The sequence below is a fragment of the Pseudonocardia sp. genome, assembly GCF_050246655.1.
Classification (GTDB): domain Bacteria; phylum Actinomycetota; class Actinomycetes; order Mycobacteriales; family Pseudonocardiaceae; genus Pseudonocardia.
Map to the genome: position 1 here is coordinate 1 of NZ_JBFWVQ010000033.1, position 52435 is coordinate 52435.

Here is a 52435-nt window from a genome sequence, read left to right on the forward strand (position 1 = left end):
TCCGGGCCCACCTGCGCGACGGTGCCCCGTGCCCGGTCGACGCCGACGACGCGGTGGCCAACGCCGAGCTGGTCGACGCCGTCTACACCGCGGCCGGGTTCCCGCTGCGCCCGCGGTCGGGCTGATCAGCCGAAGAAGCCCCGGCGCCGCCCCAGCTCGTGCAGGTGGTGGCGCAGCACCGACTCCCAGTCCTCGCGGGCGATGGCCTCGTGGCCGATCGAGAGCCGGTGGATCCGGTCGCCGCCGGAGTCCAGGAATCCACCTCGGCGGTCGCCTTCCAGCAGCACGTCCATGCCGTGGGGGAAGGTCAGGAACGTGACCTCCAGCTCCGAGATCGCGTGCGAGAACTCCGGCGGCGGGTAGAACTCGACCTCCTGGTAGAAGTCCAGCACCGAGCCGGGGATGCGCCCGCGCTCCAGGTCTGCGGACTTGAACCGGCAGCCGATGTTCACCAGTGCGTCCAGGATGCGCCGCTGCGCAGGCAGCGGCTCCACCCGGATCGGGTCCCAGTCCCCCTTGTCCAGGGACTTCGCGATCTCCAGCTCCGTGCGCAGCCCGAGCCGCACCCCGCGCAGCTCGGAACCCGCGATCACGTTGAACGGCGTCTCCAGCGGCAGCGCGAACCCGAACGGCACGTCGATGCGCTGCCCGGGGTGCAGCACGAACTGCCCGGCGACGTGCTGGTGGGCGAACCGCATGTCCTGGCGCGACTCGCCGTCGCCGTGCTCGACCTCGACCCGGGCCTCCGCGGCCAGCGCGAGGTAGCGGATGTCCTGCGCGAACTCACCGCCGACGATCTCGACGACCCCGTTGACGAGGCCGCCGGGCTGCGCCACCGGGGTGTGCACGTGCGTCTGCAGGGTCGTGCCGCCGCCGAACCGCGCCTTGAGCTTCTTGAACACCACGGCGTGAGCCTAGGGCCGCCGCGCGGCATCGCCCTACGGGCCCGCGTCGAGCGAGGCGGCGTTCGTCCGATGTGGTCGGACTTGCGCTCGCGGCTCAGCGGCGCGGCGGGCCGGTGCTCGTCCGCTCCACGAGGCGCGGCGTGAGGACGATCTCGCGCGGCTGGGTCCGGTCCGCGTCCAGCCGCTCGACCACCGCGGCGACGGCCTCCCGCGCCTGGGCGGGGGCCTCCTGGTTCACCGTGGTGAGCCCGACGTGGGCGAGACCGGCGAACGCGGTGTCGTCATAGCCGATCAGGGAGACGTCGCGGGGCACGCCGATCCCGGCGCGGACGAAGACGTCGAGCACGCCCACCGCGCAGCGGTCGTTCGCGGCCACGACGGCCGTGGGCAGCTCGCCCGCGTCGAGCAGCCCACGCGCGGCCCGCGCCCCGGCCTCCTCGACGAGCCCACCCGGGACGACCCGCCCGTGGGCACCGGCGGCCCGCAGGAACCCGGCGCGCCGCTCAGCGGCACTCGGATGGTCGCCGCCGTCGACGTGGACGAGGTCGCGGTGGCCGAGCGCGAGCAGGTGCTCGACGGCGCGGGCCACGCCGAGGTCGTCGGCGACGCGGACGACGTCGAACCCGTCGGGCGCGACGTGGCGTCCCGTGACGACGAGCGGGACGCGCGCCGCGAGGTCGCCGATGGCCTCGGCGGACAGGGTGGGCGCGGGCAGGACGAGGGCCTCACAGCGCAGGTCGAGCAGCGTCTCGGCGACGCGGGCCTCGTCGTGGACGGGCGTGATCGCGGAGAGGGCGACGGTGTACCCGCGGGCGTCCGCGGCGAGCTGCAGCTCCTCGGCGAGCTCGGCGCGGAAGGCGTCGCGCAGCGAGACGGGGACGCCGAGCAGGTGGGTGCGGCGGCGGGCGAGCAGGCTCGCGGCGCGGTCCACCCGGTAGCCGAGGCGATCCGCCGCGGCGAGGACGCGCTCGCGGGTCGCGGCGCTGGGGCCAGGGGCGCCGCGCAGGACGAGCGACACCGACGCGATGGACAGGCCGACCTCGGCCGCGACGTCCTCCAGGCGGGGCCTGCGCGCCACCCGTCCTCCCTTCCCCCACGCCGTCTCCCCCCGCGAACGGCACGTACGGGAAATAGGTCTTCCCGTACGTGCCGTTCGCGCGGGGTCAGTCGCGGCCTCCTGCCCGTCGCACCCGGGTCTTGACACCGCGATCCGTCTCCCGGACAGTATCGCTTAAAGCGCTTTAAGTCTGCTAGGAGGACTCGATGACGAGACCCGTGCTCACCGCAGAACCCACGAACGGGTGGCTCCGCGCGGCCGACGCCCGCGTCGCCGATCTCGACGCGCTCCTCGACTCCGCGGTCGGTGGCGCCTCCGGCCCGGACACCCCCATCGCGGCCCGCGTCGAGTGCGGCATCCCCGTCTACGAGGCCGTCACGCTCGCCGCCGCCGACCGGGCGGAGGTGCAGGCCGAGCTCGCCGCCGTCCTCGCCGACGGCGCAGGCGTCCTGGCGATCACCGGCGCCGTGCCGGTCCCGGCCGTCGACCGCGCCACGGCCGTGTTCGAGCAGCTGATCGCCGAACAGCGCCGCACCGGCGCCGGCGCGGGCGACCACTTCGCCAGGCCCGGCGCCAACGACCGCATCTGGAACGCCCTGGAGAAGCTCGCGCTCGCCGATCCGGCCGCGTTCGCCGGCTACTACGCCGCCGACACCCTCGCGCTGGTCTCCGAAGCCTGGCTCGGCCCCGGCTACCAGATGACGTCCCAGGTCAACGTCGTGAACCCGGGCGGCGCCCCGCAGGACCCCCACCGCGACTACCACCTCGGTTTCATGACCGTCGAGCAGGCGCAGCGCTACCCCGCGCACGTGCACCGGCTCTCCCCGGCGCTCACGCTGCAGGGCGCCGTCGCGCACTCGGACATGCCGATCGACTCCGGGCCGACGATGCTGCTGCCGCACTCCCAGAAGTACCCCCACGGCTACCTCGTCGCGGGCCACCCGGAGTTCGACGCGCTGTTCGCCCGCCGCCACGTCCAGCTGCCGCTGCGCACCGGTGACGCCGTCTTCTTCAACCCCGCGCTGATCCACGCCGCGGGCCGCAACCGCACCACGGACGTCCGGCGCGCGGCGAACCTGCTGCAGGTGTCCTCGGCGTTCGGACGGGCGATGGAGGCGGTCGACCGCGACCGGATGTGCCGGGCGCTGTTCCCGGAGCTGCTGCGCCGCGCCCCGGCGGAGGTCCGCACCGTCGTCGCCTCCGCCGCGGAGGGCTACGCGTTCCCGACGAACCTCGATCTCGACCCGCCCGTCGGCGGGCTCGCCCCGCCCTCGCAGGCCGACCTGCTGCTGCGCGCGGTGGACGAGCGCTGGACGCCCGAGCGGCTGGACGCCAGGCTCGACGAGCACCGGAGGAGGCGATGAGCCTGCTCACCGACAAGGTCGTCCTCGTCAGCGGCGGCACCCAGGGCGTGGGCGCGGCGGTCGCGCGCGCCGCAGCCCGCGAGGGCGCCGCCGTAGCCGTCACGGGACGGCGGCCCGAGCCGGGCAAGGTGATCGTCGCGGAGCTGGAGGCCTCCGGCGCCGAGGCCCGCTTCGTCCGCTGCGACGTCACGGACGTCGACGCGGTGCGCGCGTGCGTCTCCGAGGTCGTCGAGGCGTTCGGCCGGGTGGACGGCCTGGTGAACGCGGCGGGCCTGGTGGACCGCGGGACGCTGCTGGACACGACGCCGGAGCTGTTCGACCGGCACGTCGCGATCAACCTGCGCGGGCCGTTCTTCCTCATGCAGGCCGTGGTAGCGGACATGCTGCGCCGCGGCGCACCGGGCTCGATCGTCAACATCGGCTCGACGTCGGCGCACGGCGGGCAGCCCTTCCTCGCCCCGTACGCGGCGGCGAAGGCGGGGCTCGCGGGCCTCACCCGCAACGTCGCACACGCGCACCGCTTCGACCGGATCCGCGTGAACGACCTGAACATCGGCTGGACGGCCACCGAGGGGGAGGACGCGATCCAGCGCGACGCCCACGGCGCGACGGACGGCTGGGCGCAGCGGGCGGGCGAGGACCTGCCCATGGGCCGCCTCGGCGACCCGGACGAAATCGCCGACATGGTGGTCTTCCTGCTGTCGGACCGCAGCGGCGTGGTCACCGGTTCGGTGATCGACTGGGACCAGAACGTGCTGGGAGGGCTGGACTGATGCGCATCGGGGTGATCGGCCTGGGCCGGATCGGCGCGTTCCACGCGCGGACCCTGGCCGGGCTCGGGGTGGACCTGGTGGTCACCGACACCGTCGACGAGCTGGCCGACGCGGTGGCGGCCGAGGTGGGCGCCCGGCGGGCCGACGGGCCCGCGGACCTGCTGCACGACGTGGACGGCGTCGTGATCGCCGCGGCGACCCCGGCGCACCCGGAGCTGCTGCTCGCCGCCGTGGACGCGGGCGTGGCGGCATTCTGCGAGAAGCCCGTGGCGGCCGCGATCGCGGACGCCGAGGACGTGCTGGGCAAGGTCACGGGCCGCGACGAGCGGGTGCAGATCGGGTTCCCGCGCCGCTTCGACGCCGGGTACGTGGCCGCCCGTGCGGCCGTCGCGGCCGGGGAGCTGGGCACGCTGCACACCGTCCGGGCGACGACGCTGGACCCGGCCCCGCCGCCGCCCGCGTACGTCGCGGCCTCCGGCGGGATCTTCCGGGACTGTTCGGTGCACGACATCGACGCCGTGCGCTGGGTCACCGGCCGCGAGGTCGTCGAGGTCTACGCGACGGGCTCCGTGCACGATCCGGTGTTCGCCGAGGCCGGTGACGTCGACACCGCCGCCGCGACGCTCACCCTGGACGACGGCACGCTCGCGCTGATCTCGAACACCCGGCTCAACCCGCGCGGCTACGACGTGCGCCTCGAGCTGCACGGCACGGCCGACAGCATCGCGGTCGGGCTGGAGGACCGGCTGCCGCTGCGCTCCGTCGAGCCGGGGACGACGTTCCCGGCCGGGACGCCGCACGCGTTCTTCATGGACCGCTTCGCCGACGCCTTCCGCGCCGAGCTCGCCGCGTTCGTCGAGCTGGCGGCGGGGCGGATCGCCTCGCCGTGCACGGTGGCGGACGCCGTGGCGACGAGCCGGGTCGCAGAGGCCTGCACCGCGTCGCTCCGGGAGCACCGTCCCGTCCGCGTCGCGGCCCCGGCCTGAGTTCCGCGCACCGGCCTCCCTCGCCATGCTGGGCACATGAGCTTCCTGTCCACCCTCACCGGCTCGTTCGCGACACCGGCGGCGGAGAACCCCACGGTGGCGGTCGTCGAGGCCGCGTACCGCCACCACGGGATCGACGCGCGCTACCTCAACTGCGAGGTGACACCCGCGGACCTCGGCGACGCCGTGCGGGGTGCGCGCGCCATGGGATGGGCGGGCTTCAACTGCTCGCTGCCGCACAAGGTCACCGTCGTCGAGTACCTGGACGGGCTGGCGGCGTCGGCAGAGATCATCGGGGCGGTCAACTGTGTCGTGCACCGGGACGGGCGGCTGACCGGCGAGAACACCGACGGACAGGGGTTCCTCGCGTCGTTGCGCACGGTCGCGGACCCCGCCGGGCAGCACGTCGTCCTGCTCGGGGCGGGCGGGGCCGCGCGGGCGGTCGCCGTGGAGGTGGCGCTGGCCGGGGCGGCCCGCGTCACGATCGTGAACCGCAACGTCCGCCGGGGCGAGGAGCTCGCCGCGCTGGTCGACACCCGTACCCCGGCGGCAGGCTCCTTCGTGCCGTGGTGTGCGCACCACCCCCTCCCGGACGACGCGGGCATCGTGGTCAACACGACCTCCGTGGGCCTCCACCCGGACATCAACGCGCGCCTGGACCTCGACCATGACACGCTGCGCCCCGGAACCGTCGTCGCCGACGTCATCCCGAACCCGCCCCGCACCGTGCTTCTCCGGGAGGCCGCGGCGCGCGGCTGCGTCACCCTCGACGGCACCGGGATGCTCGTGAACCAGGCCGTGATCGGCATCCGGCTCTGGACGGGCGTGGACGCCGAACCGGCGGTGCTGCGGGCGGCATTGGAGGCGGCGCTCGCCGCATGATCCGCCGGCCCGCCCGGCTCAGCCCGGGACCGAGCCCAGCCTGAACACCGCACCCGTCGGGTCCACCACCGTGGCGATCCGCCCGAACGGGGTGTCCTCGGCCGCGTGGATCACGCGACCACCGAGGCGCACCACGGTGTCCACCGCGGCGTCGGTGTCGGGAACGCCCAGGTAGACCTGCCAGTTCGACGGCACACCCTCCGGCAGGTACGTGGCATCGAAGATCCCCGCGCGCGGCTCGCCGTCCACGACGAGTTGGGAGTAGCGGAACTCGGGCGTGTCGCTCATGACGGACGCCTCGACGCCCAGCGCGGCGGTGTAGAAGCCGACGGCGGGGGCGTACTCGCGGGCGTGATACTCGAACCACAACGGCGCCCCCGCTTCGGCGGCCACGCCGAAGCCCTGGTGCGCGCCCGGCTGCCACAGGCCGAACGGCGCACCCGCTGGGTCGACGAGCACCGCGAACGTCCCCAGGTCCCCGACCTGCATCGGCTCGTCCGCCACCGTCGCCCCGGCCGCCACGGCGGTGTCCGCGGTCGCCTTGGCGTCCGTCGTGGCGAAGTAGACCGTCCAGCCGTCCGGGTGGTCTGCGGTGCCGTCGTGGCTGAGCATGCCCGCCACGATGGTGTCCCCGGAGCGGAAGTTGACGTAGCCGCCGAACTCCGTGATCGCGGGATCGGCCGTCCAGCCGAGGACGGCGCCGTAGAACTCCTCGGCGCGGGCGGGATCGCGGGTGAACAGGTCGAACCAGCAGGGCGCGCCGATCGTGGCGCTCTCGATGCGAGCCATGGCCGTCACGGTAGGCCCGACCACCGTCAGAACCGGGGGTGGTCCCCCACGAGCCTGACCCGGGACCCCGGCGCCCGGGACGGTGCGGACCGCGATCTGGCGCGGCGCACCTCGCCCAGCACCCACGCCGGGACGTGGCGGGCCGTGAGCACCGCCCGGGCGCGGTCCACGTCGTCCGGGGCGAGCACCGCCACCATGCCGACGCCCATGTTGAACGTCTTCTCCATCTCCGCGCGCTCCACCCGGCCGCGGGCGGCGATCAGCTTGAACACCGGGGCGGGTGTCCAGGTGTTGCGCTCGCAGACCGCCTCGAGCCCCGGCGGCAGCACCCGGTCAAGGTTGCGGGCGAGCCCGCCCCCGGTGACGTGCGCGAACGTCCGCACGGACGTCTCGGCCACCAGCGCGAGGCAGTCCTTCGCGTAGATCCGTGTGGGGACGAGCAGCTCCTCGCCGAGGGTGTGCCCGAACTCCTCGACGTGCCCGCCCAGCGGCATGCGCGCGATGTCGAGCAGCACGTGGCGGGCCAGCGAGTAGCCGTTGGAGTGCAGCCCCGAGGACCCCATCGCGAGCAGGACGTCCCCCGGCCGCACCCGGTCCGGGCGCAGCATCGCGTCCGCCTCGACGATCCCCACGCCGCTCGCCGACAGGTCGTACCCGCCGACGTCCATCAGCCCCGGGTGCTCGGCCGTCTCACCGCCGAGCAGCGCGCAGCCCGCCTGCTGGCACCCGTCCGCGATGCCCTTGACGATCGTCGCGACCTTCTCGGGCACCAGCTTCCCGACCGCGATGTAGTCCTGCAGGAACAGCGGCTCCGCACCGCACACGACCAGGTCGTCGACGACCATGGCGACGAGGTCGACACCGATGGTGTCGTGCTTGTCCATGGCCTGCGCGACGGCGACCTTCGTGCCCACACCGTCCGTGGACGCCGCGAGCACCGGTTCGGTGTACCGGCCGATCTTCAGCGCGAACAGCCCCGCGAAGCCACCGATCCCGCCCAGCACCTCCGGTCGCGTCGCCTTCTCCGCGAACGGCCGCAGCGCGTCGACGGCGGCCTCGCCGACCTCGATGTCGACGCCGGCGGCGGCGTAGCTGGCACCGGTCGGGCCTGTGGCGCCGGTCGCGTCGTCGCCGGTCAGGACCATGTGGATGCTCCAGACGTGCTCTGTGGACGGCGCGATCCGCCGCGGGGCCGGGGCCCAGGCGGCGGATCGACCGTCACGATCGGTCGTTCGGGCCTGGCGCACCGTAGCCGACGGAGACGGAATCCGCCTGCTCACGTTCGGGAGCCGGGTTACCGGACGCCGCCGCCCGGACCTCCGGAGCGATCCGGTCCGCCAGCTCCAGCAGGTGCTTGCCGAGCAGCGCCTCCTCCGGAAGCGGGATCGGGTAGTCGCCGTCGAAACAGGCCGTGCACAACCGGGAACGCGGCTGCTCGCTCGCCGCGACGAGGCCGTCCAGGGAGATGTAGCCGAGGGTGTCCGCGCCGATCGAGCGGCGCACGCCCTCGACGTCGAGGTCGCCCGCGACCAGCTCGGCGCGGGTGGCGAAGTCGATGCCGTAGAAGCACGGCCAGCGCACCGGCGGCGACGCGATCCGCACGTGCACCTCCAGCGCACCCGACTCGCGCAGCATCCGGATCAGCGCGCGCTGGGTGTTGCCGCGCACGATCGAGTCGTCGACGACGACCAGGCGCTTGCCGCGGATCACGTCGCGCAGCGGGTTCAGCTTGAGCCGGATCCCCAGCTGGCGGATCGTCTGCGACGGCTGGATGAACGTGCGGCCCACGTAGGCGTTCTTGACCAGGCCCTGCCCGTAGGGGATGCCGGAACCCTGCGCGTAGCCGATCGCGGCCGGGGTGCCCGACTCGGGGACCGGGATCACGAGATCGGCCTCGACCGGGTTCTCCTGCGCCAGCCTGCGCCCGATCTCGACGCGGGCCGCGTGCACCGAGCGCCCGGAGATCGCGGTGTCCGGCCGGGCCAGGTAGACGTACTCGAACACGCAGCCCTTCGGCTCGGGCGTGGCGAACCGCGAGCTGCGCATCCCGTCCGCGTCGATGGCGAGCAGCTCACCCGGCTCCACCTCGCGCACGACGGACGCGCCGACGATGTCCAGCGCCGCCGTCTCGCTCGCCACGACCCAGCCGCGTTCCAGCCTGCCCAGCACGAGGGGGCGGACCCCGTGGGCGTCCCGGGCGGCGTAGAGCGTGTGCTCGTCACCGAACACCAGCGAGAAGGCGCCGCGCAGCCGCGGCAGGAGCCGCAGCGCCGCTTCCTCGACACCGATGTCGTCGGCGGAGGCGGCGAGCAGCTCGCAGACGAGATCGGAGTCGGTGCTGGCCTGGATGCGGCGGCGGTGGCCGTTCGTGGCGCCCGTGAGGGACGTGACCTCGTCGCGCAGCTCGGCGGTGTTGACCAGGTTGCCGTTGTGGCCCAGCGCGATGCCACTGCCCGTCGCCGTGGTCCGGAACGTGGGCTGGGCGTTCTCCCACGTCGTGGAGCCGGTGGTGGAGTAGCGGACGTGCCCGATCGCGAGGTGCCCGCGCAGCGACGAGAGCACCTGCTCGTCGAAGACCTGGCTGACCAGGCCCAGATCCTTGAACACGACCATGCGACAGCCGTCGGACACGGCGATGCCCGCCGCCTCCTGCCCGCGGTGCTGAAGGGCGTAGAGCCCGTAGTAGGCGAGCTTCGAGACCTCCTCGCCCGGAGCCCAGACACCGAAGACGCCGCACTCCTCGCGGGGTCCGGCGTCATCGGCGGCTGTGTCGGTCGCGGGATCGGGATCGGGGTCCGGATCGGCGCGACTCATCGGATCGGTCGGGTGCGCGTGTCGGTGGGAACCCAACGCGGACGCTCCTCAGCATGTGGCTGGCACGGGCGGACCGGCGGTCAGGAGGACGACCCTCCATGCCGAAGGGTACGCCGCCAGCGCTGCGGAACCCATTCCCCGGGACCCGCGTCACCGAACCAGCGGCCCTGGCCCATGTCGCAGCCCAGCTCGACGAGCCGCCGCGCCTGCGCCTCCGTCTCGACCCACTCGGCGGTGACCTCCAGGTCCAGCGCGTGCGCCAGGTCCACGAGCGCCCGCACGATCGACTGGTCGACGGAGTTCGGGTGCGGGTGGCGCAGGCCGTCCACGAACGACCCGTCGATCTTCAACGCCTGCACCGGCAGCCGCCGCAACCAGGACAGGCTCGAGTAGCCGGTGCCGAAGTCGTCCAGGGCGAGGCGGACGCCGATGGCGCGCAGGGCGTTCAGCGCCTCCAGCGCCGAGGCCTCGTCCTCCAGCACCGCCTGTTCGGTGATCTCCAGCTGCAGCCGGTGCGGCGGCAGTCCGGTGGCGGACAGGATCGACCGCACCTCATGCACCCAGCCGTCCTCGACCAGCTGCACCGGGGAGACGTTGACGCTCACGTACGGACCGTCGCCGTCCAGGTCGCCGTCCAGCTCGCGAGCCCACCGGACCGCCTGCGCGCACGACTCGGCGAGCACCCACCGGCCCAGCGGGACGATGAGGCCGCTGGTCTCGGCGACCCGGATGAACCGGCCCGGCCCGATCAGCCCGTCCACGGGGTGCTGCCAGCGCACCAGCGCCTCGGCACCGAGCATGCAGCCGTCCGCGAGTCGGACGAGCGGCTGGTAGACCAGCCGAAGCTCGTTCTGGGTGAGCGCCCGCCCGAGGGCGGCCAGGAGCGCCGCCCGCGCCTTGCACTCGGGCATGCGGGGATGCGGCATGTCCACGATCGCCCCGCCGTGATGTCCGGCGAGCACCCGGTCCCGCAGGCCCCGGATGAAGCCGAGCGCCAGCTCGTCCAGCGCCTCGTCCAGGCGGCGGCGGCCCTGCGACCCGCCGGCACCCAGCTGCTTCGCCGCCCGGCGCAGGAGCCCCAGGCCGATCGCGAGGACCTCCTCGACACCCGGCCGGGGTGGCATCTCCCGCCCGCACAGGCCGGTGCCGAACAGCTCCGAGCCCAGAGCCCGGCCCGTCCTCGGCCGGAACGGCTCGGCGGCGAGCACCCCGACGAAGCGGTGGAGCAGCGCGACGAGCCGCTCGACGACCTTCGGATCCCCCTCGCCGGCCCGGTCCGCCCATTCCTGGGCCAGGTCGCCGAGGGGGTCCGGCTCGGGCTCGGGATCCGACATCTGACTACGGGGAGCAACCACGCAGGCCTCCTCCGCCACCCGTCACGGTCATGGGAAGTGTCGCGCGTCGACCGAAGGGCCGCCAGCGCGGAGCGCTCAGGTCCACCGGATTGGTGAACCGGGTGCAGGTCACGCGAGCGGGAGGGCGGCCGCGATCGCGCCCGCCCGGACGCCCGATGCCGACATCGTGCCGCCGACCAGGGCATCGTCCCAGGTCGTGCGGCCGGTCGCGAGCGCAAGCCACGTGCGGGGATCGGTCTCGACGACATTGGGCGGGGTCCCCCGGCCGTGCCGCGGGCCCTGGACGCACTGCACCGCCCCGAACGGCGGCACCCGCACCTCCACGCTGCGCCCGGGCAGCCGGTTCGCGAGCTCGGCCAGCGTCTCCTTCACCGCGGCCCGCACCATCACTCGATCGGGGGAAGGTCCGCCGTCGAGCCAGGCGCGGATCTCGGGCCCGACGGTCATGCCCCGAACAGCGCAGGCAGCGTGCCCTCCCAGGCCGCGCGCAGCTCGTCCAGCGGCAGCGGGGCGAGGCTCCCGATCTCCAGCGCGGAGCCGCCGGTCGTCCCGAGCACGGTGGCGGGCACGCCCTGCCGGGCGGCCGCCGCACGGACGGCGTCCACGTCGGCGGGGGCGACCGTCACCAGCAGCCGGGCCGTCGACTCGGCGAACAGCGCCACGAACGGCTCCAGCGCCTCCGGCAACGCGACCCGCGCCCCGCGCCCACCGACCAGGCAGGCCTCCACCAGGGCCTGGGCGAGACCGCCGTCGGACAGGTCGTGCGCCCCCGTGACGGGGGCCTGCGCCACGAACGCTGCCAGCCGTTGCTCCGCCGCCAGGTCGACCGCGGGCGGGCGGCCGCCGAGATGGCAGTGCACGACGTGCGCCCACTCCGAGCCGCCCAGCTCGTCCGCCGTGGCGCCGAGCAGCAGCACCGCGTCCCCGTCGCGGGGGAACCCGGGCGGGATCCGCCGCGCCACGTCGTCCAGGACGCCGAGGACGCCCACGACCGGGGTCGGGAGGATCGGGCGGTCGCCCGTCTGGTTGTAGAAGCTCACGTTCCCGCCGGTGACGGGGATGCCGAGCGCCGCGCAGCCGTCCGCCAGTCCGCGGACGGCCTGCGCGAACTGCCACATGACGTGGGGGTCCTCCGGTGAGCCGAAGTTCAGGCAGTTCGTCACCGCCACCGGACGGGCCCCCGACGTGGCGACGTTGCGATAGGCCTCGCCGAGCGCGAGCTGCGCACCCGCGTAGGGGTCCAGCGCCGTGAAGCGCCCGTTGCAGTCCGTGGCGACCGCGATCCCGCGGCCGGTCTGCTCGTCGACGCGCACGACTCCGGCGTCCGCAGGCTGGGCCGACGCGGTGTTGCCGCGGACGTAGCGGTCGTACTGGTCCGTGACCCACGCCCGGCTGCAGAGGTTGGGGCTCGCCGCCATCCGCAGGATCTCCGCGCGCAGCTCCGACGGCGTCTCCGGGCGCGGGAGCCGCTGCGGGCCGTCGGCCTGCAGGGCGTCCTGCGCCGCGTCGTCGCGCTGCACCGGGCGCCGGTAGACGGGCCCGTCATGGGCGACCGTGCGGGGCGGGACGTCGACGACCGTCTCGCCGTGCCAGTCGATGACGAGGCGGTCTCCCTCGGTGACCTCGCCGATCACGGTGGCCAGCACGTCCCAGCGGCGGCAGACGGCGAGGAAGCGCTCCACGTTCTCCGGCGTGACGACCGCGCACATGCGCTCCTGCGACTCGCTGGAGAGGATCTCCGCAGGCGACATGTTCGCCGCCCGCAGCGGCACCGCGTCCAGGTTCACGTGCATGCCGCCGTCGCCCGCTGAGGCGAGCTCGCTCGTCGCGCAGGAGAGCCCTGCGCCGCCCAGGTCCTGGATGCCGACCACCAGCCCGGCGTGGAACAGCTCCAGGCAGCACTCGATGAGCACCTTCTCGGTGAACGGGTCGCCGACCTGCACGCTCGGCAGCTTCTTGCGGCCGGTGCCGGACTCGTCGCCGTCGAAGGTCTCGCTGGCCAGCACGGACACGCCGCCGATGCCGTCCAGGCCGGTGCGGGCGCCGAACAGGACGATCTTGTTGCCGGCGCCGGAGGCGAACGCGAGATGGAGGTCCTCGGTGCGCAGCGCCCCGACACAGAGCGCGTTGACCAGCGGGTTCCCCAGGTAGGAGGGGTCGAAGACGACCTCGCCGCCGACGTTGGGCAAGCCCAGCGAGTTGCCGTAGCCACCGATCCCCGCCACCACGCCGGGCAGCACGCGCGCGGTGTCCGGTGCGTCCGCCGGGCCGAACCGCAGCGGATCGGCCACCGCGACCGGTCGCGCGCCCATCGCCATGATGTCCCGGACGATCCCGCCCACGCCCGTGGCCGCGCCCTGGTAGGGCTCCACGTAGGACGGGTGGTTGTGCGACTCGACCTTGAACGTCACGGCCCAGCCGTCGCCGATCTCCACGACACCCGCGTTCTCGCCGATCCCCGCCAGCATGTGGCGGCGCATCTCGTCCGTGGTGGTCTCGCCGAAGTAGCGCAGGTGCACCTTCGAGGACTTGTACGAGCAGTGCTCGCTCCACATCACGCTGTACATCGCGAGCTCGGCGTCCGTGGGGCGGCGGCCGAGAATCTCCCGGATGCGGGCGTACTCGTCGTCCTTGAGGCCCAGCTCGCGGTAGGGCTGCGCCTGGTCGGATGTGATGGCGGCGTGGGCGACGGTGTCGATCGCGGTGGCGGCGGGCGTCACGAGCGAAGCCTACGTTCGGCGTCTCGCGGCGCCGCAGGGCCGTCGCCGGCGGGCTCGTGTGCGGCGGGACGGGGGTGGGCGGCGGGCGGCGGCGAGCAGTCGGCAGCCGATGCGCGGCCGGACGACGGCCGGGGCAGCGGCCGGCCCGCGCACGGGTTCCGTCACTCGAACACCCGCTCCGTCGCCCGCACATGTCTGCGATGCGCCCGCACATGTGTTCCGGGCTGCCCGCGCACGGGTTCCGTCACTCGAACACACGCTCGGTCGCCCGCACACACCCCGCGGCGGTGGCACACACCGTCGACGATATGTGCCACAACCGCGCGCACTGTGTGACCACAGGAACACATGTGCGAGCCCGCGCCCGGCGGGCCAGCGCGCCGCTGGCCCCCTGCGCGCCGGCGGGGTCAGCGCGCCGCCGCCCAGCGGCGGCCCACAAGCCGTGCGCAGCCGACCCGAGCGGGGCCGCACATGTGTTCCATGCGGCCGCACAGGTCTCCAAGTGCCGGCGCCCGCGATCCGGGTGGCTGCACATCTGTTCTAGGCTGCCCGCGCACGTCACGCGCACGTCAACCGTCGCCCGCGCACGGGTTCCGTCGCTCGAACACACGCTCGGTCGCCCGCACACACCCCGCGGCGGTGGCACACACCGCCGACGCTATGTGCCACGACCCCTCGCTCTGTGCGACCACAGGAACACATGTGCGAGCAGGCCGCGACGGGCCGATGCGGCGGCCGGCCACAGCAACACGGTCACAGGAACATGTGTGTTCGCGAGCCACGTGGGTGGCGGGCGACCACACGCATCGGTGCACACGGAGCGGTGTCGCCCGTCCGCGCGGGACGGACAGCGGGGCGAGCACCTCACGGCCCCGCAGACGGCCCCGCGGGTGGCCGCGCGGTCGCCCGCGCGGACGGCCGCGCCGCCGCTCCCGCCGCACCGCGACGGCCCGCGCCACCAGCGCCGCGGCGAGCGTGAGGAGCGACGCCGCCGGCAGCGGGTGTCCCCACCAGAACGCGCCCGCCGCGACGTCCAACACCGGGGCGAGCACCGCCGCCGCGAGCCACCAGGCGCCGGCGGCCCGCGGCTTCGGCGCGCGGGCCGCGAGCGGCGTGCGTCCCCAGGGCTTCGCCACCGACAGCCACGCCTGCGCCGCGATCGCGCCCGCCATCAGTGCGGCCGTCATCGCCATCGCGACGAGGTCCCCCGAGGTGCCGCCGGAGTCCGCGACCCGGTGCAGCCGGTCCGAGAGCACGAAGATGCCCAGGTAGAGCTGCCCGATGGTCACGGTGAACTTCGCCGCCACCCACCAGTGGTGGAAGAACCCCCAGCTGGTCAGCGCGGACAGGGCGAACCCCGTGAACGCCGAGGTGTTCGCCGAGTGCACGAGGACCGTGGTGTCGAGGAGCTCCGCGACCGTCGTGGTCGCCACGCGCAGCTGCGGGTCCACCGCCGCCGTCCCCAGCAGGACGGCCAGCGCCGCGGCCTGGCTCATCCAGCTCACCGACGAGACGACGTGCAGCCAGACGAGCAGCGAGCGCCAGTGGCGTGCGGGGGTGGCCATGCGCCCAAGTCCAGCGGCCGGTCCGCCGAGGCACCTCCGGCGTGACCCCGAGATCCCCCGGAGATCACTCCCGCTCGCGGGGCAGCTGCACCACGCTCACGAAGAAGTGGTCGATCTGCTTGATCGCCTCGATGAACCCCTCGAAGTCGACGGGCTTGGTGACGTAGGCGTTCGCGTGCAGCTGGTAGCTGCGCAGCACGTCCTCCTCGGCCTGCGAGGTCGTGAGCACGATGACGGGGATGGTGCGCAGGTCCGGGTCGTCCTTGATCTCCTGGAGCACCTCGCGGCCGTCGCGGCGGGGCAGGTTGAGGTCGAGCAGGACGAGGTCCGGGCGCACGACCTCGGCGTACTCGCCCTCGCGGCGCAGGAAGGCGAGCGCCGCAGCACCGTCGGTGACGACATCGAGGCGGTTGTGCAGGTACTCGTCGAACGCCTCGCGGGTCATCAGCACGTCACCGGGGTCGTCCTCGACGAGCAGGACGTTGATGTACCGGACTCCGTCGCCGGTCGAGATCATGCCGTCTCCTGGGGCTGGTCGGGGAGGGTCACGCGGACGACGGTTCCGGGGCCGTCGTCGGGGGAGTCGACGGCGATCCTGCCGCCGTGGAACTCCACGATCTTCTTGGCCAGCGCGAGCCCGATGCCGGTGCCGGGGTAGCGCTCGTGGGTGTGCAGGCGCTGGAAGATCACGAACACCTTGTCGGCGTACTCGGGTTCGATGCCGATGCCGTTGTCCGCGACGGTGATCTCCGCCGCCCCGTCCTCGCGCGCGCCCGTCACCCGCACGACGGGCGCGACGCCGTCGCGGTGGAACTTGAGGCCGTTGCCGATGAGGTTGACCAGCAGCTGGCGCAGCAGCACCGGGTCCCCGACGACGGTGGGCAGCGCGCCCACGACGATCTCGCCGTCGACCTCGGCGCGGGCGCTCTCCAGCTGCGCGCCTGCGGTCGCGGCGACGGCGCCGAGATCGACCTCCGCGAAGGCTTCCGCGGTCCGCCCGACCCGGGAGAAGGCGAGCAGGTCGTTGATGAGCCGCTGCATGCGCTGGGCGCCGTCCACGGCGAAGCCGATGTACTGGTCCGCCCGCTCGTCGAGCTGCCCCGCGTAGCGGCGCTGCAGGAGCTGGCAGAAGCTCGCCACCTTCCGCAGCGGTTCCTGCAGGTCGTGGCTCGCCACGTAGGCGAACTGCTCGAGGTCGCGGTTGGAGCGTTCGAGGTCGCGCGCCTGCTCGTCGAGTCGGTCGTGGGCGCGCCGGACCGCATCCAGCTCGCGGACGATGCGGCGGCGCATGGTCTCGACGTCCTCGCCGAGCGCGGCGATCTCGCGCGGTCCGGACACGGCGACGGGACGGCCGAAGTCGCCGGACGCGACCTCGCGCACCTGCCGGGCGAGCTCCGACACCGGTCCCAGCACCCCGCGGCGCAGACCCACCCCGACGGCGGTCAGGAGCAGCGCCATCGCGGCAGCGATGGCGATCCCGACGGAGGCGAGGAACGACGCGGCGGCGTCCACCTGCTCGCGCGCGGCCACCCGGTCCGCAGTGAGGTCGGCATCGAGCCGGGTCACCGCGAGCCGCACCGGGTCGAAGAGCATGCGGCCGGCCTCCGGGTCCGCTGCGGCGCCCGCGACGACGCCGTCCACGTATGCGGTGTGCCAGGCGGCGATCGCGGTCTGGGCGGCGGTGAGGTCCGGACCGAGCCGCTCGAGCCGGCCGCGATCGGCGAGCTCGCGCAGCGTCGCGACGGCCTCGGCCTCAGCCGCGCGGCCGGCCCGGTAGGGCTCGAGGAACTCGGGGTTGCCGCCGGAGATGACGAAGCCGCGCACGCCGGTCTCCTGGTCGAGCAGCGCCACCGACAGCGACTGGCCGGCCGCCTGTGCGGGGCCGACGACGTCCAGCAGCACGGTGCGTGCCTCGTCGAGGCGCATCATCGCGAGCGTCCCGAGGACGACCGCGAGCACGCCGACCGCCGCGGCCACGGCCGCGCCGACGACGAACACCCGCCGCAGCGGCCAGCGCCGCCCGCTCGCCCTCGGCGTCCCGTCCGGTACCTCCTCCACGGGGACGGCCGCCGTCACGCGACCTCCATCCCGCCTGCGGCGTCGGAGAGCAGGAGGATCGCCACGTCGTCCACGAGCGGGCCGCCGTTGATCTCCTCCGCGCGTTCGACGAGCCGCGCGGGCAGGTCCGGCAGCGCCACGCCGGCCTCCTCGGCCAGGACCTCGTGCAGCCCCTCCTCCCACAGCAGCTCGCCGGGTACGCGACCCCGGCCCTCCATCAGCCCGTCCGTGTGCAGCATCAGGGCCCAGCCGGGTGCGACCCGGGTGTGCCACGGCCGCCAGGAACCTGTCGACACGATGCCCAGCGGCGGCCCGACCGGGACGCCCAGCCGCGCGGGCCCGGGCCGCAGCAGCACCGGCGGCGGGTGCCCCGCCAACCGCACCGTGACCTCGGCCCCGCCGCCGCGCCGGACCGCGACCGTGCACACCGTGGTGAACAGGCTGCGCTCGTGGCGCTCGCTCACCAGCACCTGCTGCAGCTTCGGCAGCACCTCGGCCTCGTCCACCCCGGCGAGCACGAGTGCGCGCCACGACACCCGCAGCAACGCCCCGAGCGCCGCCTCGTCCGGGCCGTGCCCCGCGACATCCCCGACGATCGCGTGGACGGTGCCGCTCGGGCCGAGCACGGCGTCGTAGAAGTCGCCGCCGACCGCCGCCCGGGTGCGGCCAGGCCGGTAGAACGGCACCGCCGCCACCGTGCTGCCGTCGAGCAGCGGCTTGGGCAGGAGCCCCCGTTCCAGGCGCAGCGACTCGGCCGCCGCCCGCTGCTCCACGTGCAGCCGCATGAGGCTCGCCTCGGCGCGGCGGCGCTCGACGGCGTAGCGGATCGCCCGGATCAGGACGGGGCCGTCCGAGCGGCCCTTGACCAGGTAGTCCTGCGCACCCTCGGCCACCGCGGCGATGCCGAGGTGCTCGTCGTCCAGGCCGGTGAGCACGCATACCGCCGCGCCCGGATCGGCGCGCAGGAGGGCGCGCAACCCGTCGAGCCCGTTGCTGCCGGGCACGTTGAGGTCGAGCAGGACGCAGGCGCAGCCGCCGAGCAGGCCGCGGTCCAGCGCCTCGATCACGGACCCGGCGACGACGACCTTCAGCCCGGGAGCGGCTTCGGACAGGTGCTCCTGGACGAGGAACGCGTCCGCCGGATCGTCCTCGACGAGCAGCACGCGCCACGCGGACACCGCGGGCGCGAGCCCTGTGGGGTACTGCGGGAGCTCGGCCAGAACCCCTCCTCGGGCAGCGTCGGGCCCGGTTACGGGCGGAGGCTTCGACACCGAGCCCGGGCAGCCTACGACGCCGCGGTGGGCGCGCACCACCGGGGAAAACGGTCAGGCTGCGGCCACCGCGCGCAGCACCGAGGTGAAGAGTCCGAGGCCCTCCTCGGAGGGCCCGAACAGCGGATCGATCGCGTGCTCGGGGTGCGGCATCAGGCCTACGACGCGGCCGTCCACCGAGGCGATACCGGCGATGTCGGCGAGCGAGCCGTTGGGGTTGCCGCCCGCGTAGCGGAACACCACGCGGCCCTCGCCCTCCAGCCGCGCGAGCGTGTCGGCGTCCGCGACGAAGCGGCCCTCCCCCGACTTGAGCGGCACCAGGATCTCCTGGCCCACCGCGTAGTCGCGCGTCCAGGCCGTGTCGGCGGACGCGACGTGCAGCCGCTGGTCCCGGCACACGAAGTGCAGGCCGGCGTTGCGCACCAGCGCGCCCGGCAGGAGGCCCGCCTCGCAGAGGATCTGGAAGCCGTTGCAGATGCCCAGGACCGGCAGGCCGCGCCCGGCGGCCTCGATCACCGACGTCATGATCGGCGCGCGGGCGGCGATCGCGCCGGCGCGCAGGTAGTCGCCGTAGGAGAAGCCGCCCGGGACGACGACGGCCCCGACCCCGCGCAGGCCGGTGTCGGCGTGCCACAGCGCCACCGGCTCACCACCCGCGTACCGGACCGCCCGCGCCGCGTCGACGTCGTCGAGCGTGCCGGGGAAGGTGATCACGCCGACCCTCATGGCGTCATCCTGACAAGCAGATGCCGCGCACTCATGCCCGCCGGACCGTCCAGTTCTCGATCACCGGGTTCGCGAGCAGGCTCCCCGCGATCCGGTGCAACGTCTCGTCGTCGACACCGTCCTCGACCTCCAGCTCGAAGTGCTTGCCCTGCCGAACGTCCGCGACCCCGGCGACGCCGAGGCGCGCGAGGGCCCGCGCCACGGCCTGACCCTGAGGATCGAGGATCTCCGGCTTGGGCATCACGTCCACCACCACACGCGCCACGGCGGAGAGCCTACGTTCCGGCCCAGGCGCGGACGGCGTCCGGGCGCTCTTCGCGCAGGTCGGAGTGTGCGGGCAGGCGCGGTGGTGGCGCCTCGGGTGGACGGCGGGTACTCGTCCGGGCCGGGTCGTAGGCTGCGCATGCAGCGGGGAGGTTGGGGTGCGGATCGATCTGAACTCCGATGTCGGCGAGTCCTTCGGCCGCTGGACGCTCGGCGACGACGCGGCCGTGCTCGGCGTCGTCTCGTCGGCGAACGTCGCGTGCGGGTTCCACGCGGGCGACCCGTCGACGCTGCGGCGTACGTGCACGGCCGCGGTCGAGCGCGGCGTCGTCGTCGGGGCGCAGGTGGGCTATCCGGATCTGGCGGGGTTCGGTCGCCGCTTCCTCGACGTCGAACCGCGCCAGCTCACCGACGACGTGGTCTACCAGCTCGGGGCGCTCGCCGGGATCTGCCGGGTCAGCGGCACGCGGGTGCGTTACGTGAAGCCGCACGGGGCGCTCTACAACGCGGTCGTGCACCACGAGGAGCAGGCCCGCGCCGTCGTCGCCGCCGTTGTCGAGTACGACCGCACGCTGCCGATCCTCGGGCTGCCCGGCTCGGCGCTGCTGCGTGCGGCCGAGGAGGCCGGGCTCGCGACCGTCCGGGAGTTCTTCGCCGATCGCGGCTACACCCCCGAGGGCACCCTGGTGCGGCGCTCGGAACCGGGAGCGCTGCTCGCGAATCCCGCCGCCGTGGCTGCTCGGGTGCTGCGGCTCGCGCGGGAGGGGGTCGTCGAGGCGGTGGACGGGTCGGTCGTGCCGGTGACCGCGGAGTCGGTGTGCGTGCACGGGGACTCGCCGGGGGCGGTGGCGATGGCCCGGGCGGTGCGGCAGGCGCTCGACGCGGCGGGCGCGGCGGTGGCGCCGTTCGTGTGAGCGCTGCGCGGCGGTCCGGTGGCGGCGTCGGTGCACGCGCGTCGCAATCCGTCCCGCACGCTCATCCCCCGGGCCGCGCCCTCATGCCGGCTCGCGTCATCACCCCCGGGCCGGCGTCTTCGGTGCCGGGGCGCCCGTAGCGGGCCGGGGGTGTGGGCGCCCGGGTTGTGTGCCTCGGCGGGTGCCCGCGTGCTTCGCAGGGGTGGCGTGCACCTCGCAGGGGTTGCGGTGCACCTCGCAGGGGTGGCGCGCGCTTCGCAGATGCTGCGGCCACTGCGAAGGATGTGCAGTCCCTGCGAGGAGGAGCTGCAGGGTCTCCGCCGAGGGCGCTCCTGGCTCAGTCGTGGACGCCCACCGCCCACCGCGGGCTCTCGGACGGCGGGGTAGCTGCGGGTGCCGGGGGCGGCGCACGATCGGCGGCCCGCGCACCCCGAGCCCGGGCCGCGCGCGCGAGCCCGGCGGCATGGGCGACGGGTGCGCTGCGCCGTGGGCCACGGAGGTCGTCGGGCCGGCCGACGGGGGCGAGGTCGCGAGGCGCGATACCCGGTGTCGGCAGCCGGGGGGCGGCGGGGCCGGTCGTGGGCCGAGGGCCGTCGTTGGCGGCGGTGGCGGGGATGGCCCCTCCCCCACGCGCACGCCCTCCCCGGCGCGCGGCGCCCCGCGCGAACGGCCCGTTTGGGCAAACCTATTTCCCGTACGTGCCGTTGGCGCGCACCAGACGTCCCGTCTGGGCCGTTCGCGCATCACGCGGGCCGCGGTGTCGCGATCTGCGTGAGGTCCGCCCGCCCCCGCAGCCGGGTGCGGCGCCCCGGCTTCCAGCGGTCGGCCTCGGCCGCCCCGCCGCTCTCCCGGGCCAGCTCCACGGCCTGCGCGGCCGCCGCGACCCGCCCGCGCAGCGACTTCGCGACGTCGGTCAGGCGCGCGGCCTCGTTGACCGGGTCGCCGATCACGGTGTACTCGTAGCGGCTCGGGTCGCCCACGTAGCCCGCCACCGCCGCGCCCGCCGACACCCCGATCCCGGCGTCGATCTCGGGCAGCTCGTCGGCGATCCGCCCGGCGAGGACCCGGGCCGCGGCGAGTGCGCGGCCCGCGGGATCCGGGTGCTCGACGGGTGCGCCGAAGACGGCGAGCGCGGCGTCGCCCTCGAACTTGTTGATCCACCCGTCGCAGGACTCCACGACCTCGACGACGACCGCGAAGAACCGGTTGAGCAGCGCGACCACCTCGGTCGGGGGCAGGCGGGCGGCGAGCGTCGTCGACCCGACGAGATCGACGAACAGGACCGCGACCCGCCGCACCTCACCGCCGAGCCGCACCTCCTCGGCCGCGGCGGCGACCGCCGCGACGTCGCGCCCGACCTGCCGGCCGAACAGGTCGCGGAGGCGCTCCCGTTCCCGCAGGCCCGCGACCATGTCGTTGAAGCCGGCCTGCAGCTGCCCCAGCTCGGTGCCGTCGTAGACGGGGACGCGGACGTCCAGGTCGCCGTCCGAGACCCGCTGCATCGCCGTGCGGACGTCGTCGACGGGGTCGGCGATCGCCCGCGCCGACGCCACCGTGATGACGAGCCCGCCGAGCAGGGCGATCGCGCCCACCACCAGCACGACGACGGCCAGCTGCCCGACCGGCACGTCCCCGTGGACCAGCGCGGCCACGCAGGCGACGAGCATGCCGGACAGAGGCGTCGCGGTGCCGACCGTCCAGAAGATCAGCGACCGCAGGGTGATGCCCGGGAGCCATCCGCGCCCCAGGGGCCGGCCGGCCAGCTCACGGGCGGCGCTGCGGCGCAGGATGCGCTCGGTGGCGAGGTAGGTCACCGCGCAGGCGCCGATCCCGCCCAGCAGCACCGTCTCCCCGACGACCAGCGCGAGCCGCACGGTGTGCCGGGCGTTCCACCCGGCGAACACCAGCACCGCGCCGGTCCACAGTGCGGCCTGGACGACCACCAGCCGCAGCGGACCGAACAGCACGATGTGGCGGCGGACGGCGGGGTCCTCGTCGCGGCGCAGGCGGAAGTTCCGCACCCCCCACGCCACCCCGACCGGTACCGCGACGAGGGTGTACGCACCGAACAGCAGGACGTTCTCGGCGAGGATCGCGCCGGGGCGCTCCAGCGGGCCGGTCGGCACGACCCACCCCGCGAGCACGAGGACGACCACCGCCGAGACGACGTTGATCAGCACGACCACGGCGGCCAGCGAGATCCGCACCGGCCGCTCCAGCACCCGCCGATCGCGGCCCTCGGCGGGCACGTCGGCTACCGGTTGACGCAGGTGTTGCCGAAGGCCGGGTTCAGCAGCCCGTCCGCGAACCCGTGACCGGCGGCCGTCCCGGCCGGCACCGGCGCCCCGGTGATGGCCGCGAGCACGATCCGACGCAGATCCATGGCGCCTCCCTCCGTGGTGGTCCGGCCTCAGGTGCCGACGACCCGCCCAACGAGGGGGCCGGGCAGGCGGTCATCGGGGACCGTCCGTTCGGGTGATGAGCAGGTCGTCGCGCGCAGGTGCATCCCGCGGCGGGCGGGCCCACCGTTCCCGGCATCCCGGCCGCGCCTCGGCCTTGCCGCCGCGGAAGGCGCCCTATCCTCGCCTCGTGGGCGGCGGGCCGGGCGGGCGGGTGACGCGCCCGCTGTGCCCGGTCCTCATCGGGCGCGACGCGGAGCTGCACCACCTGACCACCGCCCTCGACGAGGCGGCCCGCGACCAGGGCGCGGCGGTGATCCTGCGCGGCGAGCCCGGCATCGGCAAGACCCGGCTTGCCCGCGAGACCGTCGACGCCGCCCAGGTCCGCGGGATGCGAGTGCTGGTGGGCCGCAACGTGCAGCACGGCCAGGCGCCCTACCGACCCCTCACGGAAGCCCTCTTCGCCACCGCCCGCGCGGGCGCCCTGCCCGACACACCGGGGTTGCGGCCCTTCCGCCACGCGCTCGGCACGATCGTCCCGGACTGGCGGGACGAGAACGGGGCGGGCGACCAGTCGCCGGTCGTCATCGCCGAGGGCGTGCTCCGGCTGGCCCGGGCGCTGGGCGGGGACTCCGGGACGCTGCTCGTCGTCGAGGACCTGCACTGGGCCGACGCGGACACGCTCGCCGTCCTCGAGTACCTGGCGGACAACGTCACCGGCCTGCCGCTCGTGCTGCTCGCCACGCTGCGGCCGGATCCCTCGCCCGCCTCGGACCTCGTGACGCGGCTGGAGGTGCGCAGCGCCGCGTCGGTGATCGACCTGCAGCGGCTGGGGCCGACCGAGGTCGCCGCGATGGCGGCGGCCTGCGCAGAGGGCGCCGAGCTGCCCGCCGAGGTCGTCGACGCCGTGGGCGCGCGTTCGGAGGGGCTTCCGCTGCTGGTCGAGGAGCTGATCGCCGTCCCGGCGTCCGGGGTCTCGCAGGCGGTGCCGAGCACGTTCGCCGACGCCGTCGTGCGCAGGATGGAGGCGCTGCCCGCCGAGGCCACCCTCGTGGTGCACTGCGCCGCCGTGCTCGGGCGCCGATTCGACTGGCGGCTGCTGCCCGCGGTGACGTCCCTGTCCGAGGACCGGGTGCGCGACGGGCTGGCCGAGGCCGTCCGCGTCCAGCTGCTGATCACGGGCGTGGACCGCGACTTCCGTTTCCGCCACACCCTCACCCGCGACGCTGTCCTGTCCGCGCTGTTGCCACCCGCCCGGGTCGCGCTGGCGCGCCGCGCGGCGCAGGCCGTCGAACGCGACGGCGGCCCCGGCAGCGACGACACCCGCGTCATGTTGGCGGCCGATCTGTGGTGCGCGGCGGGCGAGCCCGACGTCGCAGCGGGCAGGCTGGTGGCGGCCGGCAGGCGGGCGCTCGACCGCGGCGCACTCGTCATGGCCGAACGGCTGCTCGAACGTGCCCGCACCCTCGCGACCGGCGACGAGCGGATCCGCACCGAGGCGGCCGAGGCACTGACCGAGGCACTCGCGCTCGCCCCGAAGCTGGACGACGCGCTCACCGCCGGCGCCGAAGCGCTCGCGCTGCTCGACGCCCACCGCGCGCCGACGGACCGGCGCGCCCGCCTGCACCTGCTGCTGGCCCGGGCCGCCGACGCCGCCACCCGCTGGCCGTTGGCCGGCGAACACCTGGCACAGGCCGCCGCCCTGGCGGCCGACGAGCGCCTGCGCACCGCCGTCGACGCGCTCGCGGCGCACGTCGCGATGGGCGAGCGCCGCCACGACGACGCCGAGCGCCTCGCCACCCGGGCCGTCGACGCCGCCCTGCGGATGGACCTGCCCGAGGTCGCCTGCGAGGCGCTGGAGGTGCTCGGCCGCCGCGAGCGGCTGCGCGATCTCGGCCGCGCCGAGGTGATCTTCGCTCGGGCCAGGACCCTCGCGGACGACCGCGGCCTCGTGCTGTGGTCGATGCGCGCACTGCACGAGCTGGGCACGATCGACATGCTGCGCAGCTCGTCGCCCACGCGCCTCGAGCTGGCCAGCGACCAGGCCTACCGGGCGGGCGCGCTCTCCCTGGCGGCGACGGTCGACCTGCAGCTCGCGGGCCTGCACGCGTACCTGTTCGAGATCGACGCCGCGCTGGAGGTCGGAACGCGCACCGCGGAGGTGGCGGGGGCACTGGGCCTGACCGAGGTGCACGTCGGGGCACTCCTGCAGCTCGGCTTCGCCCACGCGATCGCGGGCCGGCGCACCGAGATGGAGGACGCCGTCGAGGCAGCGTTGCGCCTGGCCGGGGAGCAGCCCGAGCCCGTGGCGTGGGCGTGGGGGCACGTCCGCGCCACCGCGTCCCTGCTGGCCGAGGACCGGGCCCGCGCGCGGGAGGAGCTGGCCGTTGCGCTGCGCTGGGCGCAGCGCTCCGCCGCGGTCACGACGACGTTCACGGCGCTCTCCGCCCTCCTGCGCGTCGTCGACGGTGCCGGTCAGGACGCGGTCGACGACGTGCGCGACGTGACCGGCGCCCAGGTCATCACGATCAACCAGGCGGTGCTCGAACTCGCCGAGGCCGCGCTGGCCGCGCGCGCCGGGGACCGCGACGGCGCCGGCGCGCGCGCCGCCGCGGCCGAGAGCGTGCTGCGCCGGATCCGGATGGACGGCTGGCGGCACCTGACGCTGCGGCTGCTCGCCGAGCCCGCGCTCGACGGCGGATGGGGCGAACCGGACCGCTGGCTCGCCGAGGCGATGGAGTTCTTCTCCGGCACCGGCCACGACCGGGTCGCCACCGCGTGCCGCGACCTGCTCCGCCGGTCGGGTCGTGCCGTCCCTCGCCCGTCGGACGTCCCGGAGCGGCTGCGGTCCGCCGGGATGACCGGGCGCGAGGCGGAGGTGCTCGGCCTGCTCGGCGAGCGCCTGTCGAACCGGGAGATCGCCGAGCGCCTCTACCTGTCCCCGCGCACCGTCGAGAAGCACGTCGAACGGCTGCTCCAGAAGACCGGACTGCGTACGCGCGGCGAGCTGGGGCGGTTGGCCCGCGACACGCGTACGTAGCCCGCCGCGCCGGGTTACGTGGTCTTCCCCGATCCCGGCGGGGCCCGCGGCGCGGATCGTGCTCCTCGTCACGCGAGGAGGACCCATGACGACCACGACGTCACCGCCGGTCGAGGAACTGCGGATCGCCGGCACCGTGCTCACCCCCGCCACCCCCGGTTACGACGAGGCGCGCCGGGTCTGGAACGGTGCGATCGACCGGCGCCCCGCCGTGATCGCCCGCTGTACCACCGCCGCCGACGTCGTCGCGGCCGTCGAGTTCGCCCGCCGCAACGGCCTGCCGATCGCGGTCCGCGGCGGCGGCCACAGCATTCCCGGCCTCTCCGTCTGCGACGACGGCCTCGTCGTGGACCTGAGCCCGATGAAGGGCATCGCCGTCGACCCGGACGCCCGGACGGTGACCGCCGGGGCCGGGGTGGTGTGGGCCGAGCTGGACGCCGCGACCCAGGAACACGGCCTCGCCGTCACCGGCGGCGAGATCTCCGACACCGGCATCGCCGGGCTCACCCTCGGCGGCGGCTACGGCTGGCTCAAGCGGACCTGCGGCCTGACGTGCGACAACCTGGTCTCCGCCGAGGTCGTGACGGCGGACGGGCGGGTCGTGCTGGCCGGCGCGGACTCCCACCCGGACCTGTTCTGGGCGCTGCGCGGCGGCGGGGGCAACTTCGGGGTCGTCACCCGGTTCACCTACCGGCTGCACGACGTCGGCCCGATGCTCTACGGCGGCGCGGTGGTCCATTCCGCCGAGCGGGCGGCGGACGCCCTGCGCTTCCTGCGCGACCTCGCGCCACGGGTGCCCGACGAGGTGAGCCTGATGGCCGCGCTGGTCGTGGCCCCGCCCGCCCCGGAGTTCCCGGCGCAGCTGCACGGCGAACCGGTCGTGGTGATCGGCGCCGCGTACCACGGCTCCCTCGGCGACGGGCAGGAGGCGCTGCGCCCGGTGCGCGAATTCGCACCGCCCGCGGTCGACCTGCTCGGGCCGATCCCGTACGTGGCGCTGCAGCAGATGGTCGATGCGTTCACCCCGCGCGGGCTGCACTACCACGTCAAGTCCGAGTGGCTCGCGGACCTGCCCGAGGACGTCGTCGACGGGCTCGTCGCGCAGCACCTCGCACGCACCTCACCGCTGAGCCAGATCCTCGTCCACCAGATGGGCGGTGCCCTGGCCCGCGTGCCGCGCGAGGCCACCGCCTTCGCCTACCGCGACGCCCCGTTCGTGCTCAGCGTGATCGGCGCGTGGCAGCCGGCGGAACCTGCGGGACCGCACGTCGCGTGGACGCGCCGGACCTGGGCAGCCGCCCAGCCCGCCTCGCTCGGCGCCTCCTACGTCAACCACCTCGACACCGACGACGGCGAGGAGCGCGTGCGCGCCGCGTACGGGCCCGCGACGTACGACCGGCTCGTCGCGGTCAAGACGGCGTGGGACCCGGACAACACCTTCCGGCTCAACCAGAACATCCGACCTGCCCAGACCAGCGAAGGAGATCCGTCATGATCCGCACGCTCGCCGCAGCGGCCGCCCTCGCCGCCGCGCTCGGCCTCACCGGGTGCACGGTCCAGACCACCCGCACCGTGGACGAGGCGCAGATCGAGCAGGCCGTGTCCGACCGCCTGAACGACCTCGTCGGGCAGCGCCCCGACGCCGTCGACTGCCCCGACGACCTCACGGGCGTCGTCGGCACGATGCTGCGCTGCTCGCTCACCGACGGGGCGGACCGCTACCCCGTCGACGTCACCGTCACGAGCGTCGAGGGCGACACCGTGAACTTCGACTTCGCCGTCGCCGACCAGCCCCTCGCGTGAGCCGCTGAACCACGACAAGGAGCACTCCGATGATCACCGTCCCCCGCACCGCGCCCCGGCCGATCGCCCCGGAGACCTGGCTGATCCACAACGTGGCGCCGACCGGTCCCGGCTACATCGCGGCGAACTCGCTGCTCGTCCTCGGCGACGAGCCCGTCATCGTCGACACCGGGGCGCCCGTCCACCGGGACCAGTGGCTGGAGCAGGTGTTCTGCCTCGTCGAGCCGGAGGACGTGCGCTGGATCTTCCTGTCCCACGACGACGGCGACCACACGGGCGGCCTGCTCGACGTCCTCGACCGGTGCCCGTCCGCCACCCTGGTGACGAACTTCTTCACGGTCGAACGCCTGCGGCTGGAGATGCCCGAGCTCCCGCTGGACCGGATGCGCTGGCTCGAACCCGGCGACTCCTTCGACGCGGGCGACCGCCGGATGCGGCTGATCCTGCCGCCGATCTTCGACGGCCCCACGACCCGCGGCCTCTACGACGAGCGCAGCGGGGTCATGTGGGCGGTGGACTCGTTCGCCTCGCTCCTGCCGGGGCCGGTCCACGAGCGCGCGGACGTCCCGGACGGTCTGTACGACGAGACGTTCGCGCTGTTCAACAGCCTGGTCTCGCCGTGGCACCAGTTCCTCGACCCCGTGCGCTACGGCCGCCACGTCGACTCCGTGGCCGCACTGCGCCCCGAGGTCGTGGCCAGCGCCCACGGGCCGGTGCTCACCGGACGGGCCGTGGACGACGCCTTCGACCGGGTGCGGGCGCTCGCCGGGCGGCCGCGGATCATGGGTCCCGACCAGGCCGCCCTCGACGAGATCGTCGCCGCCGCGACCGACGTGGCCGCCTGACGTGGTCGGGCATCCGATCGTGGCCGTGGTGCGGATCGCGGCCGCGGCCGTGATCCTCGCCGCGCTGTGGCTCGCCGGCTCCGCGACCTGGGACGCCGCCGTCCTTGCGGTGCGTGGCGAGCCGCGCGAGGGCACCGTCGTCGCCGTCACGCACACGTCCTGGGCGCGGGCCGACCGCGTCGAGGTCGCCCTGCCGGGCGGCGAGCGGGCCACCGTCCACACCCCGCGCAAGGACCTCGCCGCGGGCACGCCGGTCGCGCTCGTGGTCGATCCTGACGACGGCTCGCGGGCGGCCCTCGCGGGCGACGGGTGGCCGTGGCGGCAGACCGTGCTGCCGCTGCTCGCGGTGCCGGTCGCGCTGGTGTTCGCGTCGAACGTGCGGCCCGGTGGGTTGCGGGGAGCGGGCGGGAGGCACGTCCCCCGACCGGACCCGTCGAGCCCGTCGGACTGAGAGCCACATCACAATCCGGTCACGGACGGAACACGGGTCGGACCGGCTCGCCTTCTCCGTCGAGTGACGACACCGCCCACCGTGCTCACCCGTGGTGAGCGGTTCCGCCTCATTCTGCTGCTCGGCTCCCTCATCGCGCTGGGCCCGCTGACGATCGACACCTACCTCCCCGCGCTCCCCGCGATCACCGGCGACCTCGCCGCCTCACCCGCGGCCGTCCAGCTCACGCTCACGGGGACGCTCGTCGGGCTCGCCGTGGGTCAGCTGCTCATCGGGCCGCTCTCCGACACCTACGGCAGGCGCGGGCCGCTGCTGATCGGCATGGGCGTGCACGTCGTCGCGTCCGTGCTGTGCGCGCTCGCGCCGAGCATCGCCGTCCTCGGCCTGCTGCGGGTCCTGCAGGGCGCCGGGGCCGCGGCGGGCAGCGTCGTCGCGATGGCGATCGTGCGCGACCTCTTCACCGGACGCGCCGCCGCCACGCTGCTGTCCCGGCTCATCCTCGTCATGGGCGTGGCGCCGGTCGTCGCCCCCGCGCTCGGCGGGGAGATCCTGCGGTACGGGTCGTGGCGCTGGGTGTTCGCGGTGCTCGCCGCGATCAGCCTGCTGCTGATCCCGCTCGTGTGGTGGCTGCTGCGCGAGACGCTGCCGCCCCAGCGGCGCCGCCCTGCCGGGTTCGGCGCGATGGCGCGGACGTCGCTGTCCCTGCTGCGCGACCGCGTGTTCCTCGGGCTCGTGCTGGTCGCGGGCCTGGCCTTCTCCGCGCTGTTCGCCTACATCGCCGGCTCCAGCTTCGTGCTCCAGGAGGCGTACGGCCTGTCGGAGCAGGCGTTCGGGCTGCTGTTCGGGGTCGGCGCGTTCTGGCTCATCGCCGCGACGCAGCTCAACGCCTACCTGCTGCGCCGGACCGAGCCGCGCACCCTGCTGCCCGTCGCGCTCGGCGTGGGCCTGCTCGCCTCGGTCGCGCTCGTCGCCACGGCCGTCACCGGCTTCGGCGGCCTCGCCGGGTTGCTGATCCCGCTGTGGACGGTGCTCGCCGCGCTCGGCCTGGCCATCCCGAACGCCCCCGCGCTCGCCCTGTCCCGCCACGGGGAGGCCGCCGGGACCGCCGCCTCGCTGCTCGGCGCCGCGAACTTCGGCATCGGCGGCATCGTCTCGCCGCTGGTCGGGGCGCTCGGCAACGACGCCGTCGCGATGGCGGGGATCATGGCCGCGCTCATGGCGCTGTCGCTGGCCGTCCTCCTCGTCGTCGTCCGGCCGTGGCACCTCGCGGACCTGGACGCGGAACTGGATCCCGGGCGACCGCCAGCCACGGCAGGAAGGCCTGCGTGAGCGGCCCGATCGCCATCGCGAAGATCACCGTGCCAATCCCGACAGTGCCACCGAGCAGCCATCCCGTCCCCAGCACGGAGAGCTCGATCGCGGTCCGCACCAACCGGATCGACCCGCCCGTCCGCGCGGCCAGACCGGTCATGAGCCCGTCGCGAGGGCCCGGCCCCAGCCGCGCGCCCACGTACGCCGCGGTCGCCACGCCGGTGAGGGCGACCCCGCCCATCATCAGGGCCACCCGGGCGGGCCACCCCTGCGCGGCGGGGATCAGCGCCAGCGCGGCGTCCACGACCAGCGCGATCACCACGACGTTCGCGACCGTGCCCACTCCGGGCCGCTGGCGCAGCGGGATCCACAGCATCAGCACGACGGCCCCCGTCACCGCGGTGACGGCGCCGAAGCTCAGGGACGTCTGCCGGGTCACACCCTCGTGCAGCACGTCCCACGGCTGCAGCCCCAGCCCGCTGCGCACCTGCATGGCCATGCTCGTCCCGTAGAGCGCGAGGCCCGCGAACAGCTGCGGCAGGCGGCGCCACGGGGCGTGCCCGACGGGCAGGGGCTGGAGGTCGACGGGGGCCACGGCTCCATCGTCAGGTGGTCGGGACGGGGCACCGATGGCCAATCCGGAGCGGGTGGCGGGTGGGGCGCGTCGGGGTGCGCATGCCGGTGCGGCCGGTACGGCCGGTGCGGCCGGTTGGCGCACGCCCGCGCCCGCTCGGCGGCGGCACGGTGACCCGCGGGGTTGACCCCGGCGGGCTGGACCCCGCGGACCGGCGCACCGCCCGCGCCGTTCCCGCCGCTGGCACATCTGTTCCGGCGCCCGTGTCGTGTTCCGGCGCCACTGTCGCGAGCTGCCCGCGGAACCCGGCCAGGTGCACCCGTCCCGGCTGCTCGCACACATGTTCCTGCGCCGCTGTCGTGTTCCGGCGCCCCGGTCACGAGCGGCTCGCGGCGCCCCGGCCGAGTGCACCCGTCCCGGCCCGCTCGCACAGATGTTCCGGCGGCCGCACAGAGCCAACGGCTGCGGCACACACCGCCGGCGGTGTGTGTCACCACCGCCGAGTGTGTGCCATCGCTCCAGCATGTGTGCGAGCGCCAGGCCGGGCTCGCCCGACGGGCTGCAGCTGACCGGACAGGCCCGACCCCGCGGATCTGCGGGGCAGCGGCCGGCGGACGGTGGCGCGCATCGGCGTGCAGACCGGCGTGCAGACCGGCGTGCAGACCGGTGTGCAGAGCGGCGTGCAGAGCGGTGTGCAGAGCACTGGACCCCCGCACCGTCACCGGTGGCAGAGTGTGGTCCGTGGTGATCCGTCGACTGCTGCTCCCGCTTGTGGTGCTCCTGCTGCTGGCGTGGCCCGGGATCGCCCTCGCCGACCCGCCGCAACGCCTCGACTCGGACATCGTCGACCGGGCCGGCGCGCTCACCGGCGACGACACGGCGCAGATCCGCAAGGCGCTCGACGCCCTGCGCGCCGAGACCGGGATGCAGCTCTTCGTCGTGTTCGTGGGCAGCTTCGACGGCGCCACCGGACAGGAGTGGGCCGACGACTCCGCGCGGCTCTCCCAGCTCGGCCCCCGCGACGTGCTGTTCGCCGTCGCCGTCGAGGACCGCGCCTACGGCCTCTCCGTCGACACCGACCTCCCCGTGGACCAGCGGTCGCTCGACGACCTCATGAGCCGCGACGTCGAGCCCCGCCTCGCCGTCGGCGACTGGGCCGGGGCCGTCGTCGCCCTGGCCGAGGGGCTGGCGCGCGGCGGCGCCGCCAGCGGCGGGGCGGGCGGCTCGAGCGCGACGCCGTGGATCGTCGGGGGCGCGATCGCCCTGGCCGGTGGGGCGTACGTGCTGCGACGACGGCGGCGGGCCAGGGCGGGCGCAGAGGCCGCGGGCCACGGGCCTCCGCAGGCACCCGACGAGCACGCCGGAGTCTCCACCGAGGATCTCGGCTACCGCGCGAGCAGTGCCCTGCTGGAGCTCGACGACGCGGTCCGCACGTCCGAACAGGAGCTCGACCTCGTCCGCGCGCAGTTCGGCGAGGAGGCGGTCACCGGGTTCCGGGCCGCGCTGGACGCGTCCCGCGCCGATCTCGTCCGCGCGTTCGGCGTGCGCCAGCAGCTCGACGACGAGATTCCCGAGGACGAGCCCACCAAGCGGGCGATGCTCGCCGACATCCTGCGCACCTGCGCCGCCGCCGACGCCCGCCTCGACGAGCAGGCCGAGGACTTCGACCGGCTACGCGACCTCGAACGCACCGCCCCCGACGTCGTCGCCCGGCTCGGGCCCGCCGTGGACGCCGTCGCGGCCCGCGTCCCCGAGGCCCAGCAGCAGCTCGCGACCCTGCGTGCCGCCTACGCGGCGGGCGCGCTCGGTACGGTGCCCGACGACGTCGAGCGGGCCCGTGACCTCATCACCGCCGCCCGCACCGAGACGACCGAGGCGCAGGCCGAGCTCGCCGCCGGGAAGCGCGGGGAGGCGGTCGTGTCGGCCCGCGCCGCCGAGGAGGCCACCGCGCAGGCCGGCACCCTGCTCGGCGGCGTCGGCCGGCTGGCCGACGAGCTCGCCGAGGCCGGGGCGCGGATCGCCGATGCCCGCGCCGAGGTGGCGGCGGACCTGGCCGAGGCACGCGCGCTCGCCGGCGGCAGCGCGGCCGACCTGCGCGCCGCGGTCGCCCGCGCCGAGGCGGGGATCGCCGCCGCGGACGGCGACCTGGCCGCCCCGCTTCCCGACCCGCTCGCGGCGCTGCGCCGGCTCACCGAGGCCGCGAGCCAACTCGACACCGCGCTCGCCGCCGCCCGGGAGCAGCGCGAGCGCGACGAGCGGGCCCGCGCGGCGCTGGACGGGGCGCTCCTGGCTGCACGGTCGGCCGTCGCCGCAGCGTCGGACTTCGTCGCCACCCGTCGCGGCGCCGTCGGCAGCGAGGCCCGCACGCGGCTCGCCGAGGCCCAGCGCCACCTCGACATCGCCACCGGCCAGGCCGCGTCGGACCCCGTCTCCGCGCTCGCCGCGGCCCAGCGGGCGGACGCACTGGCCCGGGAGGCGCAGCAGCGGGCCGAATCGGACGTCGCGCGCTGGTCCGCGCCGCCCGCGCCCGGCCGGGGCGCGGGGACCGCCATCGACCTGGGCAGCCTCGTCCTCGGCGGCATCCTCTTCGGTGACGACCGCGGCCGCGGGGGCGCGTTCGGGCGTGGCTCCGGAGGCTGGGGCGGGGGCGGCCGGGGCGGGTTCTCGCCGGGCAGCTTCGGCGGTTCGGGCACCCGGGGCCGCCGCGGCACGGGTGGCCGCTTCTGACCCCGGACCCGCGAGGCGAGGCCCCGTCAGGGCGACCGGAAGTCGTCCGGCGACACGTCCTCGATGAACTCCCGGAACGCCGCCACCTGCCGGTCCGCCGGCTCGTGGATGTCCACGCCGTTGGGGAACATCTCCGACACGCGCTGGCCCACCTCGTCGAGGATCTCGTCGGCGACCGCGATGGGCAGGCCGTCGCGGACCGCGATGGCGAGCGCGTCACTGGGCCGGGCGGCGAGGCGGGTGTCCTGGTCGAAGACGAGGGCGGCCTTGAAGACGCCGTCCTCCAGCGCGGTGATCTCGATGCCCTCCAGGCGGCGGCCAAGGGCCTGGACGGTCGGGACGATGAGGTCCTGGGTGAGGACCTGGTCGTCGTCGGCCCGCGGGCCCGTGGCGATCACGTCGGCCTGGGGCTGGCGGAGGAACACCGGAAGGCAGCGGTCCCCGTCCTCTTCGGCGAGGACGAGCACGGGCTCACGGGTGCGCGCGTGCACGATCACCTTGAAGACCTTCATGGGGCGCATCAGCACCTCGTTTCGCCGGGGCCTGCACCAGTGTTGTGCACCGTGACGGTCACGTACAGCCGTGGCCGGGGAACTGGCCCGGTTCGGCGGGGGCACCGCAGGGCTATCGGCGCGGTGACGTCACCGATTCGTCACGGGTTCGGCCCGCGGGCGGGGCCGCAGCAGGCGAGGATGCCCCGGTGACCACGACATCGCCCGCAGGCCTCGATCACGCGGGGCCGATCCACCCGACGGGTAGGCGGGCGGCGTTGGCCGGGGTCCTGGCCGTCGCGGCGGCACTCGGCGTGGGCCAGCTCGTGGGAGCGATCGTGTCGCCGAGCTCGTCGCCGTACCTGGCGGTGGCGGACGCCGTGGTGCGGATCTCGCCGCAGTGGCTGGTGGAGTTCGCGACGTCCACGTTCGGGACGGCGGACAAGCTCGTGCTGCTGGTCGGGATGGCGGTGGTGCTCGGGCTGGTCTCGGTCGGGATCGGGCTCGCGGGCCGCCGCGACGAGACGCGGGCGGTGTACGGGATCGTCGCGCTCGGGGCGGTCGCGGTGGTCGCCGTGGTCACGGCGCCGACGTTCGGGCCGCTGGACCTGCTGGCCCCGGCGGCGGCGATCCTGACGGGCACGTCGGTGTACCGGCTGCTGCACGGGCTCGGCACGGCGGCGGGCGGGCCGTCGGACCCGCAGCGGCGCAGGTTCCTGCGGGCGTCCGTGCTCACCGGCGCGGGCGCGGTCGCCGCCGCGGGGATCGGCCGGCTGCTGGGTGGATCGCCCGGTGGCGGCTCTGCGGGGTCGCGGGCGGCGGTGACGCAGGCGCTACGGGCCGCGCGGATCGCCCGGTCCGCGCCGCCGATCCCGGCGGGCGCGGCGTTCGTCGCGGAGGGCACGCCCCCGTTCGTGACGCCCAACGCGGACTTCTACCGGATCGACACCGCGCTGCGCGTTCCCAACCTGTCGGCCGAGGACTGGACGCTGCGCATCCACGGCATGGTGGACCGCGAGATCGAGCTGACCTTCGCCGACGTCCTGGCGCGGCCGCTGGTCGAGCGGGTCGTGACGCTCGTGTGCGTCTCGAACGAGGTGGGCGACGAGTACATCTCGACGGCGGTGTTCACCGGCGTCGACCTGCGGGCCCTGCTCCTGGAGGCGGGCGTGCAGCCGGGGGCGGACCAGGTGCTCTCGACGAGCACGGACGGCTGGACGGCCGGCACCCCCACCGACGTCCTGCTGGAGCCGGACCGGGGCGCGCTGCTCGCGATCGGCATGAACGGCGAGGCGCTGCCCGCGGAGCATGGGTTCCCGGCCCGGCTGGTGGTCCCGGGTCTGTACGGGTTCGTCTCCGCGACGAAGTGGGTCACCGAGCTGGAGCTGACGACGTTCGCGGCGGCGGAGGGTTACTGGCAGCCGCGCGGCTGGTCACGGCTCGCCCCGGTGAAGACCCAGTCGCGGATCGACTTCCCGCGCCGGTTCCGGACGGTGCCCGCGGGGCGCGTCCCGATCGCGGGCATCGCGTGGTCGCAGCCGGACGGGATCAGCAGGGTCGAGGTCCGGGTGGACAGTGGCCCGTGGCAGGAGGCCGAGCTGGCGACGGACGTCGGCGGCGACACGTGGCGGATGTGGCGGGCGTTCGTCCAGGTGCCGCCCGGGGACCACATGGCGCAGGTGCGGGCGACGAACAGCCTGGGTATCACGCAGATCGAGGACTACACCTCGCCCGCGCCGGACGGGGCGACGGGCTGGCACAAGGTGGCCTTCTCCGCACGCTGACCGCGCGCCGGCGTTTCCGCGCACCGCCGGTCGGGGTACCTCGGGCTGGACCCTTCGGACCCACCGGCGAAGGAGCATGGGTGGACACGAGCAGGAAGATCCAGGTCAGCAAGGTCATCGGGGCCCCGGCGGAGGACATCTTCGCGGTCCTCGCCGACCCGAACCGGCACACCGAGGTCGACGGAAACGGGATGGTGCAGGGTCCCGAGGGGGACTCCCCGCCCCTGGGCGGCATCGGGCAGGTGTTCGTGATGCGCATGCACCGGCCGGAGCTCGGCGACTACCGGATGGTCAACTCGGTGACGGCCTTCGTCCCCGGCGCCCGCATCGGGTGGGCACCGACGCTGGACCCGGACTGCGAGGCCGCGGCGAAGCTCGGCGACATGGAGGCCACCGGGCACACGTACACGTTCGACCTCCGCCCGGTCGATGGCGGCACCGAGGTCACCGAGACCTACGAGTGGATGGCGGTCAAGGACGAACGGTTCGCCGTGCTGCTCCCCCTGGTGTCGGCCGAGCAGTTGGAGAGCGGCCTCGACAAGCTGGCCGCGGCCGTCGGGTAGCGGCTCTGTCGGGGCGGCCCGGCGGCGGGGACCGCTGCCGGGCCGGCACCCAGGGGGTGGAACACGTGTGCGAGCGTTGGCGGGGGCGCGGCGGTGCGGCCACCCCACGGGCGATGGAACACATGTGCGAGCGCTGGCACACACCCGGAGCAGGTCACACACACCGCCGGCGATATGTGCAAGCACCACGAGCCATGTGCGAGCACCGCGGGGTGTGTGCGGGCGGTGGCACATGTGTGCGAGCGCGGCGAGGGGGCGGGCGAGCGCCGCGGGGTGTGTGCGGGCGGTGGCACATGTGTGCGAGCGCGGCGAGGGGGCGGGCGAGCGGCGCGGGTGCAGATAGGCTCGGCAGAGGTGCCGTGCCGCCACTGAGCGCCGCGGGCCACCGGCGCCGCGCGGGTGCCGCCACCGAGCGCCGCAGGCGGGACGCGGCCCACCCCGGACGCGGGCCACGGGCCACATGTGCGAGCGCTGGCACACACCCCGAGCTGGTCGCACACACCGCCGGCGGTATGTGCGAGTACCCCGAGCCATGTGCGAGCACCGCGGGGCGTGTGCGGGCGGTGGCACATGTGCGCGAGCGCGCCGGGGGCGGGCGAGCGCCGCCGGATGCCGACGGGCGCCGCAGGGGCGCCGCCACCGAGCGCCGCGGGCGGGACGCGTGCCACGGGCGATGGATCATATGTGCGAGCGCTGGCACACACCACGAGCTGGTCACACACACCGCCGGCGGTATGTGCGAGTACCGCGGGTGTGTGCGGGCGGTGGCACATGTGTGCGAGCGCCGCGGGGCGTGTGCGGGCGGTGGCACATGTGTGCGGGCGCGGCGGGGGTGGGCCACCGAGCGCCGCGGGGGTGCCACCACCGAGCACCACGGGGCCCCGGCTGCCAACCGCGAGCAACGGAACACCTGTGCGAGCGCTCGAACACCTGCCCGAGTGGCACCCCGACCCGTCGACACCGCCCGGACGAAGGCTCAGATGAGGCCCTGCCGGCTCGCGGCGTAGACGGCGGCGGCGCGCCCGGGGGCGTCCAACCGCCGCATGATCTTCGCGAGGTGGAACTTCACGGTGCCCTCGGAGACGGTGAGGGCGCCCGCGATGTCCCGGTTGGACATGCCACTGGCGAGCAGCCGCAGCACCTCGAGCTGGCGACCGGTGAGCGCCTGCTCGGGGGGTGGCGCAGCCGGCGTCGACGCGCGCAGCAGCGCCTCGCTGCTGCGCCGGTCCAGCGTGCGGCGACCCGCTGCGACCGCCCGCACGCCGCTGACCACCTGGTCGAGCGTCGCGTCCCGGCCGAGGTAGCCGGTGGCCCCGGCGTCCAGCGCGGCGAGGACGCAGCGTTCGTTGTCCACGGGGCCGAGGACCAGGACCCGGCTGCCACGACTGCGGGCGACCACGTCGCGGCACACGTCGATGCCCACGGGCCGTCCGGCCAGTCGGATGGTGGGATCGAGGAGTACGACCGTGGGCCGCAGCCGCTCGACCAGGGCGGGCGCCTCGGCGGCGGACCCGGACTCGCCGACGATCCGCAGGTCCGGATGCCGGGCGAGGGTGGCACGCATGCCCTCGCGCCACACGGCGTGCTGGTCGACGACGACCACCCGGACCGAGCCCGCGATCACGCCCCGTCGGCAGGTGTGGCCCGGCGCTGCCGGCGAGGCGGCCATGGGGACTCCGCGAAGTCTCGAGGGGGACGGCGGCCGGGGAGCGACGCCCGGTGACCGTGACGTGGCGGAGAGCATACGAGGCCGGGATCGCGGCTCGCGACGGACCGTGAGAACGAGGCGCCCGATGGCCCCTCGACAGTGGATGAACGGGAAACCGGTTGATCCATCGACACGTTCCGTGTCCGCAAGGCCGGGATGCGCCACAGCGGGTGCGCGGGACGCCGCTCCACGCAGCGGAGGGACCGCCCGCCGGTCCCGGCCCGATCAGCGGGCGTCCGGGGGCGGCAGCGCGGCCCCGCTGTCCTCGTCGCCTGCCGGGGCGATGCTCTCCCCCTGCGGCAGCAGGCCCGTCTGGGCACAGAGATTGCGCCCGAACGCGGTGAGCTCGATGCTGCGACGCACGGTCACCCCCCGGCCGGCGAGGGCGAGCGCCTCCTCGACCTCCTCCTGCGCCTCCAGGACGTCGTAGACGCTCTGCTCCGGGAGTGCCTCGCGGGAGAACCAGATCAGGCCGAGCCGGAAGAGGTTGTTGAGGTAGGCGGGCACGCGCTCGACGTCCTGGCAGCCCGCATACCGGCCGATCATCGTGATTCCCTGCTTCACCAGCGTGCTGCCGACGCCGAACGGGCGCCGGGTGCGGACGTCGACGGCGGGCTGCGGACCGGCGTGCGCGAACAACCGCAGGATCCGCGCCTCGTCGGGGGCCAGCTCGGAGAGCAACCGCAGGTAGGCGGGGTGCGGGTGGTGGGTGTAGGTGAGGTCGGCCGAGGCGTCGAGCAGGGCGGCGAGACGGTCCGGGAGGCTGATCTCCCCGTTGCCGTCGGGGCGGGCCGGGACGCGGCGGCGCAGCGACTCGGGCATCGGGTCCGCGTCGGCCACCCCGAGCAGGTCGCGCGCCACCTGCCGGGCCTCGCGGACGACCTCGTCCACGATGGTCTGCGGGGGACGCCCCGAGATCGCGCCCCGCACGACCATCCCGCCGAACCTCGCGCCGGTCTCGATCGTCCACCGGTTGGTGCGCCACCACACGCCGCCGGCCGCGCGCACGACGTCGGGCAATGCCCGCACGACGGCGCTCGCGGGTGCCTCGCCGAGGACGCCGTCGCCGAGCCAGCGCAGCCGGTCGAGGAGGCCGGGATCGGGCTTGCCGGCATCGGTCCCGGGGTCGGTCACGTCAGGCGCCGAACACGATCAGGTGCACCCCGCCGGCCAGGACGCCGAGCACCGCACCGTGCAGGATGAGCAGCCACTCGTCCTCCTTGATGGCCGAGCGGAGCATCTCGGCGAAGTCATGGGGATCCATCGCGCGGGTCTTCTCCGCGACGAGGGCGCGGATCCTGGCGCTCTGGCGCCGGTTGAACTCCTCGTCGAGCAGCGCACTGCTGGCCAGCGCCGTCGCCTCGGTGCCGGCCTGCTCGGAGACGGTGTCGTAGGTGCGCGCGCCCAGCGCCACGCGCACGGGCAGGCGGGCATAGCCGACGGCCCGGTCCACGACCGGCTGCATGAGCCGCTCGATCATCTTGCGGGTGCGGTCCCCGCGCGGGCCGTGGAACAGCTCATAGCCGATGTTCTGCAGCGACACGATGCGCTCGGCGATGATCCCCGCCCAGACCTCGGCGACCTCGTTCTGGCGCCGGATGAACAGCCCCTGGATGCGCAGCGGGCCGATCGTCACGGGCCTCACCGGCTCGAAGATCACGGCGATGGCGAGCCAGTTCGTGACGTAGCCGATGACCGCGCCGCAGACCGGGACGATCCACCAGACCGGGTAGGCGATCGTGAGCAGCACGAGCGGGATCCCGAGGAGGAACCCGAAGACGAACCCGAAGTGCGTGATCAGCGTGAGCTCACGGCGGCCCATCTCCTGGAAGATCAGGTTGGCGAGGGTGGGGTCCTCCTCCATGTAGCCGATGACCATCAGCTTGACGTCGAGGAGCTGGTCGATGCTGACCCCGATGTCGCGGGTCAGCCCGTGGACGATCCCGGGCAGCTGCGCCTCGACGCGGGCGTGGACCTGGGGCGCACACCGGGCGGGAGGTTGGCCCACACCGTCGGGTAGTGGCGGCGCATGAGCCGGTCCACGATGCGCTCGATCTCGTCGCGGGAGGTCGAGAGGATGTGGTCGGCGATCGCCTCGGGGTCGAGCTGCTCGTAGAACTCCGCGGTGGTGCCGAGCTTGGTGAGGCCCTTGTCGACGGCGATGCTGCCCATCTTCGCCGCGCGCGAAGGGATGATCCCCTGCCAGCCGATGCACCCGCGCTGCAGCCCGAGTGGCACCTCCAGCACCTTGCGGGGCAGGAACTGGGCGACGGTGCGCAGGCCGGGGACCCGGACGCCCCGGAACCGCACGGGGTGGAAGAGCATCCAGACGCCGGACCAGTTCGTGACCCAGCCGATGACACCGGTGAACAGCGGCACGGAGATGTGCGCGACCCACCCGTCGGCGTGCACGAGCGGGAAGATCCACCAGAGCTGGTGGGGACTCCCGGCAAGCGTCGCGGCGAGCGGGCTGAGCTCCACGGGCCACTCCACTCCATCCCGCGACGCGACCGCGGTGTCGCCGGCTCCGACCGGATCACCGCGCGCCCCTCCGGTCGGTCAGGGTGCCGCACATCATGGCAAACGGGTCTCGTTGCGTACACCCGTACAGACCTCGACGAACACCCCTTTTCGCGCAGCTCCGGCAGCCCGTGTGGGTGGTCGGACGCCCGGCGTTCGGCCCGGTTCGTTTGCGCCGGACGGAGTTGCGGGTACCGATGGCTCGTGACCGATGGGATACGGACGGTGGTCGCGGCGCTCGCCGCGGCCGACGTCGCCGACGCGATCCGGCGGATGCCGGGCCTGCGCCGGGCCGTCACGCTGGCGGAACGGAACCGCCCGGCCGCAGGGGACTGTCCGTGCCCGCGGTGCGGGCGCGCGCGGGAGTCCGGCTCCGGGGAGCGGCCCTCGGGCGGCTGATCAGCCGAGCGCGCGCTCCAGCAGGTAGCGGCGCTCCGGCAGGCTGAGCGTGCGCTCCGCCGCCCGGCGGTAGTGCACGCGGGCCTCGTCGTGGCGGCCCGCGCGGTCGAGCAGGTGTGCGCGGACGGCGTCGAGGCGGTGGTGGCGGGCCAGTGCGGGGTCGTCCGCCGCGGCGTCGAGCTGGAGCAGGCCGATCTCGGGCCCGCGCACCTCCGCGACGGCGACGATCCGGTTGAGCGTCACCATCGGCCCGGGCGCGAGGGCCGCGAGCAGCTCGTAGAGACCCAGGATCTGGCGCCAGTCCGTGTCCTCGGCGCGGCGGGCTTCGGCGTGGACGGCGGCGATCGCGGCCTGCAGCTGGTACGGCCCGGGGACGGCGGTGGCCAGGGTGGCCTCGACGAGCGCGGTGCCCTCGGCGACGGCGGCGGGGTCCCAGAGCGCGCGGTCCTGGCGGTCCAGCGGGACGAGGGCACCGTCGGGACGGGTGCGGGCGGCGCGGCGGGCATCGGTGAGCATCATCAGCGCGAGCAGGCCCGCGACCTCGCCCTCACCGGGCAGTGCGGCGTGCAGCGCGCGGGTGAGCCGGATCGCCTCCCCGCTGAGCTCCACCCGCGCGAGCTGCGCGCCGGAGCTCGCCGTGTGCCCCTCGGTGAAGATCAGGTAGAGGACGCCGAGGACGGCGGGGAGCCGGGCCGTGCGCTCGTCGGTGTCCGGCTCGGTGAAACGGGCGCCGCTCGCCCGGATGCGCGCCTTCGCCCGGCTGATCCGCTGTGCCACCGTGGCGTCCGGCACGAGCAGCCCGCGGGCGATCTCGGCCGTGGTGAGCCCGCCGACGGCCCGCAGCGTGAGCGCCACCTGCGCCGGCGGGGTGAGCACCGGATGGCAGCACAGCCACAGCAGCGTGAGGGTGTCGTCGCAATCCGGCACCGGGCCGGGCGCCGGGAGCGCGACGTCGGCCTCCTCCCGGCGCCGCCGGGCCGCGTCGGAGCGCTGCGCGTCGGTCAGCCGCCGGGACGCGACCGTGACGAGCCACCCGACCGGGTTGGCGGGCAGCCCGTCGGCGGGCCAGGCCAGCGTCGCGGCGAGCAGCGCCTCCTGGACGGCGTCCTCGCACTCGTCGAAGCGGCCGTGGCGGCGGGTGAGCACGCCGAGCACCCGCGGCGCGCTCTCCCGCAGCAACGCCTCGATCACCGCGGGCTCACTCCTCGCCGCCGAGGTTCAGCACCGGTCGCACCTCGACGAGCCCCCAGATCGCGTCGGGCACCTTCGCGGCGATCTCGACGGCCCGCTCCCCGGAGGTGCAGTCGACGAGGTAGAAGCCGGCGAGATACTCCTTGACCTCGGCGAACGGGCCGTCCGTCGTCGACGTGACACCGTCGCGGACGGTCACGCGCTGCGCCGTCGCGGGATCGGCGAGGCCGTCGGAGACCACCAGCTCCCCGGTGGCGATCAGCTCGTCGGTGAGCGCCATGTGCCCGCGGCCGAACTCCTCGCGCTGGGCCTCGGTGAGGCCCTGCCAGCGGGCCAGGAACTCGGGGTTGGAATGGACGAGGATCAGGTACTTCACGGCTGGCCTCCGGATCGTCGGCGGACATCGTCTCCGTCCCTGTGTCGAGACCCGGGCCGCGGTCTCGACACAGGGGTGCCCATCGACGAACAGGAGACCCCATCATGACCGCCGTGACCGCACTGGACCGCACCTTCACCGCCGAACTGCAGCGCAGCTCCGCCCCGGGCGGCTGGACGTTCGTCGTCACGGACTGGACCGCGGAGTTCTTCGGCACCCGGGGGCTCGTGAAGGTCACGGGCACCGTGGACGGGCGCCCGTTCCGCAGTTCGTTCATGGCGCTCGGCGACGGCAGGCACAAGCTGCCGGTGACGAAGGCGCTGCTCGCGGCGATCGACAAGCAGCCGGGCGACACCATCACCGTCCACCTGACGGAGCGGCGGTGACCGCGCCCGTCCTCGGCATCGCGGTCGGAGCCGCCGCGGTGGCCGCGTTCCTGCTCAGCGGCGCGTACTACCTGCTGGTCGGCGGGCGGCTCGCGGAGCTCGCCCCGGCCTACGCCCACCCGCGCCCGGCCGCGCTCACGGCCGCGGTGGAGCTGGCGCGCAACATCGTCCTCGCCCTCGTCGTGACGTGGCTGACGGCCGGGCTGGGAATCGGCGCCGCGCTGCTGACAGCGCTCGCGCTGTGGGTGGCGTTCCCGGTGGTGCTGCTGGCCGGGGCGGTGTTCCACGAGCGCGTGCCCGTGGCGCTCGCCGCGATCCACGCCGGGGACTGGCTAGTCAAGCTGCTCGCGATCGCCGCGCTCGTGACGTGGGCACGCCAGGCGGGCGGCGTCTGACGGCCGCCTCGGAACGGCACCCGGGCTTCCGCTCAGTGGAAGGCCCTGCCCTCCGGACGGGGTGCGGGCTGCCTAGGCTCCCGCCGTGACCGACCCGACGCAGGCCGAGATCAGCGCCGAGATCGCTGCGGCGTCCGCGGTCCCGGGGCACCCGCGCCTGGACTACCCCCCGTACCGCAGCAGCCTGCTCCGCCATCCCCACCACGCGCTGGTGGCGGTGGATCCCGAGGCCGCGGAGCTCGCCGCGCCGGTGTTCGGGACCCGCGACGTCGCCGCCGGGGAGTCCGACCTCACCGCCGGCTGGGCGGGCGACCCGATCGGCGAGCGGATGACGATCACCGGGCGGGTGCTCGACGCGCACGGCCGCCCCGTCGCGGGCCAGCTCGTCGAGATCTGGCAGGCCAACGCCGCGGGCCGCTACCGCCACGCAGGCGACCGCCATCCGGCCCCGCTGGACCCGAACTTCTCCGGCACCGGCCGCTGCCTCACCGGCTCCGCGGGGGACTACACGTTCACCACGGTCAAGCCCGGTCCGTACCCGTGGCGCAACCACCGCAACGCCTGGCGGCCGGCGCACATCCACTTCTCGCTGTTCGGCACCGCGTTCACCGAACGGCTGGTCACGCAGATGTACTTCCCTGGCGACCCGCTGATCCCGCTGGACCCGATCCTCTCGTCGGTGACGGACGCGACGGCGCGCGCGCTGCTGATCGCCACCTACGATCACGACCGGTCCGTACCCGAGACGAGCACCGGATACCGCTGGGACATCGTGCTGGGAAGGACGTGGGCACAGTGAGCACAGGGGGCGGAGTCGGCGCGGTGAGCACCCCCGGCCAGACGATCGGGCCGTTCTTCGCCCACGCGCTGCCCTACCCCGGTGGCCCGGACCTCGTGCCGCCGGGGAGCCCCGGCGCGATCCGGCTGCACGGGCGCGTGCTCGACGGGCACGGCGCTCCCGTCCCGGACGCGCTGCTGGAGATCCGCCAGGCCGGCCCCGACGGGCGCGTACCGCAGGAGGCGGGGTCGCTGCACCGCGACGGCTGGACGTTCACCGGCTGGGGCCGCGCCGCCACCGACGGCGAGGGGCGTTACGCGTTCACGACCCTCGAGCCCCGCGGGTTCGTCGCGATGACGGTGTTCGCGCGCGGCCTGCTGGATGCGCTGTTCACCCGCGTCTACCCGCCGGGTGCCACGGACCCGTTCCTCGACACGCTGCCCCCGCAGCGCCGCGCCACCCTCCTCGCGAGGATGGACGCGCACGGCCTGCGCTTCGACGTCGTGCTGCAGGGCGCGGCCGAGACCGTGTTCCTCGCCCACCGGTGACCGAGCTGTTCCTCCCGGGCGACCACCGCGCCGGGGACCTCCTGACGCCCGCGGCGCTGCTGCGGGCGATGGCCGCGGTCGAGGCGGCGTGGCTCGCCGCCCTCGGCGCGTCGGGCCTCGGCCCGGGTGGTCCCGTGCCGGAGATCACCGGCGAGGACCTCCCGCGCGTCGCCGGAGGCAGCGAGGCGGGGGGCAACCCGGTGATCCCGCTGGTCGTGCTGCTGCGCGAGCGCGCGGAGCCGTCCGTCGCTCGCTGGGTGCACCGGGGCCTGACCAGCCAGGACGTCCTCGACACCGCGCTGATGCTGTGCGTGCGCGACGCCGCGGCCCGGGTACGCGCCGAGCTGGTCGCGCAGGCCGGGACGCTCTCCGCCCTCGCGCAACGCCACCGCCACACGCCGATGGCCGGGCGCACCCTCACCCAGCACGCCGTGCCCGTCACGTTCGGGCTGAAGGCCGCGACGTGGCTGGCCGGGGTGCTCGACGCCCACACCGACGTCGCCGCGCTGCGGTTCCCGGCGCAGTTCGGCGGGGCGGCGGGGACGCTCGCGGCGACCGCGGAGCTGGCCCGCGTCGCGGGCTCGCCCGAGCCGCCCGCGACGGCCGTGCGCATCGCCGTCGACGCGGCCGCGGGCCTCGGGCTGGACGCGGCGCCGCCCTGGCACACGGCCCGCGCCCCGGTGACCCGCGTCGGCGACGCGCTGGTCCGCGCCACGGACGCGTGGGGCCGGATCGCCGCGGACGTGCTCACGGCGTCCCGCCCCGAGATCGGCGAGCTCGCCGAGGGCACGGCTGGCGGGTCGTCGACGATGCCGCACAAGGCCAATCCCGTGCTGTCGGTGCTGATCCGGCGCGCGGCGCTCACCGCGCCGGATCTCGCCGCGCGGCTGCACCTCGCCGCGGCCGACGCCCGCGACGAGCGCCCCGACGGTGCCTGGCACCTGGAGTGGGACGCGCTGCGCGAGCTGGGCCGAGGTGCCGTCAGCGCTGGGTCGCAGGCCTCGGAGCTGCTGGCGGGCCTGCGCGTGCACCCGGAGCGGATGCGCGCGACCCTCGACGCCGCGGCGGCGGACCTGCTCGCCGAGCGCCGCGGCCTGCACGAGGATGGAGACCCCGATCCCGCGTCCTACACGGGCGCGGCCGACCTGCTCGTCGACGCGGCCCTGCAGCGGGCCCGCGCGATCCTCCCGGAGGAGCAACGGTGACCGTCCCGGCCGTCTCGACCGTCCCGCTCGGCCCCGCCCGGCCGGACCGGCCCCTGCTCGTGCTCGGCCCGTCGCTGGGCACGTCGGCCGAGGGCCTGTGGGGAACCGCTGCGGCGTCGCTCGCCGAGGAGTTCGACGTCCTGGGCTGGGACCTGCCCGGCCACGGCACCGGGCCGCCGCCGGACGGCCCGTTCACGATGGCCGAGCTGGCCGCGGGGGTGCTCGCCGCCGTGGAGGAGCACCTGGCGGCACGCGCGACGTTCCGGTACGCGGGCGACTCGGTGGGCGGCGCCGTGGGCCTGCAGCTGCTGCTGGACGCTCCCGACCGGATCGCGGCGGCCACCCTGCTGTGCACGGGGGCGCGGATCGGCACCGCCGAGTCCTGGACCGAGCGGATCGCGGCGGTGCGGGCGGGCGGCACGAAGGCGATGGTGGAGGGATCGGCGGCGCGGTGGTTCGCGCCCGGCTTCGCCGACCGGGAGCCCGCGCGGGCCGCCCGGCTGCTCGACGAGCTCCCGTCGATCGACGACGACGGTTACGTCGCGGTCTGCGGGGCACTCGCCACGTTCGACGTCCGTGAGCGGCTCGCCGGGATCACCGCGCCGGTGCTCGCCGTCGCCGGGGCCGTCGACGTCTCGACGCCCCCGGACGCGCTGCGCGCGATCGCCGAGGCGGTGCCCGGGGCCCGGCTGGTGGTGCTCGACGGCGTCGCCCATCTCGCGCCCGCCGAGGTGCCCGGCACCGTGGCACGCCTGGTGGCGACCCATCCCGTCCCGGATCCGCACGCCGACGGCATGGCCGTGCGCCGGGCCGTCCTCGGGGACGCGCACGTGGACCGGGCCGTCGCCGCGACCACCGATCTCACCCGCGACTTCCAGGATTTCCTCACCCGCTACGCCTGGGGCGAGATCTGGACCCGGCCCGGCCTGGACCGCCGCAGCCGCTCCATGATCACCCTGGCGGCGCTGGTCGCCCTCGGCCATGACGACGAGCTCGCCATGCACCTGCGGGCGGCGCGGCGCAACGGGCTCACGGACGCCGAGATCGGCGAGGTGCTGCTGCACGCGGCGATCTACTGCGGGCTGCCCGCGGCGAACGGTGCCTTCCGGATCGCGCAGGAGGTCCTCGCCGAGGAACGCTGAGCCTGGGACGCTGAGCGCATGCCGGTCTGGGACATCGCGCGGCGCCCACCGGGCGAGCAGTTCGGCTACTGGCGCGAGGTGATCTGCCAGGCCTTCGTCCCGCTCGACCCGGCACCGAACGCCGAGACACCGGACTTCGCGAGCCGCGTGGAGACCCGCCCGCTCGGCGCGCTGAACCGGGCGGAGATCCGGTCGCGGCGCCAGCGGACCGCGCACGGACCGCGGGAGGTCCGCCGCGGCGAGGCCGCCTACTACTTCGTGAACCTGCAGCTCGCGGGCCGCTGCCGGGTGCGCCAGGGGCGCGCGGAGTCGGTCGTGGAACCCGGCGGGTTCACCGTCGTCGACACCACCGAGCCGTACTGGTTCGACTTCCCGCAGGACTGGCGGATGCTGTCGTTCCGGGTGCCGCACGCGACGCTGGCCGCCCGCCTGCCGGACCCGTTGCACGGCACGGGCCGCGCGATCGGTGGTGCCGGGGGCCTCGGCGGGGTCGTCACCTCGCTCATGCGCGCACTCTGGGAGCTGGACGAGCCGGCCGGGGCGGTCGAGCTGGAGGAGTCGCTCGCGTCGGTCGTCGCGCTCGCGCTGGGCGGGGTCGCGGACGCCGCCCCGGCCCCGCGGGCCGCCACCCGCGCGGCGGTCCTGCGCCACGTCGCGGCCCACCTGGGCGACCCCCGGCTGTCGGTGGGCTCGGTGTGCCGGCGCTTCGCGATCTCGTCGCGGCAGCTGCACCGCCTGTTCGCCGACCAGGAGCGATCCTTCGCGGCGACGGTGCGGGCGATGCGGCTGGAGCGCTGCGCCCGGCTGATCGCGGACCCGGCCACGACGGCGTCGATCACCGAGATCGGCGCGCGGCACGGGTTCGCCGATCCGGCATCGTTCAGCCGGGCGTTCCGGCGCCACTTCGGCACGCCACCACGCGAGGTGCGTCAGGCGAGGAAGGTCGCCGACGGGTCGTAGCCGGGGTCGGCGAGCAGCGCGTGCAGCTGGCGGCGCCGCACCCCCATGTTGCCGCCGTCGAACAGCGGGTAGACCAGCGCATCCTGCAGGATCTCCGCCAGCGGGGCCTCGTGGCTGTAGGACTCGATGCCCACCACGCGCATCAGGTCGGTGATCACCCGCACCGCGGTCTCCGATCCGACGATCTTGGCGTGCAGGGCCAGCTCCGCAGCGCCCGGCGACCCGGCGTCGAGGGCGTGGCAGGCCCGCCACGACAGGGAGCGGACCGCCTCCATGGCGCCCTTCGCGTCGGCGAGGGCGTAGCCGACAGCCTGGTGGTCGAGGATCGGGCCGGTCCCACCACGGGCCTGTGTGCGGGCGAACTCCAGCGCGAACTCGAACGCGGCCCGCATCTTCGCCAGCCCGAACACCCCGACCAGCGCCGCCGTCGGGGTGAAGCTCATGGCGACGACCTCGCGACCGGCGCCCTCGCCGCCCAGGACGTTCTCCCGCGGCACACGCACGTCGCGGAAGGTCACGACCGGGATCTGGTGGGCGCGGTGGCCGAGCAGGTCGAGGTTCGCCTCAACCGTGAGGCCGTCGACCGGGCCCGGGACGGCGATCACCGAGAGCTCGTCGGCGCCGGTGCGGCAGACGACCGTGAGCAGGTCGGGGCCGCGCCCGTCCCAGCCACCCGCGCTGGACACCCACCGCTTCGCGCCGTTGATCACCCACTCGTCGCCGTCCAGGACCGCGGTGGTGCGCACGCCCTCGGCCGGGGCGGGCGCGTCGAAGTTGGCGCTGCCGCCGGGCTCGGAGAACGCGAACGCCGCGAGCGGAGCGCCCGCCGGTTCGAGGAACCGGGGCAGATGTGCGCCCACCTGCTCGGGCGTGCCCGCGACGAGCAACGGCGTCAGCCCCAGCGTGACGGCGAAGAGCGTCAGCGACACGTTCGAGTCGACGGCGACGAGCTCCTCCGCGACCAGCGCGAGATCGACCATGCCCCGGCCCTCGCCGCCCGCGGGCTCGGGCAGGATCCGGCGCAGCCAGCCCTCGGTGACGACCTTCTCGTAGATCGGGCGGGTGGCGCGCCACCGCTCCTCGGGGGTGGCGAGGTGGCGGGTCGCGGGCCCGACCTCGGCGAGGACGGTGCGAGCGAGCTCGCGGGCGGCCAGGCGCAGCTCGTGCTGCGCGGGTGTCAGGGTGAAGTCGACGGGCATGGCGGCGGCTCCTCGGGACGGCGGTGGTCACCGGCGAGCCTGGTCCGTGCGCGGCTGCGGGTCTTGGCCCCGCGTGCCCGACGGGTTGGCCGGGAGCGCCCGGTGTGCGGGCTCGCGTGTGGGCGATGGAGCGTGGTGCGACCGGCCGAACAAGGCGGAACACCTGTTCGAGTGCGGAGCACGTGTCTTGGGCGCCGCAGCACAGTGTTCGAGCAGACCGCGGCGGGCCGCGACCCGGGCGGCGTCAACGCAGCGAGCAGGCGATGCGCGTGCCGCGCATGGGCTCGCACATGTGTTGCGGTGGTCGCACACAGCCGACGGTGCTGGCACATACGTCCGGCGGTGTGTGTCGGCACCCTCGGGTGTGTGCCGAGGTTCCCACATGTGTGCGGCCGAGGGCCGCGGGTGGGATCGTCCTACGACTCGGTCAGGTCCGTCGCCGCCAGCGGGCCCAGCGAGGTGAACGCCTGCAGGTACGGCCCGATGTCGCCGCGCGTCGTCCAGCGGCGCAGCTGGGCCTCGGAGCGGCGGGCGAGGAGTGCGCGGGTCAGCTCGAAGTCCGTCCCCTCCACGACCACCTCCGGCTCGGCACCGTCCGGTGGGCCCCACCGCCACGTCCCGCCGACCAGCGCGATCGGCGGCAGGCCCGCCACCTTCGCGGCGAAGCGACCGGCGAACCGCTCCCGCACGGCGGCAGTCGCGGCGGTGTCCTGCGCGCCGGGTTCGCGCAGCGCGCCGCGCAGGTCCTGCTCATGGATGATCACGTCGAACAACGGCCGGATGCCGTGGGCGCGCATCCACGCCCGCAGCGGATCGGCGACCTCCTCCCACTCCGCGACCAGCGCGGCGACGTCCCGGTCGCGGCGCGCGGCGACCTGCTTCGCCGTCCACGCCTCGTTGTGGTCGTCGGGCTCGTCGCCCGCGACCACGTCCACGCCAAGGCCGACCATGTGCGAGAACAGGTCCCGCACCGTCCAGTCCGGGCACGCCGGGACCCTCGTCTCCGCCTCCCGCGCCGACAGCCCCCGCACCAGCCCGATGACGCGCCGCTGCGCCTCGGTCCATTCCGCCACGCCGTCCACGGGCGGAGCCAACCACGCCCGGGGCCGGGCGGGCCACGCCCCTGGCACCCGGCGCGACCGACGGTGACGTTCGGGGGCCGAAAAGGTTGCTCTGTGTCACCCGACTAGCGTCATGGACGCCGCCGTGCCCCCGGGTGGCGACGAGAGGTGAACCCCGTGACCCGAGCTTCCCGATTCTGGCTCCCCGCCGCGCTCGTCCTCGCGACCGCGTGCAGTGCCCCCACGGCACCCACGGCCCCCGAGCAGGCCGCCCCCGCTCCGCAGGCGGAGAACCCGCACGCGCACCACGGGCCGGTCAACGACCCGACCGCGCCCGTCAGCCTGTGGGCGGTGCAGACCGGCCCGCTCGGCATCGTCGCGACGGACGGTGGCGGCCGGCTGCTCTACCGCTCCGACGCGGACAGCGCCACCCCGCCGACCTCGACGTGCACCGGCGCCTGCACCGACACCTGGGCGCCGCTGCTGGTCGGCGCGGGCCAGCAGCTGGACCTGGAGGGCGTGAGCCGCGACACGATCGGCCGGCTCGCCCGCCCGGACGGGACCACCCAGGTCACCCTCGCCGGGTGGCCGGTCTACGTCCGCCCGGACGACGACGGCAACCTCGCCACGACCGGCGCGCACGGCACCGGCGGCTGGTGGGCCGTGACCCCGACCGGGGACAAGGCCACCCCGGCCTGACGCGCGCCGGCAGCCGGCCGTGAGCGGGCGCGAGCCCGTCGAGTGTGCGGTGGGTCCGCCGACGACCTGAGCGGGTGCGCAGCCGACCCGACCCGACCCGCGAGGTTGCTCAGTCCTCTTCCGCGGGTGGATCGGCCGCCTTGCTCGACGTCCGGACGGTGCGCGCGAGATCGCGCCCGAACGTGACGTCCAGCCGCTCGGACACCGCCATCTCCAGCACGGCGGCCACGGCCTCGCCGGCGTTGCGGCGCAGCCGCTCGATCGTCTCGTAGAGCCGTGGCCAGCCCTCCTCGGGACGGCCGGAGGAGTCGAACGGCTGCCAGATCTCGCCGAGAAAGAGCTCCACGTAGATCTTGGCGATCGCGTCGGCGTGCTTGCGGAGCTGCTCGACCACCTCGAGGGAACGGGTGGGCGGGATGCCGAGCCCGTGGAGGTCGGCGGCCGCGCGAACGAGGCGCGGGCTGACCTCCTCGTACTGTTCCTCGCTGATCTCGCGCAGCAGCCCGGTCTTCTGGGCGCGCTTGAGCAGGGAGGCGTCGGTGTCGAGGTCGGCGAACCGTTCGGCCAGCTCGGCGACGGTGACGATCTGGCGCTCCTCGCCCGCGAAGAGGGCGCGGACCGTGCGGATGAAGCGGACGATCTGCTCGGTGGAGCCGCCGGTGGTGTCGAGCAGCTTCTTGATGGTGTCGAGCTTGACGCCCTCGTCCTGGAGGTCGCGGATCAGTTCGAGGCGGGCCTCGTGGTCCGGTCCGTAGTAGCCGGTACGGGCCTTGACCTCGGGCGGGGGGAGCAGGCCGCGCGACTGGTAGGCGCGGATGTTGCGCACGGTGACCCCGCTGGCACGTGCCAGCTCATCGATCGTCCGCCATGACTCATCGTCGACCACGTCAGTCATGTGACATAGATTATCAAACATCCCGGGTTGCTATGTGACATGAGTTCGTGCAATCTCGATGTCATGTTCCGAGCGCTCGCGGCTCCGTTGATGGCACTGACGACGCCGCTCCTCCCCGAGGACTACCTGACACTGGCCAACCCGCTCTGGTCGAGGGAGCTGCGCGGCCGCGTCGTCGCGGTCCGGCGGGAGACCGCCCGGGCGACCACGCTGCGGATCCGACCCGGGCGCGGCTGGACCGGCCACCGGCCCGGCCAGTACGTCCGCATCGGGGTCGACGTGGACGGCGTGCGCCACTGGCGCAGCTACTCCCTCACCGGCCTGCCCGACGACCGCGACCTGCGGATCACCGTGCAGGCCGTCGACGGCGGCACCGTCTCCGGCCGGCTCGCGCACCGCACCCGGCCGGGCACGATCGTGGCGCTCGAACCGGCGACGGGCGACTTCGTCCTGCCCGCGACGCCGGGGAAGCTCCTGCTCGTCACCGCCGGTAGCGGCATCACCCCGATCATGTCGATGCTGCGCACGCTCGCCGCCCGCGG

Annotated in this window: 51 protein-coding genes; 24 read left to right on the forward strand and 27 right to left on the reverse strand. The window is 74.9% G+C overall.

Features of this window, described 5'->3' with window-relative positions:
* Positions 1-125: 125 nt before the first annotated feature.
* Complete coding sequence (locus AB7J25_RS13145) at positions 126-905, reverse strand: sporulation protein (RefSeq protein WP_428508625.1); 780 nt, start codon at positions 903-905, stop codon at positions 126-128.
* A gap of 94 nt (positions 906-999) precedes the next feature.
* Entirely contained in the window at positions 1000-1983 is a 984-nt protein-coding gene (locus AB7J25_RS13150) for a LacI family DNA-binding transcriptional regulator (RefSeq protein ID WP_428508627.1), read from the reverse strand.
* A 185-nt stretch (positions 1984-2168) separates the two neighbouring features.
* Here AB7J25_RS13150 and AB7J25_RS13155 point away from each other — a divergent pair, with 185 nt between their 5' ends.
* From AB7J25_RS13155 to aroE, 4 genes are read left to right on the forward strand one after another with little or no spacing between them, the layout of a single operon-like run.
* Entirely contained in the window at positions 2169-3326 is a 1158-nt protein-coding gene (locus AB7J25_RS13155; protein WP_428508629.1) for a phytanoyl-CoA dioxygenase family protein, read from the forward strand.
* Complete coding sequence (locus tag AB7J25_RS13160) at positions 3323-4099, forward strand: SDR family oxidoreductase (RefSeq protein WP_428508631.1); 777 nt, start codon at positions 3323-3325, stop codon at positions 4097-4099. The genes AB7J25_RS13155 and AB7J25_RS13160 overlap by 4 nt, the downstream gene beginning before the upstream one ends.
* Positions 4099-5085 carry a Gfo/Idh/MocA family protein gene (locus tag AB7J25_RS13165; protein ID WP_428508633.1) on the forward strand — a complete coding sequence of 329 codons (987 nt, stop codon included), beginning with the start codon at positions 4099-4101 and terminating at the stop codon, positions 5083-5085. The genes AB7J25_RS13160 and AB7J25_RS13165 overlap by 1 nt, the downstream gene beginning before the upstream one ends.
* A 36-nt stretch (positions 5086-5121) precedes the next feature.
* Positions 5122-5967 (forward strand): shikimate dehydrogenase, encoded by an 846-nt coding sequence (aroE, locus tag AB7J25_RS13170; RefSeq protein WP_428508635.1) that lies wholly within the window; start codon positions 5122-5124, stop codon positions 5965-5967.
* A gap of 18 nt (positions 5968-5985) precedes the next feature.
* Here aroE and AB7J25_RS13175 read toward each other — a convergent pair whose 3' ends face one another.
* The 12 genes from AB7J25_RS13175 to purS all read right to left on the reverse strand — a co-directional run bounded on the left by AB7J25_RS13175 (position 5986) and on the right by purS (position 19530).
* Complete coding sequence (locus tag AB7J25_RS13175) at positions 5986-6756, reverse strand: VOC family protein (RefSeq protein WP_428508637.1); 771 nt, start codon at positions 6754-6756, stop codon at positions 5986-5988.
* 26 nt (positions 6757-6782) lie between these two features.
* On the reverse strand, positions 6783-7901 hold the full coding sequence (purM, locus tag AB7J25_RS13180; protein ID WP_428508639.1) for a phosphoribosylformylglycinamidine cyclo-ligase: 1119 nt from the start codon (positions 7899-7901) through the stop codon (positions 6783-6785).
* A 73-nt stretch (positions 7902-7974) separates the two neighbouring features.
* Positions 7975-9570: an amidophosphoribosyltransferase gene (purF, locus tag AB7J25_RS13185; RefSeq protein WP_428508641.1), complete on the reverse strand. Its 1596-nt coding sequence runs from the start codon at positions 9568-9570 to the stop codon at positions 7975-7977.
* An 80-nt stretch (positions 9571-9650) separates the two neighbouring features.
* Positions 9651-10904 carry a putative bifunctional diguanylate cyclase/phosphodiesterase gene (locus AB7J25_RS13190; RefSeq protein WP_428508643.1) on the reverse strand — a complete coding sequence of 418 codons (1254 nt, stop codon included), beginning with the start codon at positions 10902-10904 and terminating at the stop codon, positions 9651-9653.
* Between the two features lie 129 nt (positions 10905-11033).
* Positions 11034-11372, reverse strand: a complete 339-nt coding sequence (locus tag AB7J25_RS13195) for a sterol carrier family protein (protein ID WP_428508645.1) — start codon at positions 11370-11372, stop codon at positions 11034-11036.
* Positions 11369-13645, reverse strand: a complete 2277-nt coding sequence (purL, locus tag AB7J25_RS13200; protein WP_428508647.1) for a phosphoribosylformylglycinamidine synthase subunit PurL — start codon at positions 13643-13645, stop codon at positions 11369-11371. The genes AB7J25_RS13195 and purL overlap by 4 nt, the downstream gene beginning before the upstream one ends.
* A 569-nt stretch (positions 13646-14214) precedes the next feature.
* Entirely contained in the window at positions 14215-15210 is a 996-nt protein-coding gene (locus AB7J25_RS13205) for a hypothetical protein (protein WP_428508649.1), read from the reverse strand.
* A 64-nt stretch (positions 15211-15274) separates the two neighbouring features.
* Complete coding sequence (locus AB7J25_RS13210) at positions 15275-15727, reverse strand: response regulator (protein ID WP_428508651.1); 453 nt, start codon at positions 15725-15727, stop codon at positions 15275-15277.
* Positions 15724-17286, reverse strand: a complete 1563-nt coding sequence (locus AB7J25_RS13215; RefSeq protein ID WP_428508653.1) for a sensor histidine kinase — start codon at positions 17284-17286, stop codon at positions 15724-15726. Before AB7J25_RS13215 ends, AB7J25_RS13210 begins: the two co-directional genes overlap by 4 nt.
* Positions 17283-18446 (reverse strand): PP2C family protein-serine/threonine phosphatase, encoded by a 1164-nt coding sequence (locus tag AB7J25_RS13220; RefSeq protein ID WP_428508655.1) that lies wholly within the window; start codon positions 18444-18446, stop codon positions 17283-17285. Before AB7J25_RS13220 ends, AB7J25_RS13215 begins: the two co-directional genes overlap by 4 nt.
* 147 nt (positions 18447-18593) lie before the next feature.
* Positions 18594-19265, reverse strand: coding sequence for a phosphoribosylformylglycinamidine synthase subunit PurQ (gene purQ, locus AB7J25_RS13225; protein ID WP_428508657.1), 672 nt, complete (start codon positions 19263-19265; stop codon positions 18594-18596).
* A 31-nt stretch (positions 19266-19296) separates the two neighbouring features.
* The gene (gene purS / locus AB7J25_RS13230) at positions 19297-19530 is read right to left on the reverse strand and encodes a phosphoribosylformylglycinamidine synthase subunit PurS (protein ID WP_428508659.1); all 234 of its coding nucleotides are present in this window, start codon (positions 19528-19530) and stop codon (positions 19297-19299) included.
* Between the two features lie 157 nt (positions 19531-19687).
* Here purS and AB7J25_RS13235 point away from each other — a divergent pair, with 157 nt between their 5' ends.
* Positions 19688-20443, forward strand: coding sequence for a LamB/YcsF family protein (locus AB7J25_RS13235; protein ID WP_428508661.1), 756 nt, complete (start codon positions 19688-19690; stop codon positions 20441-20443).
* A gap of 743 nt (positions 20444-21186) precedes the next feature.
* On the opposite strand, the gene AB7J25_RS13240 is transcribed toward AB7J25_RS13235, so the two are convergent.
* Entirely contained in the window at positions 21187-22692 is a 1506-nt protein-coding gene (locus AB7J25_RS13240; protein WP_428508663.1) for an adenylate/guanylate cyclase domain-containing protein, read from the reverse strand.
* A 5-nt stretch (positions 22693-22697) separates the two neighbouring features.
* Positions 22698-22826, reverse strand: coding sequence for a hypothetical protein (locus AB7J25_RS13245; protein WP_428508665.1), 129 nt, complete (start codon positions 22824-22826; stop codon positions 22698-22700).
* Positions 22827-23032: 206 nt separating this feature from the next.
* Between AB7J25_RS13245 and AB7J25_RS13250 the strand changes: the two genes are divergently transcribed.
* The 6 genes from AB7J25_RS13250 to AB7J25_RS13275 all read left to right on the forward strand — a co-directional run bounded on the left by AB7J25_RS13250 (position 23033) and on the right by AB7J25_RS13275 (position 30310).
* Positions 23033-25882, forward strand: a complete 2850-nt coding sequence (locus AB7J25_RS13250) for a helix-turn-helix transcriptional regulator (RefSeq protein ID WP_428508667.1) — start codon at positions 23033-23035, stop codon at positions 25880-25882.
* Positions 25883-25967: 85 nt separating this feature from the next.
* Positions 25968-27377, forward strand: a complete 1410-nt coding sequence (locus AB7J25_RS13255; RefSeq protein ID WP_428508669.1) for an FAD-binding oxidoreductase — start codon at positions 25968-25970, stop codon at positions 27375-27377.
* On the forward strand, positions 27374-27685 hold the full coding sequence (locus AB7J25_RS13260; RefSeq protein ID WP_428508671.1) for a DUF4333 domain-containing protein: 312 nt from the start codon (positions 27374-27376) through the stop codon (positions 27683-27685). Before AB7J25_RS13255 ends, AB7J25_RS13260 begins: the two co-directional genes overlap by 4 nt.
* 29 nt (positions 27686-27714) lie before the next feature.
* Complete coding sequence (locus AB7J25_RS13265; RefSeq protein ID WP_428508673.1) at positions 27715-28530, forward strand: MBL fold metallo-hydrolase; 816 nt, start codon at positions 27715-27717, stop codon at positions 28528-28530.
* 1 nt (position 28531) lies between these two features.
* Positions 28532-28981 carry a hypothetical protein gene (locus AB7J25_RS13270; RefSeq protein ID WP_428508675.1) on the forward strand — a complete coding sequence of 150 codons (450 nt, stop codon included), beginning with the start codon at positions 28532-28534 and terminating at the stop codon, positions 28979-28981.
* Positions 28982-29044: 63 nt separating this feature from the next.
* Positions 29045-30310: a multidrug effflux MFS transporter gene (locus AB7J25_RS13275; RefSeq protein ID WP_428508677.1), complete on the forward strand. Its 1266-nt coding sequence runs from the start codon at positions 29045-29047 to the stop codon at positions 30308-30310.
* On the opposite strand, the gene AB7J25_RS13280 is transcribed toward AB7J25_RS13275, so the two are convergent.
* A complete protein-coding gene (locus tag AB7J25_RS13280) occupies positions 30195-30887 on the reverse strand; it encodes a YczE/YyaS/YitT family protein (protein WP_428508679.1) in 693 nt (230 codons plus the stop codon). The genes AB7J25_RS13275 and AB7J25_RS13280 overlap by 116 nt on opposite strands.
* A gap of 720 nt (positions 30888-31607) precedes the next feature.
* Between AB7J25_RS13280 and AB7J25_RS13285 the strand changes: the two genes are divergently transcribed.
* Positions 31608-33593 (forward strand): TPM domain-containing protein, encoded by a 1986-nt coding sequence (locus AB7J25_RS13285; protein ID WP_428508681.1) that lies wholly within the window; start codon positions 31608-31610, stop codon positions 33591-33593.
* Positions 33594-33619: 26 nt separating this feature from the next.
* Here the strand turns inward: AB7J25_RS13285 and AB7J25_RS13290 are convergent, their stop codons facing one another.
* Positions 33620-34114: a bifunctional nuclease family protein gene (locus AB7J25_RS13290; protein ID WP_428508683.1), complete on the reverse strand. Its 495-nt coding sequence runs from the start codon at positions 34112-34114 to the stop codon at positions 33620-33622.
* 179 nt (positions 34115-34293) lie between these two features.
* Here AB7J25_RS13290 and AB7J25_RS13295 point away from each other — a divergent pair, with 179 nt between their 5' ends.
* Positions 34294-35868 carry a molybdopterin-dependent oxidoreductase gene (locus AB7J25_RS13295; protein WP_428508685.1) on the forward strand — a complete coding sequence of 525 codons (1575 nt, stop codon included), beginning with the start codon at positions 34294-34296 and terminating at the stop codon, positions 35866-35868.
* 80 nt (positions 35869-35948) lie between these two features.
* The gene (locus AB7J25_RS13300) at positions 35949-36431 is read left to right on the forward strand and encodes an SRPBCC family protein (protein ID WP_428508687.1); all 483 of its coding nucleotides are present in this window, start codon (positions 35949-35951) and stop codon (positions 36429-36431) included.
* Positions 36432-37407: 976 nt separating this feature from the next.
* On the opposite strand, the gene AB7J25_RS13305 is transcribed toward AB7J25_RS13300, so the two are convergent.
* From AB7J25_RS13305 to AB7J25_RS13320, 4 genes are all read right to left on the reverse strand, one after another.
* Positions 37408-38100 (reverse strand): LuxR C-terminal-related transcriptional regulator, encoded by a 693-nt coding sequence (locus tag AB7J25_RS13305; RefSeq protein WP_428508689.1) that lies wholly within the window; start codon positions 38098-38100, stop codon positions 37408-37410.
* A gap of 264 nt (positions 38101-38364) precedes the next feature.
* Positions 38365-39273 carry an Abi-alpha family protein gene (locus AB7J25_RS13310; protein WP_428508691.1) on the reverse strand — a complete coding sequence of 303 codons (909 nt, stop codon included), beginning with the start codon at positions 39271-39273 and terminating at the stop codon, positions 38365-38367.
* 1 nt (position 39274) lies between these two features.
* Positions 39275-40147, reverse strand: a complete 873-nt coding sequence (locus AB7J25_RS13315; protein WP_428508693.1) for a DUF445 domain-containing protein — start codon at positions 40145-40147, stop codon at positions 39275-39277.
* Positions 40066-40620: a hypothetical protein gene (locus tag AB7J25_RS13320; protein ID WP_428508695.1), complete on the reverse strand. Its 555-nt coding sequence runs from the start codon at positions 40618-40620 to the stop codon at positions 40066-40068. Before AB7J25_RS13320 ends, AB7J25_RS13315 begins: the two co-directional genes overlap by 82 nt.
* A gap of 243 nt (positions 40621-40863) precedes the next feature.
* Here AB7J25_RS13320 and AB7J25_RS13325 point away from each other — a divergent pair, with 243 nt between their 5' ends.
* Positions 40864-41058 carry a hypothetical protein gene (locus tag AB7J25_RS13325; protein WP_428508697.1) on the forward strand — a complete coding sequence of 65 codons (195 nt, stop codon included), beginning with the start codon at positions 40864-40866 and terminating at the stop codon, positions 41056-41058.
* Here AB7J25_RS13325 and AB7J25_RS13330 read toward each other — a convergent pair whose 3' ends face one another.
* Together AB7J25_RS13330 and AB7J25_RS13335 are read right to left on the reverse strand one after the other, a co-directional pair.
* Positions 41059-42246, reverse strand: coding sequence for an RNA polymerase sigma factor (locus AB7J25_RS13330; RefSeq protein ID WP_428508725.1), 1188 nt, complete (start codon positions 42244-42246; stop codon positions 41059-41061).
* Positions 42247-42256: 10 nt separating this feature from the next.
* Positions 42257-42625 carry a YciI family protein gene (locus AB7J25_RS13335; RefSeq protein ID WP_428508699.1) on the reverse strand — a complete coding sequence of 123 codons (369 nt, stop codon included), beginning with the start codon at positions 42623-42625 and terminating at the stop codon, positions 42257-42259.
* A gap of 104 nt (positions 42626-42729) precedes the next feature.
* On the opposite strand from AB7J25_RS13335, the gene AB7J25_RS13340 reads away from it, so the two are divergent.
* The 7 genes from AB7J25_RS13340 to AB7J25_RS13370 all read left to right on the forward strand — a co-directional run bounded on the left by AB7J25_RS13340 (position 42730) and on the right by AB7J25_RS13370 (position 48039).
* Positions 42730-43011: a DUF1905 domain-containing protein gene (locus AB7J25_RS13340; protein ID WP_428508701.1), complete on the forward strand. Its 282-nt coding sequence runs from the start codon at positions 42730-42732 to the stop codon at positions 43009-43011.
* Positions 43008-43406, forward strand: a complete 399-nt coding sequence (locus AB7J25_RS13345) for a DUF1761 domain-containing protein (protein WP_428508703.1) — start codon at positions 43008-43010, stop codon at positions 43404-43406. Before AB7J25_RS13340 ends, AB7J25_RS13345 begins: the two co-directional genes overlap by 4 nt.
* Before the next feature lie 85 nt (positions 43407-43491).
* Positions 43492-44205: a protocatechuate 3,4-dioxygenase subunit beta gene (gene pcaH / locus AB7J25_RS13350; RefSeq protein WP_428508705.1), complete on the forward strand. Its 714-nt coding sequence runs from the start codon at positions 43492-43494 to the stop codon at positions 44203-44205.
* Between the two features lie 23 nt (positions 44206-44228).
* Complete coding sequence (gene pcaG / locus AB7J25_RS13355; RefSeq protein ID WP_428508707.1) at positions 44229-44732, forward strand: protocatechuate 3,4-dioxygenase subunit alpha; 504 nt, start codon at positions 44229-44231, stop codon at positions 44730-44732.
* Positions 44729-45937 carry a lyase family protein gene (locus tag AB7J25_RS13360; protein ID WP_428508709.1) on the forward strand — a complete coding sequence of 403 codons (1209 nt, stop codon included), beginning with the start codon at positions 44729-44731 and terminating at the stop codon, positions 45935-45937. The genes pcaG and AB7J25_RS13360 overlap by 4 nt, the downstream gene beginning before the upstream one ends.
* Positions 45934-47079 carry a 4-carboxymuconolactone decarboxylase gene (gene pcaC, locus AB7J25_RS13365; RefSeq protein ID WP_428508711.1) on the forward strand — a complete coding sequence of 382 codons (1146 nt, stop codon included), beginning with the start codon at positions 45934-45936 and terminating at the stop codon, positions 47077-47079. Before AB7J25_RS13360 ends, pcaC begins: the two co-directional genes overlap by 4 nt.
* Before the next feature lie 18 nt (positions 47080-47097).
* Entirely contained in the window at positions 47098-48039 is a 942-nt protein-coding gene (locus AB7J25_RS13370; protein ID WP_428508713.1) for a helix-turn-helix domain-containing protein, read from the forward strand.
* Here AB7J25_RS13370 and AB7J25_RS13375 read toward each other — a convergent pair.
* Both AB7J25_RS13375 and AB7J25_RS13380 read right to left on the reverse strand, forming a co-directional pair.
* Positions 48009-49238 (reverse strand): acyl-CoA dehydrogenase family protein, encoded by a 1230-nt coding sequence (locus AB7J25_RS13375; RefSeq protein ID WP_428508715.1) that lies wholly within the window; start codon positions 49236-49238, stop codon positions 48009-48011. The genes AB7J25_RS13370 and AB7J25_RS13375 overlap by 31 nt on opposite strands.
* A gap of 416 nt (positions 49239-49654) precedes the next feature.
* Positions 49655-50320: a maleylpyruvate isomerase family mycothiol-dependent enzyme gene (locus tag AB7J25_RS13380; protein WP_428508717.1), complete on the reverse strand. Its 666-nt coding sequence runs from the start codon at positions 50318-50320 to the stop codon at positions 49655-49657.
* 156 nt (positions 50321-50476) lie between these two features.
* Between AB7J25_RS13380 and AB7J25_RS13385 the strand changes: the two genes are divergently transcribed.
* On the forward strand, positions 50477-50998 hold the full coding sequence (locus tag AB7J25_RS13385; protein WP_428508719.1) for a hypothetical protein: 522 nt from the start codon (positions 50477-50479) through the stop codon (positions 50996-50998).
* Positions 50999-51107: 109 nt separating this feature from the next.
* Here AB7J25_RS13385 and AB7J25_RS13390 read toward each other — a convergent pair whose 3' ends face one another.
* Positions 51108-51893 (reverse strand): MerR family transcriptional regulator, encoded by a 786-nt coding sequence (locus tag AB7J25_RS13390; RefSeq protein WP_428508721.1) that lies wholly within the window; start codon positions 51891-51893, stop codon positions 51108-51110.
* A 90-nt stretch (positions 51894-51983) separates the two neighbouring features.
* Between AB7J25_RS13390 and AB7J25_RS13395 the strand changes: the two genes are divergently transcribed.
* On the forward strand, positions 51984-52435 hold a 452-nt coding region (locus AB7J25_RS13395), incomplete at its 3' end, for an FAD-binding oxidoreductase (protein ID WP_428508723.1).

Excerpts from the sequence above, each read along its gene's own strand:
- AB7J25_RS13340 (WP_428508701.1), top strand. The coding sequence starts at position 42,730 with ATGACCGCCGTGACCGCACTGGACCGCACCTTCACCGCCGAACTGCAG.
- AB7J25_RS13370 (WP_428508713.1), top strand. The coding sequence starts at position 47,098 with ATGCCGGTCTGGGACATCGCGCGGCGCCCACCGGGCGAGCAGTTCGGC.
- AB7J25_RS13260 (WP_428508671.1), top strand. The coding sequence starts at position 27,374 with ATGATCCGCACGCTCGCCGCAGCGGCCGCCCTCGCCGCCGCGCTCGGC.
- aroE (WP_428508635.1), top strand. The coding sequence starts at position 5,122 with ATGAGCTTCCTGTCCACCCTCACCGGCTCGTTCGCGACACCGGCGGCG.
- AB7J25_RS13245 (WP_428508665.1), bottom strand. The coding sequence starts at position 22,826 with ATGGATCTGCGTCGGATCGTGCTCGCGGCCATCACCGGGGCGCCGGTG.
- purF (WP_428508641.1), bottom strand. The coding sequence starts at position 9,570 with ATGAGTCGCGCCGATCCGGACCCCGATCCCGATCCCGCGACCGACACA.
- AB7J25_RS13290 (WP_428508683.1), bottom strand. The coding sequence starts at position 34,114 with ATGCGCCCCATGAAGGTCTTCAAGGTGATCGTGCACGCGCGCACCCGT.
- AB7J25_RS13210 (WP_428508651.1), bottom strand. The coding sequence starts at position 15,727 with ATGATCTCGACCGGCGACGGAGTCCGGTACATCAACGTCCTGCTCGTC.
- AB7J25_RS13165 (WP_428508633.1), top strand. The coding sequence starts at position 4,099 with ATGCGCATCGGGGTGATCGGCCTGGGCCGGATCGGCGCGTTCCACGCG.
- AB7J25_RS13205 (WP_428508649.1), bottom strand. The coding sequence starts at position 15,210 with ATGGCCACCCCCGCACGCCACTGGCGCTCGCTGCTCGTCTGGCTGCAC.
- AB7J25_RS13195 (WP_428508645.1), bottom strand. The coding sequence starts at position 11,372 with ATGACCGTCGGGCCCGAGATCCGCGCCTGGCTCGACGGCGGACCTTCC.
- AB7J25_RS13375 (WP_428508715.1), bottom strand. The coding sequence starts at position 49,238 with ATGCCCGTCGACTTCACCCTGACACCCGCGCAGCACGAGCTGCGCCTG.
- purM (WP_428508639.1), bottom strand. The coding sequence starts at position 7,901 with ATGGTCCTGACCGGCGACGACGCGACCGGCGCCACAGGCCCGACCGGT.
- AB7J25_RS13305 (WP_428508689.1), bottom strand. The coding sequence starts at position 38,100 with ATGGCCGCCTCGCCGGCAGCGCCGGGCCACACCTGCCGACGGGGCGTG.
- AB7J25_RS13155 (WP_428508629.1), top strand. The coding sequence starts at position 2,169 with ATGACGAGACCCGTGCTCACCGCAGAACCCACGAACGGGTGGCTCCGC.
- AB7J25_RS13255 (WP_428508669.1), top strand. The coding sequence starts at position 25,968 with ATGACGACCACGACGTCACCGCCGGTCGAGGAACTGCGGATCGCCGGC.
- AB7J25_RS13175 (WP_428508637.1), bottom strand. The coding sequence starts at position 6,756 with ATGGCTCGCATCGAGAGCGCCACGATCGGCGCGCCCTGCTGGTTCGAC.
- AB7J25_RS13190 (WP_428508643.1), bottom strand. The coding sequence starts at position 10,904 with ATGTCGGATCCCGAGCCCGAGCCGGACCCCCTCGGCGACCTGGCCCAG.
- AB7J25_RS13160 (WP_428508631.1), top strand. The coding sequence starts at position 3,323 with ATGAGCCTGCTCACCGACAAGGTCGTCCTCGTCAGCGGCGGCACCCAG.
- AB7J25_RS13265 (WP_428508673.1), top strand. The coding sequence starts at position 27,715 with ATGATCACCGTCCCCCGCACCGCGCCCCGGCCGATCGCCCCGGAGACC.
- AB7J25_RS13390 (WP_428508721.1), bottom strand. The coding sequence starts at position 51,893 with ATGACTGACGTGGTCGACGATGAGTCATGGCGGACGATCGATGAGCTG.
- purQ (WP_428508657.1), bottom strand. The coding sequence starts at position 19,265 with ATGAGGGTCGGCGTGATCACCTTCCCCGGCACGCTCGACGACGTCGAC.